General features: G+C 66.2%; 56 protein-coding genes and 2 pseudogenes (1 of these 58 cut by a window edge). 32 read left to right on the top strand and 26 right to left on the bottom strand.

Features of this window, described 5'->3' with window-relative positions; translation table 11 throughout:
• Positions 1-343, top strand: partial view of a helix-turn-helix transcriptional regulator gene (locus ACLMAL_RS07380; RefSeq protein WP_411998386.1) — the 3' end only. Its footprint begins 626 nt before the window's first position; 343 of the gene's 969 nt are visible here — the last part of the coding sequence; its start codon lies off the left edge, out of view; the stop codon is at positions 341-343.
• A gap of 190 nt (positions 344-533) precedes the next feature.
• Here the strand turns inward: ACLMAL_RS07380 and ACLMAL_RS07375 are convergent, their stop codons facing one another.
• A complete protein-coding gene (locus tag ACLMAL_RS07375) occupies positions 534-1,991 on the bottom strand; it encodes an MFS transporter (RefSeq protein ID WP_411998385.1) in 1,458 nt (485 codons plus the stop codon).
• A gap of 75 nt (positions 1,992-2,066) precedes the next feature.
• On the opposite strand from ACLMAL_RS07375, the gene ACLMAL_RS07370 reads away from it, so the two are divergent.
• The gene (locus tag ACLMAL_RS07370; protein WP_411998384.1) at positions 2,067-2,549 is read left to right on the top strand and encodes a MarR family winged helix-turn-helix transcriptional regulator; all 483 of its coding nucleotides are present in this window, start codon (positions 2,067-2,069) and stop codon (positions 2,547-2,549) included.
• 126 nt (positions 2,550-2,675) lie between these two features.
• Here ACLMAL_RS07370 and ACLMAL_RS07365 read toward each other — a convergent pair whose 3' ends face one another.
• The 4 genes from ACLMAL_RS07365 to ACLMAL_RS07350 form a co-directional block, all read right to left on the bottom strand.
• The gene (locus ACLMAL_RS07365; protein ID WP_328405771.1) at positions 2,676-3,119 is read right to left on the bottom strand and encodes a hypothetical protein; all 444 of its coding nucleotides are present in this window, start codon (positions 3,117-3,119) and stop codon (positions 2,676-2,678) included.
• A 127-nt stretch (positions 3,120-3,246) separates the two neighbouring features.
• Positions 3,247-3,843 (bottom strand): YdcF family protein, encoded by a 597-nt coding sequence (locus ACLMAL_RS07360; RefSeq protein ID WP_411998444.1) that lies wholly within the window; start codon positions 3,841-3,843, stop codon positions 3,247-3,249.
• A 218-nt stretch (positions 3,844-4,061) separates the two neighbouring features.
• A complete protein-coding gene (locus ACLMAL_RS07355) occupies positions 4,062-4,406 on the bottom strand; it encodes a hypothetical protein (RefSeq protein ID WP_411998383.1) in 345 nt (114 codons plus the stop codon).
• Between the two features lie 120 nt (positions 4,407-4,526).
• Positions 4,527-5,168, bottom strand: coding sequence for a maleylpyruvate isomerase family mycothiol-dependent enzyme (locus tag ACLMAL_RS07350; protein ID WP_411998382.1), 642 nt, complete (start codon positions 5,166-5,168; stop codon positions 4,527-4,529).
• 94 nt (positions 5,169-5,262) lie between these two features.
• Between ACLMAL_RS07350 and ACLMAL_RS07345 the strand changes: the two genes are divergently transcribed.
• From ACLMAL_RS07345 to ACLMAL_RS07325, 5 genes are all read left to right on the top strand, one after another.
• Entirely contained in the window at positions 5,263-6,168 is a 906-nt protein-coding gene (locus ACLMAL_RS07345; RefSeq protein ID WP_411998381.1) for a MerR family transcriptional regulator, read from the top strand.
• Positions 6,169-6,274: 106 nt separating this feature from the next.
• Positions 6,275-7,870, top strand: coding sequence for a protein kinase domain-containing protein (locus ACLMAL_RS07340; protein ID WP_411998380.1), 1,596 nt, complete (start codon positions 6,275-6,277; stop codon positions 7,868-7,870).
• Between the two features lie 65 nt (positions 7,871-7,935).
• Positions 7,936-8,103, top strand: coding sequence for a hypothetical protein (locus ACLMAL_RS07335; protein ID WP_411998379.1), 168 nt, complete (start codon positions 7,936-7,938; stop codon positions 8,101-8,103).
• Between the two features lie 145 nt (positions 8,104-8,248).
• Positions 8,249-8,827, top strand: coding sequence for a hypothetical protein (locus ACLMAL_RS07330; protein ID WP_411998378.1), 579 nt, complete (start codon positions 8,249-8,251; stop codon positions 8,825-8,827).
• Positions 8,828-9,958: 1,131 nt separating this feature from the next.
• Complete coding sequence (locus tag ACLMAL_RS07325; RefSeq protein ID WP_411998377.1) at positions 9,959-11,125, top strand: FG-GAP repeat domain-containing protein; 1,167 nt, start codon at positions 9,959-9,961, stop codon at positions 11,123-11,125.
• A 148-nt stretch (positions 11,126-11,273) separates the two neighbouring features.
• On the opposite strand, the gene ACLMAL_RS07320 is transcribed toward ACLMAL_RS07325, so the two are convergent.
• Positions 11,274-11,522: a hypothetical protein gene (locus tag ACLMAL_RS07320; RefSeq protein ID WP_411998376.1), complete on the bottom strand. Its 249-nt coding sequence runs from the start codon at positions 11,520-11,522 to the stop codon at positions 11,274-11,276.
• A 61-nt stretch (positions 11,523-11,583) separates the two neighbouring features.
• The gene (locus tag ACLMAL_RS07315) at positions 11,584-12,171 is read right to left on the bottom strand and encodes a DUF2867 domain-containing protein (protein ID WP_411998375.1); all 588 of its coding nucleotides are present in this window, start codon (positions 12,169-12,171) and stop codon (positions 11,584-11,586) included.
• Between the two features lie 35 nt (positions 12,172-12,206).
• Between ACLMAL_RS07315 and ACLMAL_RS07310 the strand changes: the two genes are divergently transcribed.
• Positions 12,207-12,812 carry a TetR/AcrR family transcriptional regulator gene (locus tag ACLMAL_RS07310; RefSeq protein WP_411998374.1) on the top strand — a complete coding sequence of 202 codons (606 nt, stop codon included), beginning with the start codon at positions 12,207-12,209 and terminating at the stop codon, positions 12,810-12,812.
• Positions 12,813-12,841: 29 nt separating this feature from the next.
• On the opposite strand, the gene ACLMAL_RS07305 is transcribed toward ACLMAL_RS07310, so the two are convergent.
• On the bottom strand, positions 12,842-13,672 hold the full coding sequence (locus ACLMAL_RS07305) for a helix-turn-helix domain-containing protein (RefSeq protein WP_411998373.1): 831 nt from the start codon (positions 13,670-13,672) through the stop codon (positions 12,842-12,844).
• Between the two features lie 88 nt (positions 13,673-13,760).
• Here ACLMAL_RS07305 and ACLMAL_RS07300 point away from each other — a divergent pair, with 88 nt between their 5' ends.
• Positions 13,761-14,597 (top strand): NADPH-dependent F420 reductase, encoded by an 837-nt coding sequence (locus ACLMAL_RS07300; RefSeq protein ID WP_411998372.1) that lies wholly within the window; start codon positions 13,761-13,763, stop codon positions 14,595-14,597.
• Between the two features lie 71 nt (positions 14,598-14,668).
• On the opposite strand, the gene ACLMAL_RS07295 is transcribed toward ACLMAL_RS07300, so the two are convergent.
• A complete protein-coding gene (locus ACLMAL_RS07295) occupies positions 14,669-15,625 on the bottom strand; it encodes an alpha/beta fold hydrolase (RefSeq protein WP_411998371.1) in 957 nt (318 codons plus the stop codon).
• A 345-nt stretch (positions 15,626-15,970) separates the two neighbouring features.
• Here ACLMAL_RS07295 and ACLMAL_RS07290 point away from each other — a divergent pair, with 345 nt between their 5' ends.
• From ACLMAL_RS07290 to ACLMAL_RS07265, 6 genes and pseudogenes are all read left to right on the top strand, one after another.
• Positions 15,971-17,095, top strand: coding sequence for an agmatine/peptidylarginine deiminase (locus tag ACLMAL_RS07290; protein WP_411998370.1), 1,125 nt, complete (start codon positions 15,971-15,973; stop codon positions 17,093-17,095).
• A 90-nt stretch (positions 17,096-17,185) separates the two neighbouring features.
• Complete coding sequence (locus ACLMAL_RS07285; RefSeq protein WP_411998369.1) at positions 17,186-17,758, top strand: TetR/AcrR family transcriptional regulator; 573 nt, start codon at positions 17,186-17,188, stop codon at positions 17,756-17,758.
• Between the two features lies 1 nt (position 17,759).
• A pseudogene (locus ACLMAL_RS07280) lies at positions 17,760-17,887 on the top strand (IS30 family transposase); the annotation flags it as partial.
• A gap of 266 nt (positions 17,888-18,153) precedes the next feature.
• On the top strand, positions 18,154-19,029 hold the full coding sequence (locus tag ACLMAL_RS07275) for an epoxide hydrolase family protein (protein ID WP_411998368.1): 876 nt from the start codon (positions 18,154-18,156) through the stop codon (positions 19,027-19,029).
• A gap of 84 nt (positions 19,030-19,113) precedes the next feature.
• Entirely contained in the window at positions 19,114-19,296 is a 183-nt protein-coding gene (locus tag ACLMAL_RS07270) for a hypothetical protein (RefSeq protein WP_411998367.1), read from the top strand.
• Positions 19,297-19,475: 179 nt separating this feature from the next.
• Positions 19,476-19,949 carry a hypothetical protein gene (locus tag ACLMAL_RS07265; RefSeq protein WP_411998366.1) on the top strand — a complete coding sequence of 158 codons (474 nt, stop codon included), beginning with the start codon at positions 19,476-19,478 and terminating at the stop codon, positions 19,947-19,949.
• Between the two features lie 249 nt (positions 19,950-20,198).
• Here ACLMAL_RS07265 and ACLMAL_RS07260 read toward each other — a convergent pair whose 3' ends face one another.
• The 4 genes from ACLMAL_RS07260 to sigJ form a co-directional block, all read right to left on the bottom strand.
• On the bottom strand, positions 20,199-20,936 hold the full coding sequence (locus tag ACLMAL_RS07260) for a MerR family transcriptional regulator (protein WP_411998365.1): 738 nt from the start codon (positions 20,934-20,936) through the stop codon (positions 20,199-20,201).
• 40 nt (positions 20,937-20,976) lie between these two features.
• Complete coding sequence (locus ACLMAL_RS07255) at positions 20,977-21,891, bottom strand: alpha/beta fold hydrolase (protein WP_411998364.1); 915 nt, start codon at positions 21,889-21,891, stop codon at positions 20,977-20,979.
• A gap of 301 nt (positions 21,892-22,192) precedes the next feature.
• A complete protein-coding gene (locus tag ACLMAL_RS07250) occupies positions 22,193-22,954 on the bottom strand; it encodes an alpha/beta hydrolase (protein WP_411998363.1) in 762 nt (253 codons plus the stop codon).
• Positions 22,955-23,176: 222 nt separating this feature from the next.
• Entirely contained in the window at positions 23,177-24,067 is an 891-nt protein-coding gene (gene sigJ / locus ACLMAL_RS07245) for an RNA polymerase sigma factor SigJ (RefSeq protein WP_411998362.1), read from the bottom strand.
• 136 nt (positions 24,068-24,203) lie between these two features.
• On the opposite strand from sigJ, the gene ACLMAL_RS07240 reads away from it, so the two are divergent.
• Both ACLMAL_RS07240 and ACLMAL_RS07235 read left to right on the top strand, forming a co-directional pair.
• Complete coding sequence (locus ACLMAL_RS07240; RefSeq protein WP_411998361.1) at positions 24,204-24,791, top strand: NADPH-dependent FMN reductase; 588 nt, start codon at positions 24,204-24,206, stop codon at positions 24,789-24,791.
• A gap of 10 nt (positions 24,792-24,801) precedes the next feature.
• On the top strand, positions 24,802-25,293 hold the full coding sequence (locus ACLMAL_RS07235) for a nuclear transport factor 2 family protein (protein WP_411998360.1): 492 nt from the start codon (positions 24,802-24,804) through the stop codon (positions 25,291-25,293).
• A 279-nt stretch (positions 25,294-25,572) separates the two neighbouring features.
• Here the strand turns inward: ACLMAL_RS07235 and ACLMAL_RS07230 are convergent.
• Both ACLMAL_RS07230 and ACLMAL_RS07225 read right to left on the bottom strand, forming a co-directional pair.
• A pseudogene (locus ACLMAL_RS07230) lies at positions 25,573-26,247 on the bottom strand (FAD-dependent monooxygenase); the annotation flags it as partial.
• Between the two features lie 334 nt (positions 26,248-26,581).
• Positions 26,582-27,520 (bottom strand): alpha/beta fold hydrolase, encoded by a 939-nt coding sequence (locus ACLMAL_RS07225; protein ID WP_411998359.1) that lies wholly within the window; start codon positions 27,518-27,520, stop codon positions 26,582-26,584.
• 127 nt (positions 27,521-27,647) lie between these two features.
• Here ACLMAL_RS07225 and ACLMAL_RS07220 point away from each other — a divergent pair, with 127 nt between their 5' ends.
• Positions 27,648-28,460 carry a helix-turn-helix domain-containing protein gene (locus tag ACLMAL_RS07220; protein WP_411998358.1) on the top strand — a complete coding sequence of 271 codons (813 nt, stop codon included), beginning with the start codon at positions 27,648-27,650 and terminating at the stop codon, positions 28,458-28,460.
• 659 nt (positions 28,461-29,119) lie between these two features.
• Here the strand turns inward: ACLMAL_RS07220 and ychF are convergent.
• The 3 genes from ychF to ACLMAL_RS07205 form a co-directional block, all read right to left on the bottom strand.
• Positions 29,120-30,199, bottom strand: a complete 1,080-nt coding sequence (gene ychF / locus ACLMAL_RS07215) for a redox-regulated ATPase YchF (protein WP_411998357.1) — start codon at positions 30,197-30,199, stop codon at positions 29,120-29,122.
• A gap of 118 nt (positions 30,200-30,317) precedes the next feature.
• A complete protein-coding gene (locus tag ACLMAL_RS07210) occupies positions 30,318-31,241 on the bottom strand; it encodes a quinone oxidoreductase family protein (RefSeq protein ID WP_411998356.1) in 924 nt (307 codons plus the stop codon).
• Positions 31,242-31,382: 141 nt separating this feature from the next.
• The gene (locus ACLMAL_RS07205) at positions 31,383-31,985 is read right to left on the bottom strand and encodes a TetR/AcrR family transcriptional regulator (RefSeq protein ID WP_411998355.1); all 603 of its coding nucleotides are present in this window, start codon (positions 31,983-31,985) and stop codon (positions 31,383-31,385) included.
• A 78-nt stretch (positions 31,986-32,063) separates the two neighbouring features.
• Here ACLMAL_RS07205 and ACLMAL_RS07200 point away from each other — a divergent pair, with 78 nt between their 5' ends.
• The 3 genes from ACLMAL_RS07200 to ACLMAL_RS07190 all read left to right on the top strand — a co-directional run bounded on the left by ACLMAL_RS07200 (position 32,064) and on the right by ACLMAL_RS07190 (position 34,159).
• Positions 32,064-32,696, top strand: coding sequence for an NAD(P)-dependent oxidoreductase (locus tag ACLMAL_RS07200; RefSeq protein ID WP_411998354.1), 633 nt, complete (start codon positions 32,064-32,066; stop codon positions 32,694-32,696).
• 196 nt (positions 32,697-32,892) lie between these two features.
• Complete coding sequence (locus tag ACLMAL_RS07195; RefSeq protein ID WP_411998353.1) at positions 32,893-33,729, top strand: helix-turn-helix domain-containing protein; 837 nt, start codon at positions 32,893-32,895, stop codon at positions 33,727-33,729.
• Between the two features lie 10 nt (positions 33,730-33,739).
• Positions 33,740-34,159 (top strand): VOC family protein, encoded by a 420-nt coding sequence (locus ACLMAL_RS07190; protein WP_411998352.1) that lies wholly within the window; start codon positions 33,740-33,742, stop codon positions 34,157-34,159.
• A 165-nt stretch (positions 34,160-34,324) separates the two neighbouring features.
• Here the strand turns inward: ACLMAL_RS07190 and ACLMAL_RS07185 are convergent, their stop codons facing one another.
• The 3 genes from ACLMAL_RS07185 to ACLMAL_RS07175 form a co-directional block, all read right to left on the bottom strand.
• Positions 34,325-35,104, bottom strand: coding sequence for a carbohydrate ABC transporter permease (locus ACLMAL_RS07185; protein WP_411998351.1), 780 nt, complete (start codon positions 35,102-35,104; stop codon positions 34,325-34,327).
• Between the two features lie 182 nt (positions 35,105-35,286).
• Positions 35,287-36,165, bottom strand: a complete 879-nt coding sequence (locus ACLMAL_RS07180; protein ID WP_411998443.1) for a carbohydrate ABC transporter permease — start codon at positions 36,163-36,165, stop codon at positions 35,287-35,289.
• A gap of 92 nt (positions 36,166-36,257) precedes the next feature.
• On the bottom strand, positions 36,258-37,601 hold the full coding sequence (locus ACLMAL_RS07175; protein WP_411998350.1) for an ABC transporter substrate-binding protein: 1,344 nt from the start codon (positions 37,599-37,601) through the stop codon (positions 36,258-36,260).
• A gap of 283 nt (positions 37,602-37,884) precedes the next feature.
• Here ACLMAL_RS07175 and ACLMAL_RS07170 point away from each other — a divergent pair, with 283 nt between their 5' ends.
• The 4 genes from ACLMAL_RS07170 to ACLMAL_RS07155 all read left to right on the top strand — a co-directional run bounded on the left by ACLMAL_RS07170 (position 37,885) and on the right by ACLMAL_RS07155 (position 42,804).
• Positions 37,885-40,176 carry a carbon starvation CstA family protein gene (locus ACLMAL_RS07170; RefSeq protein ID WP_411998349.1) on the top strand — a complete coding sequence of 764 codons (2,292 nt, stop codon included), beginning with the start codon at positions 37,885-37,887 and terminating at the stop codon, positions 40,174-40,176.
• A gap of 86 nt (positions 40,177-40,262) precedes the next feature.
• Complete coding sequence (locus tag ACLMAL_RS07165; RefSeq protein WP_328413389.1) at positions 40,263-40,433, top strand: YbdD/YjiX family protein; 171 nt, start codon at positions 40,263-40,265, stop codon at positions 40,431-40,433.
• Between the two features lie 57 nt (positions 40,434-40,490).
• A complete protein-coding gene (locus tag ACLMAL_RS07160) occupies positions 40,491-42,179 on the top strand; it encodes a DNA-3-methyladenine glycosylase 2 family protein (RefSeq protein WP_411998348.1) in 1,689 nt (562 codons plus the stop codon).
• 34 nt (positions 42,180-42,213) lie between these two features.
• Complete coding sequence (locus tag ACLMAL_RS07155; protein ID WP_411998347.1) at positions 42,214-42,804, top strand: methylated-DNA--[protein]-cysteine S-methyltransferase; 591 nt, start codon at positions 42,214-42,216, stop codon at positions 42,802-42,804.
• A 129-nt stretch (positions 42,805-42,933) separates the two neighbouring features.
• Here ACLMAL_RS07155 and ACLMAL_RS07150 read toward each other — a convergent pair whose 3' ends face one another.
• Together ACLMAL_RS07150 and ACLMAL_RS07145 are read right to left on the bottom strand one after the other, a co-directional pair.
• Entirely contained in the window at positions 42,934-46,104 is a 3,171-nt protein-coding gene (locus tag ACLMAL_RS07150) for an AAA family ATPase (protein WP_411998346.1), read from the bottom strand.
• A gap of 181 nt (positions 46,105-46,285) precedes the next feature.
• Positions 46,286-47,464, bottom strand: a complete 1,179-nt coding sequence (locus ACLMAL_RS07145) for an exonuclease SbcCD subunit D (RefSeq protein WP_411998345.1) — start codon at positions 47,462-47,464, stop codon at positions 46,286-46,288.
• 829 nt (positions 47,465-48,293) lie between these two features.
• Here ACLMAL_RS07145 and ACLMAL_RS07140 point away from each other — a divergent pair.
• Both ACLMAL_RS07140 and ACLMAL_RS07135 read left to right on the top strand, forming a co-directional pair.
• Positions 48,294-49,451, top strand: a complete 1,158-nt coding sequence (locus tag ACLMAL_RS07140; protein ID WP_328405857.1) for a DNA recombination protein RmuC — start codon at positions 48,294-48,296, stop codon at positions 49,449-49,451.
• Positions 49,452-49,509: 58 nt separating this feature from the next.
• Entirely contained in the window at positions 49,510-50,403 is an 894-nt protein-coding gene (locus ACLMAL_RS07135; RefSeq protein WP_411998344.1) for a DUF6542 domain-containing protein, read from the top strand.
• Positions 50,404-50,463: 60 nt separating this feature from the next.
• Here ACLMAL_RS07135 and ACLMAL_RS07130 read toward each other — a convergent pair whose 3' ends face one another.
• The gene (locus ACLMAL_RS07130) at positions 50,464-51,474 is read right to left on the bottom strand and encodes a 4-hydroxy-3-methylbut-2-enyl diphosphate reductase (protein WP_328405862.1); all 1,011 of its coding nucleotides are present in this window, start codon (positions 51,472-51,474) and stop codon (positions 50,464-50,466) included.
• Positions 51,475-51,672: 198 nt separating this feature from the next.
• On the opposite strand from ACLMAL_RS07130, the gene ACLMAL_RS07125 reads away from it, so the two are divergent.
• The 4 genes from ACLMAL_RS07125 to ACLMAL_RS07110 are packed head-to-tail and all read left to right on the top strand — an operon-like array spanning position 51,673 to position 54,271.
• Positions 51,673-52,302 carry a lipid droplet-associated protein gene (locus tag ACLMAL_RS07125; RefSeq protein ID WP_411998343.1) on the top strand — a complete coding sequence of 210 codons (630 nt, stop codon included), beginning with the start codon at positions 51,673-51,675 and terminating at the stop codon, positions 52,300-52,302.
• 35 nt (positions 52,303-52,337) lie between these two features.
• A complete protein-coding gene (gene xseA / locus ACLMAL_RS07120) occupies positions 52,338-53,663 on the top strand; it encodes an exodeoxyribonuclease VII large subunit (RefSeq protein ID WP_411998342.1) in 1,326 nt (441 codons plus the stop codon).
• Positions 53,660-53,911: an exodeoxyribonuclease VII small subunit gene (locus tag ACLMAL_RS07115; protein ID WP_328405868.1), complete on the top strand. Its 252-nt coding sequence runs from the start codon at positions 53,660-53,662 to the stop codon at positions 53,909-53,911. The genes xseA and ACLMAL_RS07115 overlap by 4 nt, the downstream gene beginning before the upstream one ends.
• Positions 53,912-53,926: 15 nt before the next feature.
• The gene (locus tag ACLMAL_RS07110) at positions 53,927-54,271 is read left to right on the top strand and encodes a VOC family protein (RefSeq protein WP_411998341.1); all 345 of its coding nucleotides are present in this window, start codon (positions 53,927-53,929) and stop codon (positions 54,269-54,271) included.
• A 129-nt stretch (positions 54,272-54,400) separates the two neighbouring features.
• Here the strand turns inward: ACLMAL_RS07110 and ACLMAL_RS07105 are convergent, their stop codons facing one another.
• Together ACLMAL_RS07105 and ACLMAL_RS07100 are read right to left on the bottom strand one after the other, a co-directional pair.
• Entirely contained in the window at positions 54,401-54,904 is a 504-nt protein-coding gene (locus ACLMAL_RS07105) for a GNAT family N-acetyltransferase (RefSeq protein ID WP_411998340.1), read from the bottom strand.
• A 342-nt stretch (positions 54,905-55,246) separates the two neighbouring features.
• Positions 55,247-55,813 carry a DUF4245 domain-containing protein gene (locus ACLMAL_RS07100; RefSeq protein WP_328405875.1) on the bottom strand — a complete coding sequence of 189 codons (567 nt, stop codon included), beginning with the start codon at positions 55,811-55,813 and terminating at the stop codon, positions 55,247-55,249.
• Between the two features lie 133 nt (positions 55,814-55,946).
• On the opposite strand from ACLMAL_RS07100, the gene glpX reads away from it, so the two are divergent.
• Positions 55,947-56,990, top strand: coding sequence for a class II fructose-bisphosphatase (gene glpX / locus ACLMAL_RS07095; protein ID WP_328405878.1), 1,044 nt, complete (start codon positions 55,947-55,949; stop codon positions 56,988-56,990).
• Positions 56,991-57,207 lie beyond the last annotated feature (217 nt).

Here is a 57,207-nt window from a genome sequence, read left to right as displayed (position 1 = left end):
CGTCAGCGCCCGCCACTTCGGACCGCGCCCACTGCCCGACGAGGACCTGATCGCGTTCGTCATGCGCCACATCGCCAGCACCGGCTGGAAGGTGCACGCCCGCGTCACCGTGCTCGCACCGGCCGAAACAGTGATCGCCCGCATCAATCCCGCCGTCGGCGTGGTGGAGGCCGTCGACGCGGACACCTGCATTCTGCTGACCGGCGCGGATGCGTTGGAGACCATTGCGATCTACCTCAGCATGCTGATGATGGATTTCCGTGTCGACGGCCCACCGGAGCTGGTCGCACATCTGCGCACGCTGGCCCGCCGCTACACCGCCTCGGTGGAATCCGCACCGTAGCGTTGCTGCACACCATGGCAAGCAGCGGCACTGCCGCCAAAGCCTGCGGCCAAAGTCGGATACTTCGCGAGCCGTGCGGACTTCGATCGGTTCGCGGCGGGCATTTCACAGCGTCATACCAACGACAACGGGGCCGATCCTCGCCGTTGAGGATCGGCCCCGTGGCCGTTCGAGCGCGATGGCCCGATGATCAGGCGTGCCCGGCCTTGTCCGCGGCATCCGGCGCCTTGCGCATCGGAATGCAGACTGTGAGCACGATCGCGACGAGCGCTGCCGCCGTGGCGATGAGGAAGGTGGTGTGGAAGCCGTCGCGCGACGGCAGCACGTGCGAGCCGAGTTGCATTGTCATGTGCGCGAGCACCACGCTCATCACGGCCGACGAGGTGGACGTGCCGATCGAGCGCATCAGCGAGTTGAGACCGTTGGCCGCCGCGGTTTCGGTGATCGGGACCGCACCCATGATCAGGGCGGGCATCGCGGCGTAGGCAAGGCCGACACCGGCGGCAACAATCATCGCCGCGACCATGATTTCCCAAACGCTGTTCATCAGCACCACGGCGCACAGGTAGCCCGCCGCAATCACCGCCGAACCGAGCGCAAGGGTGACCTTCGGCCCTCGGGCCGCCGACAGCCGCGCCGACACCGGCGAGAGCAGGATCATCACGAATCCGGTAGGGGCAAGTGCCAATCCGGCGTTGACCATGGACAAGCCGAACCCGTATCCGGTCTGCTCAGGGGCCATCAGTAGCTGCGGGAACGTCAACGACATGCCGTAGAGGGCGAAGCCGACAGCGATGGAGGCGAAGTTGGTGAACAGCACCCGGGGCCGCGCCGAGACCCGCAGGTCGACCAGCGGCGAACGCTGCCGGAGCTCGAAGGCGCCCCAGCCGACGAACACCACCACCGCGATCGCGAAGAGGGTGAGGATGCTCGCGCTGCCCCAGCCCCAGTCCGCGCCCTTGGTGATCGCGATCAGCAGGGCGAGCAGTGCGATGGAAAGCCCGACCGCACCACCGAAGTCGAAGCGCGCGGGGGTGCGCACCGGCGACTCCGGCACGAAGACGAAAACCAGTGCGGCACAGACAACACCGAGGCCGGCCGCGGTCCAGAACAGCATGTGCCAGTCGGCGTTCTGCGCGATCGCCGCCGCGAGCGGCAGCCCGAGGGCGCCGCCGACCCCGAGCGTTGCGCTCATGATCGCCATTGCCGAACCCACCTTCTCGGCGGGCAGCTCGTCACGCATGATGCTGATCCCGAGCGGGATCGCGCCGACCGCGGCGCCCTGCAGCGAGCGGCCGATGATCTCCGGAACGAGCGAGGAGAACAGCGCGCAGACCACCGAGCCTGCGACCAGCAAGAGGATGTTCGCGAACAGCACCCGGCGCTTGCCGAACATGTCGCCGAGCCTGCCACTGATCGGGGTTGCCACCGCGCCTGCGAGCAGCGTCGCGGTGATCACCCACGATGCGTTGGACGCCGAGGTATTCAGCAGCGACGGGAGGGTGGGGATGATCGGGATAACCAGCGTCTGCATAAGCGAGACGACGACACCGACCGTGCCGAGGGTCGCGATGAGTAGGGCCGACGCGGGCCTGCGCCGGTCGTCGGTACCAGAGACGGTCGAGGACACGTCGGCAGCAACAGTCACAAATGTGCACGCTACACACGATATGTATCGTGCACAATTTGCTATCACCGTGATTCAGGCGACATAGTGTGGTCCATGCCAGCATCAGGTCCCGAGGAAAGCGCCGCGCTCTCGCGCCTCGTCTTCGAGCTGACCCTGCTCTCCCGGCAGTTCCCCGCATCCCTGCTGCGCCGCCCCGGGTTCCACCTGGACCGCTCGGCCTACCTCATCCTCAGCAGGCTCGAGATCGACTCCCCGCTCAGCCTGCGCGAACTGTCGGAGGCCTTCCAGCTGGACATCTCCACGATCAACCGTCAGGTCGGCGCCATGTTGAAGCACGACCTGGTCGAGCGGGTGCCCGATCCGGACGGCGGTATCGCGCGCAAGGTCCGGGCCAGCCGAAAGGGCCTGGAACAGGTCGCCGCAGATCGGGACCGAAGCCAGGAAGGCATCGGCGCGGTCGTCGCCGACTGGGCCGACGCCGATGTCGAACAACTGAGCACACTGATCGCACGCTTCAACGAGTCCATCGAGCACATCGAAGACAACCCCTGGCCGCGTCCGCCGCACGCCCGTTAGGCGGCGGCCTGGTCGAGACTCGACCCAGCGCGCTGTTGCGCAATCCGGCTGCGCCCTCGGTAGATGGCATAGGCAAACCCTGCTGGGCGGCAACGCATCCCGCCCAGCAGGGCCACTTCCGGTTCGCTACAGATGCGAACTCGGCTGCTGGACCTGTGGTGCCTGATGGGTCACGCGCACCAGCTCATCCAACTCGGTGCGCCACTGGCGGTGGACATTGAGCCGCTCCACCATCGCAGTTCCCGGCAGTCGATAGAACACCTTCGACCACAGCGAATTGATCTCCAAACCGGAGAACTCGGCGGTCTGGAAGTGCTCCGCCGACACCAGATTCGTCGGCCGACCTGTCCATTTGCTGGCCTCGATCAGCACAACAGAGGTGTTGGTCAGCACCACGAAGTAGTACTTCCGCAGAAACACCATTACCAACCGCACATACGGCAGGCTGTCGACCCACGGGCTCGGACCCGTGATGGCAAGAAAAGCGGTATTGAACTGCTCCCCCGGCGGACCGACCTCGGCCAGCTTCTGCGTCACCTGTTCCAGAATCTTCTTCTTACGAAATGCCATACGGCCCTCCCCATTTCAAAGCCCGCCGCGAACATCGACGAACTGCCGCCAGACCATATCGGGTTCGGTCCGTTGCCGCCACCCGTGATCACGAGTCACCGGCTGCGCACGGGAGCGCTACTGCGACCTACTCATCCCGCATCCGCGTATCTTTCCGTGTACGAGCCAGATCCAGCAGGCCATATACGGCGAAAAATGGCTTGGCCCAGGACTTCTCACCGAACCGATAGTCGGAAGCACGCCGAACCCTGCGCGCCAGATCCGGCCGCTGCCGCCGCAGATACAGGCGGCCACGTAACGCATGCAAGGGATTCGAAACTATCTTGATCGACTCGGCATCGTTCATGAACGGAATCGAGTACTGGATGTTCTCCCATGTCGTGCGAGACCGGTCCTCCAACTGGATCCGCGCACTCGACACCCCCCACTCCCGCACCGCATATCGCGCCATGAGCTCGGCTTCCGAAACAGACCCACCAGGCCGCGTCGTCCCGGAAAAGACCAGCCGACTATCGGGCACCTTGTCATCCACCGACCGGAGCGCAGCCCGAACCCGCCACCGATTGAGCGCATTCGCCCGATCCGCACTCCGATTGGCGAACCCGAGCACTACCAGCACTTCCGATGCCGGAACCCCCGACCGTGGCTCCCCCAATACGGCCCGCGAAGCCCACCAATGCTCGATCTCTCCCCACACCAGCACAGCCACGACAACACCCCCCATCGCCCCGACCGATGCCCCTCGCCGCACCGCACCCTCCTCCGCGCATCACCCCCGCACCGAGGCTAGCCCCGTCCCTCCCATCCCCCGATACCATCCGGAAACGAACATCCGCCGCACGTCGGTACCGGGTGCCACCCCGCCGATCACTGCGTGCACCGGATCGGCAGGATGGGTGCCCGTTCATGGGGCGAAGACGTTGTCAGCGCAGCCTCCGACGGCTAGTTTTCTGCGCCGAAGTTCATGCCGCCGCTGCTGCCGGCACTCGGCATTTCGCTGTCGGCGTCGCCGTTGCCTTTGCCTTTGCCCCCGCCTTTGCCCTTGCCCTTGCCTTTGCCTTTGCCTTTGCCGTCCCCGCCCTTGCCATCCCCGTCTTCGCCATTCACGTCACTCTTTCCGATGTCGCCGGCAAGACCCCCGTCGTCATCGGGAGCGAACTGGGCCATGACCGCGGCAGCCTCGGCGCACTCGCAGGGATGCGCAGCCGCGGCGCCACCGGCCGTGAAAACCATGGCTGATGCGGTAAGAACTCCGACCGCACCGACCGTCGCGAACCTGTAAATCATGTGTAGCCCCTTCTCGAATGGGAAGTGGTACGTCCTGATCAACAGGAATCAGCGTAGAAGGCACCGACGGAATACCGTCGTAGCACGTATTCCACGGCCGGTCGCCGAACCAGACCGGCCCTAACCGACCTTCGACCGCAGGATTGCCACGCCCTCACCGGTCAGGGCGGAGAGTCCGGCGGTTCGACCACTGGCTAGCAGCAGTAGGGCGGCAATGGGGCCTTCGATGGTGGGGCCGGTGCCGGCTGTCCAGTTCGTGTCGGTGGCAGTCAGACGATAGGGGGACAGTCTTTTCTTGGCGTGAAACACCCAGTCGGCCGACCAGACCCGGTCAAGTGCCAGGCGCGCGGCAGCGGTCGGCATTTCGCGGGAGAGACCGAGCGGGATCGCAATGTCTTGAATGTGGACGAGGGTGTCCATCAGGCGGTCGGTGGGAGTCGTGGGGGGCGGGGTCATGCGCAGCGGGATCGTGGCGCGAAGTTCGGCCAGGAGTTGCTGGGACGTGGTGCGGTCGGCGTGACGTATGGCCGTATCGAGGCTCATGCGATCGATGCTGCCGCGCGCTCGGATGAGTTTGACCAGGACAGCGCCCAATGTTGCACTGCTGGACAGGATTACGTGAGCGACTACTTCACGGACCCGCCAACCATCGCAGAGGGTGGGGTGATTCCAGTCGGCCTCGGAGATGTTTTCGAGGAGATCGACCAGAGTGGCACGTTCAGTGGCTACCGCTTGCCAGATCTCGTCGGATGTCGTGGTCATCGGGGATTCCTTCCGTGTCGGGCGCTAGTACGGTAGGAACTCCACCCGGGTGGAGGTTCAAGAGATTGTGACCGGCGGCACATTGCATGGATTGGTGAGCATCGGGGAGCTGTCGCGGCTGACCGGTGTTCCGGTTCGTACGATTCGCTTCTATTGCGACAGCGGCATTGTGGTGTCCACACGCACCACGGGCGGCCATCGGATGTTCGACAAGGGCACGGCGGTGGATCGGTTGCTGCTGGTTCGTCGACTACGCGCACTCGGGTTGGGGTTGGCGGCAATCGCCGCGGTGCTCACCGGCGAGCAGTCGATGGCGGAAGCGATTGCCGCCGAACGGGCTGTGGTCGATGTCGAATTAGGGGCATTGGCGTGGCGGCGAGCGTCGTTGCGAGCCATCGAAAACGCGGTGCCTGCGGAGCGGGCAACCAGGCTGGAGCTGCTGGCCGGGGTACCGGATGGTTGGTCCGCTCACGACGCGGTAGTCAGGTTCTGGCGGCGGATCTTGACACCGATGCCCTCGGATATGTTCGAGGGTTTCGTCTCGATGAACTTGCCCGATCCGCTGCGCGACCCGACGCCGGAACAGGTCGTCGGCTACGCCGAGCTGGTCACCCTTGTCGCCGATCCCCGCTTCGCTGCCGTTGTTTCCCAACAGCTCTGGCGCCCTGGACCCACTCCGATCCGCGACAAGGTCGGTCTGCTCGCCGGAGTCGCCGAAGCCTGCGGCATGGCAGAGTCGCAGATCCACGCGGGACGCGCGCCCTCCTCCGGTCGGGCACTGGACCGTTTCGTCGATGCCCACGCCACCGCCCGCGGCGAACGCGATACCCCGGGATTCCGCGAACGCCTCCGCGCCGGTAGGCACGACAATGACCCTCGCACACAACGCTATTGGCGTCTCACCGGTGAAATCACCGGCGCAACCATGACGGTGGGCGCAGGCCAACTCTGGCTGTACAACGCCCTCGACCGGTCAACAGGCGCACCGGTCTCGCGTTGAGGCTGCCCACTGAACGCGGCACTCGCGCCGACACCGGCGACCATGACGTCCCGACGACCTCGAGGTGCGCCTCGCGCAACCGCGACGATACCCATAGGCTGGCGCGGTGATTTCCGAGCGGACAGTGGTCGACGGGCGTTTCGAGTTGCTCGAACCGCTCGGCAGCGGCGGGATGGGGACGGTGTGGCGCGCCTACGATCTCGCCCTGCATCGCGAAGTGGCGTTGAAGGAGGTGCGGGCGGCCGAGCCGGACGGTGGTGCGAGCCTGCCCGAGGTACAGCGGGAACGCGTGCTGCGGGAAGCCAGGGCGCTGGCCAGGATCGCGCATCCGAATGTGGTGACGGTCCATCACATCGTTGATTCCGATGCTGCCGCTCATCCGTGGATCGTCATGGAGCTGATTCGTGGCCGCACGCTCGCTGAACATCTCGCCGACGGCCCGATGCACCCGGCGCGTGCGGCGCAGATCGGCCGCGGCATACTCGGCGCGCTGCGTGCCGCCCATGTGGTCGGCGTGCTACATCGCGACATCAAGCCGGCGAATGTGATCCTGCGCGAAGACGGCACGCCGGTGCTGACCGATTTCGGCATCGCGGCGATCACCGGTTTGAACGGGCTCACCTCCACCGGCAGTGTGGTCGGCTCGCTGGATTACGTTGCGCCGGAACGACTCGGCGGCCAGGAGGGCAACCCCGCCTCCGACCTGTGGTCGCTCGGTCTGGTGCTCTACGTGGCGGTGGAGGGCTATCACCCGATGCGCCGCGACACCACTGTCGCAACACTTGCGGCCGTCCTGAAGGGCGAGGTCCCGCCGCCGCAACGTTCCGGGCCGCTGACCCCGGCGCTGCAGGCGCTGCTGGTGCCGGAACCGAGCCATCGGCCCTCGCCCGAGCAGGTCGATTGGATGCTCGCCCAGGCGACCGCGCCGATGGGAACTGCGCCCGCCGCACCGGCCCACCCGCACCTGGCACAGGTTCATGCGCACGTGCCACCTGCGCAGACAGCGCCGACCCCGGTGCCATCGAGCGGAATTCCCGGCCACAATCCGGCGGCGTCCGCACAGCGGCAACGCTGGATCCTGTCGGGAATCGCGGCCGCCGCCATTGCCGCCGCGATAGTCGTGGCGGTGGCGATGCAGCCCGATTCGTCGACGAATCGAACCGGCTCGAGTCAGCCTCCCGGCACCGGCCAACGACCCGGCAGCACCCAACTCCCCGGCGCGCCTGCCTCCGTCGCGCCCGTGACCGAAGAGGCCGGCGACCTCCTCACCCCCGACGGCATCCGCACGGCGATCGCCGCCCTGGAAAAAGTCACCGGTGGAACGGCATTCACCGACGCGACGTTCTACCCGACCTTCGCCAACGTCGCCGCACCCGTCGCCGGCCAGCCGAAAATCTACGATGAGTTCAGCTACCGAAACGGCATTGCCGGCCGCGAGGGCGCGGGTGGCCAGATGTCGGGAAAAGCCACCGTAAATCTGAGCTCGATCAACTGGGACATCCTGCCGACCCTGATGCGCGCCGCAGAGAACCAGCTCAATGTCCCCACCCCGACCCTCCGTTATGTGATCGTCGACCCCGCATGGACTTTCAATGACGATCGCCCGACCATCATGGTGTACCTGACCGACGACTACGGCAGCGCGTACCTGGCGGCGGACGTCGACGGCACGGTGGTGAAGGTGTATTCCCGCGAGCGGTGACGGCTCCATCGACTTGTCGGTGCTCACCCCTAATGTTCGTGACCAACGAGCGAAGGGAGCGGCTGATGACTGTCGTGCGAACCTATCCCGCGGGTGTGACGTCATGGATCGATGTGGAACAGCACGATGTCGAGGCTGCACAGGCCTTCTACGGGAGACTGTTCGGCTGGAGCTTCCCGGAGGCGACCGCGCAGAACGCAGAGTTCTCGACCAGCCAGTTCACGCCGTCGTAGGCATTGCCGCTGCGCCTGTAACCGCTTGCACCACTGCCCTTTTCATCGAAAGCCGACGTCCGTCCGGCAGCACGATTCTGTCGGACCCGGTCGTTACCATCAACCCGTCACGACCGCCCGGGTCGATGGCCAGCAGGAGGATCTGATGAGTCTTTTGTCCACGGTCACCATCCGCGAGGTGACGGAGACAATCGTCGAACTCGGTCTCGTCGACCCCGCGACGCCCGCCGGCAACTTGCCACCGGAGTGCTTCGACGAAACACTGGACTACTTCGGCGACACCGCCGGTACCGCGCTGGCGAGCCTGCTCGATGAGCTGGGTATCCGATACACCCTCGACTACAAGACCTTCCGTGGCATCAATGACGCGGGGGATGATCGAGAGAGTTGGTACCGAGAGGAATTGGAGCGAATAGCCGCCTGCACTCGTGGACTGATCACCATCACCGAGGTACAGCTCGTGGGCGACGAGGAAGATCAGAAACTCACCTTCCTGTGCAACGGCCGACCCGTCGATTGGCCGGTCGACCCGGGCGACGACGAAGCCGTCGAAGCCTCACTCACCTTCGCCAGTTACATCTCCGACCTCACCCCCGACGACTCCGCCGAACGCTGGTGCGACATCGACCCATACGATCCCGACTACAGCGCGGAAGCTTTCTTCGCCGACCCGCAGGCCCTCCGGCAACTGGGCGAGCGTTTCGGCGTGACCTTCACGGATTGACATCCCATGCCACACCTGCACTCAAATCCTCCATCGCGACCACCATCGTCATGGTCGAAGCGCGTCAAGATGCGCCTTCGGGTGGAAGCGAATGTTCTGCGCCGCAACGAATCTGGCTCGCAGCCATCTCATCGACGCCCACCCGCCATTCGACTGAAGCCCAGATGATCAGCCGCAGTGGGCGGTTTGCTGTCCAACCCAATTCCAGTCTCCCCTGATCTGACCGTACCAGTCGATGCACCTGTGTGCCGCCGAAACGTACACCGGTCCCGCATACGTTGTGTAATTGCCTTGGTCGACATCCGTCGACTGGGGGTCTCCTGAGCGTCCGACTCGGGCGACCATGAACAACTCGTCTCCAGGCTCATCGCGAACCGTGACAACACAGTTCTTCCCAGTAGCATTGCTGTATGTGAGAAATGCGGTGCCGCCAATCAAATTGGCCTGCTCGATCACGGCGTATCCGCCACCGCATTGCCCGCCATAGCTTGCTGCCGATGCGTTCGCTGGTACGAATACCGCCGTTCCGACGACGATTCCGGCCGAGGCGGCACAGGCGCCGACCAGAGCCCGCACGCTGATAATTCGAAACTCCCGCCACCGTAGGGACTTTGTTCGAGTGCACGCAACCATTTTCACATCCTTTTCCGTCCGACGAACAACAAAGACCTCCATGCGCCGACCACACGCCAAGCGCTAGTGTCGCCGTTGGTCGGAATCTGGAGCGGCCCGAGCGGCAGGAATCGCTCCCAGGACCGAAGCCGATCATGTCAAATGCTGATCCCAACTCGAAGCGACACATCCCACACGCGGGAGTTCTTGCGGTGTAACGGTTTTGGCGTTGCCGGGGAGCGTGGTGCTACCAGCCTCGATTTTTCGAGAAGACCTGCATGAAGTGAGTTGCGCCGATGCCGTCGTCGCCGCCACTCGGGCATGACAACATCGGCCTTCGAACGGGAACGAGCCGCCCCACGAAGGCACATTCCATAAGTGATGATTATCGATGAACCGATCAGTCGGACATGCCCCGTCGATAAGGATACATTATCGAATTATGTTATGGCATCGATAGTTTCGCCTGCCACGGAAAACCAGTAAAGTTCTGCCGATATCGGACAATCGGGAGAATAAGTGACACAGATCAGGTTCGCCATAAGCGCTCTCGCTTCTCTGGCAATGGCAGGCTCCACGCTGGCGGGCACCGCCTTCACCAGCACCCCGGCATCGGCTGATGCGCTTCCCAACCTGACGGGTCCTGCGGTACCCGCGGTCGCCGACCTCAACGAGGACGGCTACACCGACGTCGTGTTCAGCGACTTCGTGCTCGGGTTCGGCGTATCGGTGTTCCTGGGCAAGCCAGGCGGTGGCTTCCAGCCCGCCGTCCGATACACCACCGGCGGCCAGGCCGACTACGTCGCCATCGCGGATTTCGACCACGACAGCAAGCTCGATATGGCCGTCACCAATTTCACCTCACACAACGTCTCCATCTTGATGGGCAAGGGCGACGGCACCTTCACCAAGGCCGTCAACTACGACACCGACCTCGCTCCCGGCGCGGTGGTCGTCGGTGACTACAACCACGACGGCAACCCTGACTTGGCTACCTCCAACCAGGCCCCGTCGTGGTCGATACTCCTCGGCAAGGGCGACGGCACCTTCACCGATGCCGTCACCGTCTCCAGCAACCTCGGCGTCGGCTCCGGATCCGCCGACGCCGCGGACTTCGATGGGGATGGCAACCTCGACCTGCTGCGCGGCAACTACGTCAACAGCACCATCCAGATCTACCGCGGCCACGGTGACGGCACCTTCGCCGCGCCGGCCACGTTCAGCGAGGGCGCCCTGACCGCCTGGTACGGCATGGCGCGCGACATCAACGGCGACGGCAAGGCGGACATCCTCTTCTCCAACCTCGTCAGCGGCACCGTTTCCACGCTGTTCAACAAGGGCGACGGCACCTTCGGCGCGCTGCGGACCTATCAGACCGGCGGCCTGTTCCCGCAGTGCTTCGACGTGGCCGACCTCAACGGCGACGGCAAGCTCGACATGGTGGTCGCCAACGGCGGCACCTCGAGCATCAGCGTGCTGCTCGGAACCGGCAACGGCACCTTCGGCCCGCCGAGCCACACCTACCCCTCCGGCGGGCTCGTCCCCCTGTCGACCCCGATTCTCGCCGACTTCAACGCTGACGGAAAGACCGACACCGTCATCGGCAACACCGGCACCGGCAACATCACCCTGCGCTACGGCAACGGTGACGGCACCTTCGGCCCCGCCATCGACTACTCGGCCTGATCGACCTGGACAGGCCCCGCCTCCGCCGGGGCCTGTCACCGGTTTGCCCGCATCACACGGTTTGACGTCGACCCTATGATGCCCTGAATCGACTGGAACCCAACCGCTTTCGCTGATCGGCGCGAAGGCTCGGCCCGGTGCCGAAGCGCTACATCCGCTCCCAGGCCCCGGCCGCCGCCAGCGTCTCGAGTGCGTCGAGGCAACGCTGCTCGTCACGATCGACGGGAAATCCGAACGCCAGTTGGTGCATCGCCACCAGATCGACGTCCCCGGGGAAATACCGATACATGCCCGTGACGGGCTCGAGCATTGAGCGCAGCAAGGCGACGCGATCCGGGCCTGCGGCCGGCAGGATCTGTTTCATCGCCGAGTAGGTGTCGAGAACAGTGATGGTCATATCGGCCGACGCGAAACAATAACGCAGGGACAAGGTCGAGCCGCGTGCCGACCGAACGAGTTCATCGTGACCGTCTTTCCCAGGCTCGTTCCCATTGCCGCGTCAAAGCCGGATAGACGATGAGGTATCGGAAAGGCGCGATGGCGGCCATGTAGAGCCGCCCGAACCATCCGTTGGGCTTGACGAGGACGGCCATGCGCAGCTCATAGTCGCCGTTCGCGCCTCGGACCCAGCCGAGATGCATCACGGTGTGCACGGTCTTGTTCGCCAGCTCGCGGGCGGACTCCATGTCGAGCTCGTAGACCGCCTTCAGGGGCATGTCGTCGTCGTCCGGGCCGCGACAAGCCGCGTGCATGTCGCTGGGCAGGCGGTCGCGCAGCGAGGCAACCCGCTCACCCACCCCCGCGGACGCTTTGTCCCAGCCGAGGAGTGCACCGAGCTTCCATCGAATAGCGAACAAGAACCGCACCGGCAAGGTCTGCTTCACGGGTCCACCGGCTGCTCGCATGGCTGCGAGCATCACCGGGAAGTCGTCGGGTCCAGCTCCTGGAGTGCGAAACGACCACACGTCCTCGACTGCGAACTCCCTCGCGAGTTCGTGGATGCGCCAGGGCTGCTCGATGTAGGCGGTCGCTGCGAGTCGAGGCACGGTTCACCTCTCATTTATACGGTACCGTACAGTTAGTGCATACGGTACCGTATGGATTCGACTCGATCAATGGAGGTGGCCGAATTCCCGCTGTGGCCCGCACAACACGAGCCCGCTGGATAGCGGCGGGCCTCGAAGCCCTCGGCCGGGGCGGACCCGACGCCGTCCGCGTCGAGACCCTCGCCACCGAGCTCGGCGTGACGAAGGGCGGGTTCTATGGACACTTCGACAGCCGCCCCGCGTTCCTCACGGAGATGCTCGACGAGTGGGAACTCCGCTGTACCAAAGAAGTCATCGCCCAGGCCGACGCGGAAGGTGGCGATGCCGCCGACAGGATCCGGCTCGCCGGTCAACTGACTTTCTCAGAGGACCTGCACCGGATTGATCTCGCGATCCGGTCTTGGGCCCGCCACGATCAGTCGGTCGCGACCCGCCTGCGGCGTATCGATAACGAGCGAATGCAGTTCCTGCGGAAGATGTTCGGCACCTTCATCACCAACCCCGATGAGATCGAGGCACGCAGCACCCTGGCGTTCGCACTCGCGATCGGCCGCCACTTCATCGTCGCGGACCACCCTGGCTACACCAAACGCGAAGCCATCCAGCTTGCCGGCGAATACCTCTTGCGCCCGCCACCGTGAACACCCGATTCGTGCGTCAGCTGGAGTACCTACAGGCTTCCGAGTTTCCGCAGCGCCTGCTCGGATGCCGAGCCCGGCTCAGCAGCGAACAGGTCCAGCCCGCAGCACGACGGCAGGTCGGGCAGCGCGACGAGCTCGCCGTGCAGGGTCAGTTCACCCACGACCGGGTGGTGCAACACATACGCCCGGGACCGGACCTGCGCGACCGGGTGCTCCGCCCACATCTGCGCGAATTCCGCACTCAGATCACGCATTTGATCGATGTGCGCCGTGAGTGCGGGGTCTCCGCGATATCGTCCGAGCAGAACACGCAGATGCGCCACTTGCTCGCGTGCCGCCCGCGGCCAGTCGCTGCCGTGTAGCTCACGCAGGTAGGGCTCGGTGAACAGCAGGTGTGAGAGCGTGCGGCGGTTCTCCAGCAGGGCGGGGAAGTTGCCGAACACCGCCACGGCGAGCTGGTTCCAGCCGATAATCTGGGTGTGCCGACCGACCAGCAGCGCCGGCGTCATCACGAACGACTGCAGCAGGTAGCGCAAGCTCGCAGGCGCATCCGACGAGGCGGTGGCCGCCGCACACGGCGGGGGACGCCGCGCGATCCGGTGCAGGTAAGCCAATTCGTCGGTGTCCAGGCGTAGCGCCGCGCCGATGGCGTCGAGCACCTCATCCGAGACGCTGTCGCTTTTGCCCTGTTCCAGACGTGTGTAGTGGGCGATGCTCACGCCCGCCAGCTGCGCCAACTCCTCACGCCGCAGGCCCGCGACCCGGCGTGCTCTGCCGTAGTCGCGCAGCCCAACTTGCTCCGGGCGCAGGCGGGCACGGCGTGATTTGAGGAAGCCGCTGAGCTCGGTCCGGTCGTCCACGCGACCAACGCTACGCCGAAGCCTGCGGTGGGTGATCACGCCGTGAGTACGCAGCACACGGACCTGGTCGGGTGGTCGCGGCGGTTTCATGCTGAAAGCGAGCCACCCGCGACCAGCACACCCTGGCCGCGCTCCCCGGCTCCTATCGCGCATTCACACGAACGAACGGAGAGAAGTCGTGCCCCAAACGCTCGGACTCATCGGCAGCGGGATGATCGGCACTTCCATTGCCCGCCTGGCCGTTGCGGCAGACCTCGAGGTTGTCCTCAGCAATTCGCGAGACCCCGAGACACTTGCCGATCTTGTCGCCGAACTGGGCGGGCGCGCTCGAGCGGCCACACCGGAGGCAGCAGCACGCGCCGCGGACCTGGTGGTGGCCGCCATCCCGCTGCATGCCCATGAAAAGCTCCCGGCCGAAGCTCTGGCCGGGAAGACAGTGCTGGACACGGCGAACTACTACCCCGAGCGGGACGGCCACGTGGCCGAGCTGGATGCGGGCGAACTGACCTCTGCTGCCCTGCTACAGCGCCACCTCGCGGGCTCCCGGGTAATCAAGGCGTTCAACAACATCACCCCGCACCAGCTGTTGTCTCTCGCCCGGCCCGCAGGCGCGCCGGACCGCAGCGCCCTACCCATCGCAGGCGACGACGCGGAAGCCAAGGCACGAGCCACCCGGCTGTTGAACATCCTCGGATATGACGCGGTGGACACCGGCACCCTTGCCACCAGTTGGCGCAGTGAACCGAGCACACCGGTGTACATCCAGCCCTACCTCGGCGAAACGCCCGCAATGAACGTCGAGGACTTCCTGCGCTGGACTCTCCGGACGCCTGGCATCGTCGTCCCCGCGGCGCAGGTCCGCAAGCTCGTCGAGACCGCGGTCCGCCAGCAGGCGGGCGAGGCCAGGCTCCCGAGCGATGACTGACCCGGAACCTTGTGCACTCTCCTGGCCGGCGGCAGGCTGGGTGGCCGCCGAAACCCCTGCGCACGAGCGGACTACGCGACGAGTGTGAGGTGAACGCCCTCGACCCGGCCGGTACCGCCTGCTCGCATCATCAGGCGAGCGAGGGCCTCGACGACCCCACTCGGCTGCTCGAGAATCACCGAGTGACCGGCGCCCTCGACCATCACGAAATCCGAGTACTCGACGACCGCTGCCATAGTGACGGAATGCGACAGCGGCGTCATCAGGTCGGCGGAGCCGCACAGCACCAAGGTGGGGATCTTCGAGAGGATAGGAAGCGCGTCGGTTTGGTCATAGACCATGAAGGCACTCAAGAAGCTCGCCATCGTCACGATCGGCGTGTCGTTGTGCATCGCGTTGGCAAGGGTGAGCACGCGAGCGCTGACTCTGCGATTGCCGAATTCCGCGGTACGGATGACTGGGGCGAAGACCTTGCAGACCATTGCCTTCGCATGGTGCATCGTGCCCGGAGCACGTCGGACGGCAGCCTGGAATGCCGAAACGACCGGGTTGCGTAGGAGGCGGCCGAAGCCTGCGTCGGCGAGCCCGTTCGCAGCGGTCGCGATGAGTGCGACGCCGACGATGCGAGTGCCGATCTCGTGCGGGTTCTGGCTGGCGTAGGTCAGCACGGTCATGCCGCCCATCGAGTGGCCGACGAGGACGACCGGTCCGGTGGGGGCGACGGCGTCGAGAACGTTGCGCAGGTCGTAGCCGAGCTGCTCGAGGTTGTAGGTCTGTCGGGACGCCGCGGCGGAGTCGCCGTGGCCACGGTGGTCGTAGCAGACGACCCGGGCGTCGGCGTATCGGCGCAACAGCGCGTCCCGGACGTAGGTCCAGGACTCGGTGCGCTGGCAATGTCCGTGCAAGAGGACGACGGTGAGGTCGGCATTTCGTGGGCCGTATTCGCGAACCGCAAGTGCCACACCGTCTTCGGTCGAGACCGTGGCACGCCGTTCTGCCGAGGTGGCGATGGTGCTGGTGATCGACATCGGAGGCTCCGGTTCGCTTGTGGTGACTTGTCCAACTGTCCATCGCATTCGTCGCCGGTATCAGGACCCCGAGTGCTGGGGTCCTCCCCCCAAGGTGGAGCAGAACCACCACCAAGGTGATGCTCCGCCGCTGCATCGACAGAGACGAACGCTCCTCCGCAGGGTTGGACGACTACAGAAGGCCAACCTCCTTGACTAATTTTTTAGTCAGGATTTAGAGTGCTTGGTAGCCAGACGGTCGCCAATTCATCACGCGGGCCTCCGCAGCAAGAGTGAGGCTGCCGACTTTCGACACGCCGCGAGGGACTCGCAGCACGAAGGCGCGGAGCGAAGAGGAGAAGCAGGATGCGGCGGCGCACGTTCGTCCAGACCACGATGGCCGCGATCGGCAGTTTCCTGCTGGCCGGTTGTGACGACAACACCACCCCGATCGGTAGCGACAGCCGTAGCAACCACGACGACGGAAGGACATGGCTGATGCCCGAGGAGGGGCAGCCGCACAAGCGGACCTGGATGGCCTTCGCCGCCGCCGAACGTATCTGGGGCGCGAAGCTGGTGCCGGAGGTGCAGCGCAACCTGGCCACCATCGCCACCACCATCGCCCGCTTCGAACCGGTGTCGATGCTCGTGCGCCCCGACGAGATGGCGCAGGCCAAGAGCCTGATCGGTGACGCGAACGTGGAGCTGATCGCCACCGACCTCGACGATCTGTGGATGCGCGACACCGGCCCGGTGTTCGTGCAGAGCGGAAACACCAAGGCCGGTGTGGATTTCAACTTCAACGGCTGGGGCAACAAGCAGGAACACCGCCGCGATGCGAAGGTCGCGCAGTTCGTCACCGGCCGCGCCGAAGTCGAAACCCGGCACACGGATCTGGTGCTCGAGGGTGGCGCGCTCGAGGTCGACGGCGAAGGCACCGCGATCATCACCGAGAGCTGCGTGCTCAACAAAAACCGCAATCCGCGCTGGAAGAAGAAGGACGTCGAGGAGGAGCTCGACTACCTACTCGGGATCAAGAAGGTGATCTGGCTGCCCGGCATCGCCGGCGAGGACATCACCGACGGTCACACCGACTTCTACGCGCGCTTCGCCGGCCCGGGTGTGGTGGTCGCCGGACTCGACACCGACCCGGATTCGTTCGACTACGACGTCACCCGCCGACACCTCGACATCCTGCACTCGGCGACCGACGTGTACGACCGCCCGCTGCAGGTGGCGGTACTCGAGGGGCCGTCGATGGTGCGTGCGAAGTTCGAGAACGACGACTTCGCCGCCGGCTACATCAACTTCTATGTCTGCAACGGCGCGGTCATCGGTCCCGAGTTCGGTGATCCGGACACCGACAGCGCCGCGAAATCCACCCTCGAGCGACTGTTCCCCGGCCGGGAAGTCGTGCAGATCAATATCGATGGCATCGCCGCGGGTGGCGGCGGCATCCACTGCACCACCCAGCAGGAACCCGCTGACTGACCCACACTGTCGCGCGGCGAGGCGGAACCTCGCCGGGGTGCGGCGCACCGCTTGCCGGACCTGCCGGATTCGCCTCTACTGTGAGGAATCGTGTCAGACCGTCGAACCCAGATCCTGGAAGCCGCCGTCCGTGTCATCGCCCAGGACGGCGTGCGCGGGCTGCGTATCGAGAAACTCGCCGCCGCGGCCGAGGTGTCCACGGCACTGATCTACTACCACTTCAAGGACCGCGCCGGTGTCCTGCACGCCGCGCTCGAACACATCAACCACCGCGCCCAGGCGTACACCGACCGCACCGACACCACCGACCCCCGCAGCCGGGTCGGGCAAATGCTGCTGCTCGAACTCCAGGACACCGACGAAGTTCGCGAAACCAGCATCGCATGGGGCGAATTGCGCGCCAGCGCCGTCTTCCACCCCAACCTGCGCGACCCCCTGCAAGCCACCACCGGGAGCTGGAACACCGACGTCGAAGCCCTCATCCGACAGGCCCAACAGACCGGCAACGTCCACCCCGCCCTCGACGCCGCCGCCACCGCCGAACGCCTCACCGCCCTCGTCGAAGGACTCAGCGAACGCTGGCACAGCGGCTCCCTCACCCTCGACCGCGCCCGCCAACTCCTCACCAGCGCAATCGAACTCGAACTCGACGCAAAACCCTGAACTGGCCACCGACATCCCCGCCTACTTCTGCGACCACACTCGCCCTGGCAACGCGGCTCCAACGAGACACGAATAGTCTTCTGCGCCAATACTTTCCCAAGGGCAGCGACCTGTCAGTCCACAGCCGCGACCAGCTCGTCCAGCTAAGCTCTTGCCCCCACCAGCTAGCGGCGGAGTTGCAACGACCCCTCGAATTCGCCGACACCCGGGGGCTCAGCTCTGCGAAACGCGCGGTCAGCCAATGCGCGAGCCGAAAGTGCCTGTGCCCGTGTAAGCCAGAGGCTCGGCGTAGGAGCGACAGCGGTCGGACCAGTCACGCCGAGGTTTCGAACGTCATTAGACTTTTGCCGAACCTAGGGTCGAAACTGTCCTAGGTGGTTCCTACGATGGATTTCATGATCGAACAGATTCGACCGTTTCGCATCGACGTCCCCCAGGAGCAGCTCGACGACTTGCATCGGCGACTGGACGCCAACCGCTGGCCCGACGAGGTTCCCGGCGCGGGGTGGACACAGGGCATCCCGCTGGACTACACCAGGGAACTGGCCGACTACTGGCGCACTACCTACGATTGGCGAGCGCAGGAGGCTCGACTCAACTCCTTCCCGCAGTTCCGCACCGAGATCGACGGCCACGACCTGCATTTCATCCACGTCCGCTCGGCAGAATCCGACGCATTGCCGCTGGTGCTCACGCACGGATGGCCCGGATCGATCGTGGAATTCCTCGAGGTGATCGGGCCATTGACCGACCCGGTGACGCACGGCGGCAACGCAAAGGACGCGTTCGACGTCATCGTGCCGACCATCCCCGGATACGGGTTCTCCGGACCCGCCATCGGCTGGTCGACCACACGAGCCGCGCACGCATGGGCCGAACTGATGCGTCGCCTCGGCTACGACCGTTACGCCGCGCACGGCGAAGACACCGGCGCAGCCATCACCCGCCAGCTGGCGGTCATCGATGCCGAGCACCTGGTCGCGATGCACCTGACGGATATCGCCTCGGCCACCGTCACCGCCGAGACCGCCGACCTCGACGATCCCGCCGAACGGCGCGCCGTCGAGCTTGCCGGCCGCTACCAGTACCAACTCGGCGCGTACGCGATGCTGCAAGCCAGTAGGCCGCAAACGCTGTCCTACGCGCTCACCGACTCGCCGGTGGGTCAATTGGCCTGGATCGTCGAACGGTTCAAGGATTGGACCGACTCCACCGACGCACCCGAGGATGCCGTCGACCGCGACGCGATGCTGACCAACGTCATGATCTAATGGCTCAACGGCACCGCAGGCTCATCGGCGCGCTACTACTACGAAGGCGCCGCCACCTGGGGCAAACCCGAACCCGACACCAACGTGCCGGTCGCCGTAGCAGTCCTGCCCCACGACATCGGCGCCCCGATCCGCCGTATCGCCGAACAGAACCACAACATCGTGCGCTGGACCGAATTCGACCGAGGCGGCCACTTCGCCGCCATGGAAGAACCCGACCTCATCATCGACGATCTGCGCGCCACGTTCCGCGACTACCGCACATAGGCACGCAATCCCCTGGCGATCTGCGGCGGCGGACTTGTCTTCGTCATGCGCCATGAGCAAGACAGGTGGCCGCGGATCGCCGGAATCGAGCGTGCCACGGTCCTGAGCTGATCCCTTGGCGCCACTTGGCGGCTCGTTCCCCGCTGGCGCCCGAGCCGGGCCGCTCATAGGGTGCGCACGTGGGCGATCGGCGATACATGCGACGCGGTGACGGGCGACGACGAAACCCAGCAGACTCCATCCAGCGGGAACCGCGGGACGTCATCGCCGGTGCCGACGTAGTGGTCGCGGGCCTGTTCTCGGCCAAGCGCACGGACTGCCTCGATGTGATGGCTGATGTTTCGGCAGGTGTTGCTCGTCTCGGAGGTCGAGTGGTCGAGTGTTTCGTGCAGCGCCGCGGGGTCTCGGGCGGCAAGAAAGGTGACACGCCGGGCGGCACAGCGACGATGGCCGAACCCTACTCGGCCAGAACGTTGATGAGCACGGGCAAAGTCGGCGAGATCGCGGGCGCGTGTGCTCGGGTGCATGCCGGGGCCGTTGTCTTCTCCAACGAGCTGACAGACCGACAGCGAACAGTTCTTGCGAGGATCTGTGGTTGTGCGGTGTTCAGCTACAGCGACCTGACGCAGGGCACTGATCGGTCCGTCGTATGACGCGCGGCAATGGGACGCAAACGTCTTGTACGACGGGCGGGTCGTTTGCTTCTACAGATGCGCTTGTACGCCAATGCATTCCGGAGTTGATCAGCACAGTGGCGGGCAAACGGGAGCCTCGGTCGAACACCACTGCAAACGCTATCGATGTGCGCTGCCGATGTGCGTGGTAGTCGGCGTCCGGACCGGCTGGACGAATCTGCGAGCGCCGATCCGGCGTCCGATAGCTTTCTGCATGCGGTGGCGGCTTCAGCCGTCGTGCCCGGCGGTTCGGCGCTGCTCGGCGCGGTGGGTGAGGGCGTCGACGATGCGTTGCCATGCTGGTGTTTCCTCGGAGATCCGGGAAAAGACCAGCTTCAGGTGCCCTGACCGGCCGCTGTCTCGTTCGTGGTCGATCTTCCATGTGTCCAGCTCGTCGATGAGCCGGTCCAGGCGTGGATCGTTCAGGTCCCAGTCCACTGATTGATCGCAGGCGAGATACAGGCGCACCGTCTCGGGGTCGTCGAAGGCGGCGTTCTTGTCCCGTATCCGCTGCCGCATGACGCCCGGTTCCAGTGCCTGCATCAGGATCCAGGAGTCACGCTCGAGTTGTACTCGTCGTTCGCTGACCCCGAGGCTGCGCATCCGGTTCAGGATGGCGACCACCTCGGGGGGCAGGACAAGCCTTTCGCCGCCGGCCAATTCGGCGATGCGGCGGCGGTATTCGGTGAGCTCGTCGATTCTGCGCTGCAGTTCGGCGTCGATGTCGGTGATGGACGAAGCGAATTCGGTCGGCTGTGCGTGCAGCAGCGCGTCGATGCGGGCCAGCGGAACTCCGGCATCGGCGAGGGTCCTGATCCGGATGAGGTCCACCGCCGCTTGCGCGCTGTAGCGGCGGTAGCCGGAGGCATCGCGCTCGGGCTCGGGCAACAGCCCGACGTGATGGTAGTGGCGGACGGTGCGCACAGTGACGCCGGCGGTCGCGGCGAGTTGGCCGATCGTGAGCACCGTCCTCCTCGGGTCGTCGTGACAGGCGATCGTGCCGATTCTAGGGGCGAGCGGCTCGGCCGACGACATCGCGGATCGCCTGGACGACGGCATCGGGGCGGTCGAAGCAGAGCCGGTGGTGGAGGGTGTCGGACAGGATGCGTTGTTCCCCCTGCGAGACTGCGTTCACCATTGCGGCGTCCATTCGCGTTCTACCGTCGCGCATCTCCTGCAGCGTCTGCTCCGACGTCAGCGTCTGCTGGGCGGGGTCGATGCCGACCACGCTGAGAGCGACCACCGGGACGTCGGGAAGGTCCGGCCCGGACCGCAGTTCGGTGGCGAGTTCGGCCAACGCGCCGCGCTCGGCGATGCCGACGCGCAGCCATTCCGCAGTCAGCTTGGCATCGATCAGCGGTTGCCGCAGGTGCTCCGGGTAGTCCGCGAGCAACTCGCCGTGCATCTCGCGCAGGGCCGGGCGCATCTGTTCGAGCTGCTCCAGATCAGGCGACGTCTGCTCGGCCGCGGCCAGGCTCGCCGCGGGCGGCATGAACTCGTCCCACTCGGGGTGCAGGGCGTCCAGCCAGACCAGCCCGGCCACGTCCTGCGGGAACAGCTGGGCAAATCGGTGCGCGTAGAAGCCGCCGAGGGAGTGCGGTGCGAGTACGTAGGGGCCGGCGATGTTCTGGGCGCGCAGCAGCTCGTGCAGTTCCGTGGCGACCGCGGCGGCGGTGCGTGGCAGTGGGAGGGGATCGCTGTAGCCCGTGCCGCCGCGGTCGTACACCACAGCGGTGGTGAACTGCGAAACCCCTTGCTGGACACCGAAATAGTCCAGGCCTACCGCGCTCGCGCCCGGCAGAAACACGACGGCCGGTCCGCCGCTGCCCAACCGATGCACGAAAATGCGGCGGCCGTCGATCTCCTGAAATCCTCCGACCGGCGGAGCGAGCCGAGCCGGGGAAGCGCTGTTGTTGGTCATGCGACAAGGCTGCAACCCTGACGCAGGGTCAAGGTCAACCCCTTCCACCGCAGTACCCGAAGCGTACGCAGCTGTTCAACGCGCTGCCGTGTGGCTGATCGGAAGTTCATCGCGACGCACGCTCACGCCATAACTCGGGCGACCGATTCGACGCGCTGGGCTCATCCTGCTCCGACACAGCGCGGACATCCACGCAAGTGAGCATCCGGCATTTGCCGACGACCCCGAAGTTCGGGTCTGGCCAAACACACGATGCGACAGCGGTGTCGGCGTCCGGCTCGAGCCCGGACGCCGACACCCCTTACGTCAGGCCGGTGACGTGCCGGCCCCGGCCGAGATGGCGGGCAAAGAACCGGGTTGCGCTGTCGACCTCGAATCTGGGCACGCCGCCATGGCCGCCCGCGTTGGCGTGCAACGTCTTTTCCTTCGAGGCGAAGGCGTCGAACAACGCGAGTCCGGATTGGCGGTCGATGTGCTCGTCGTCCCACTGGAGCAGGAATTCGATCGGGACGGTGATCTGTGCCGCCGCCTCGGCCAGGGATTCATGTCCGAGACAACCGAAGATCGCCGCAGTGATCCTGGGTTCGACCGCCGTCAACGGCACCCCGATCCCGGTGCCCTGCATGATGCCCCAGAAACCGACCGACCCATCGGCGCCGATCTGCGGCAGCTTCTGTAGGGCGTCCAGGGTCGCCTGCCATTCCGGCACGGCGCGCGCCGCCAGGTCGATGTGGATCCCCACGACAGCCGGACCGAGCGGCCGGCCCGCCGCCTGCGCCTGCCGTAGGACGGTGATGCGCTGCTCGTCGGCCGCCGTGCGGGGCCGGTCACCGTGTCCGGGCGCGTCGATGGCGGCGACATGGAAACCGCAGCCGGTCACGAAGCGGTGTGCGCGGCCGATGATTCCCGGTGCTCGCTTATGCTGGCCGCCACTGTGCGCCATCAGCACCAGGGGCGCGGGATCGGAGCCGGATGCGCGCGACCAGAGCACGCCAGGGACCTCCCCCAGCGTGAAATCGCGTTCGACGACACCATTCGACGATGTCTCCGTAGTGAAATGCATAGGTTGTTGCCTTTCGGGAATTGCCTTATCGAGGCGCTCCCGGCGACACCTACGTCAATCGCCGACCGTGAACAAGCGGGAGAGCACCCACAGGGATACAGCGTTCATGGGTCTCACCTCCTCACGCGATGTCACGGTCTCCCGGCACGCTATCAGCCCGAACGTCGTCCCACCCAACCCTTTTCTACCGATGGGATATCTCCAGTGGGAAAGTGCCGGAGTTCAGCCTGCTGTCCAGGGCCGAAGTTTCTCCGGATTGCGGATCGCCCAGATCCGGGTGATCCGGCCGTCGGCGATATCGAAGGCGTAGACCGACACGATGGTGTCGGCGAGCTGCGCCACCAGGCCGGGTTGGCCGTTCACCGTGCGCTCGAGCAGCGTCACCTCGGGGGCTCGAGCGGCGATTTCGATCCAGGCGCGGGCGATCTGCTCGCCGCCGTTGATCGGGCGGATGAAGGCTGGAGCCAGGCCGCCGCTGTCGGCGATCGCGGTTGCCTGCGGATCGAGCAAACCGATCAGGGCTTCGATATCCCTTGTCTCCCAGGCCCGTTTGAAGTCCCGGACCACCTCCGCACGCTGGGTGCCCGACGGACCCCGCGATGTACGGATGCGGCGGCGGGCGGAGGAGGCGAGCTGGCGGCAGGCCGCGGGGGTGCGCCCGACAATGTCGCCGACCTCGGCGAAGGAGTAGCGGAAGACGTCGTGCAGGACGAACGCCACCCGCTCGGCCGGCGTCATGGAATCCAGCACGACGAGGAAGGCCATACCGATCGACTCGTCGAGGGTGACCCGGTCGGCGGGATCGGCGGGGGCGGGACCACCGAGCCATTCGGAACGATCGGGTACCGGCTCCGGAATCCATTCGCCCACGTAGCGTTCCCGCCTGGCTCGCGCCGAGCCGAGCAGATCGAGACAGATGCGGCTGGCGACCGTCGTCAACCAAGCACCGGGCGCCGCCACATCCCGCCGCTGCGGCCCGGATAAGGCGTACCAGCGCGCATAGGTCTCCTGCACCACATCCTCGGCCTCGGCCAGCGAGCCGAGCAGCCGGTAGGCGAGATTGATCAGCTGACGGCGCTCGCTGATCACCGAGCGCAGTTGCGGATCGGTCATGGTGTCGGCTCCTTCGGTCGACGCGGCCCTCACTGAATTGACGAAACAGCGACCCGAACTGTGAGGCGGCCTGACATTCCGGTCGGTTGCGTCGTCGGAAGGTCGTGACACCTTCAGCAGAGCAGGAGTTCCGGACATGATCAGAATCGCCATCATCCTCGGCAGTACCCGGCCCAACCGCAACGGTCCGCAGGTCGCCCAGTGGGTTCTGGACGCGGCATCGCGTCGCGGCGACGCCGAGTTCGAGTTGATCGACCTGCGCGAGCACCCGCTACCGCATCTGGACGAGCCCGTGCCACCGCTGCTCGGCCCCTCCGTACATGAGCACACCCGCGCCTGGGCCGAGCGGGTCGCCCCGTTCGACGGGTTCGTGATCGTGACCCCCGAGTACAACCACTCGGCCCCCGGGGTGCTGAAGAACGCCATCGACCACGTGTTCACGGAGTGGGTGAACAAGGCAGTCGGATTCGTCTCCTACGGTGTGAACGGGGGCGTGTGCGCGGTGCAGCAGCTGCGGCTGGTCTGCGGCACCTTGGGCATGGCCGATGTGAGCCCCGAGGTGGCGCTCTCGCTGCACACCGATTTCGAGAACCACGCCCACTTCGCCCCGGGCGACCACCATGCCGTGACCCTGAACAAGGTGCTGGATCAGCTCATCTCATGGAGCGCCGCACTCGCGCCGCTACGCCGGGCCACCGCTGAAACCACTCTCATCAATTCCTGAGGAGCCAATCATGCTGACACCAAACGACTTTCGGTCACTGGCCGACCGTGTCGAGATCGAAGCACTCCGCGGCGAGTTCACCGACGCGGTGATGATGCACGACTTCGACCGCCTGGCATCACTATTCACCGACGACGCGGTGCTACGCATCCCCGACGCCGGTATCGAAGTCGCCGGCCGCGCCGAATTCCAGACCAAAATGCGGCTGATGCAAAACGCTTGGGACTATTTCGTTCAGCACACCCATCCCGGCGCGATCGACATCGACGGCGACACCGCCAGCGGCCGCGCCCACATCTGCGAACTCGGCCGGTTGAAAAGCGGCAGTGCACATTTGAACTATGCGATCTACCACGATCGCTACCGGCGAACGGCCGACGGCTGGAAGTTCACCGAGCGGGTCTACGAGATTCGATACCTCGACAACTCGCCGCTAGCGGGCTCACCGCCGGGAGAGAACGGATTGGGTGTGGACGCATCCGCTGTGCAGCTACACGGGTGATCGTGCGCTGGCCACGGGGCGGCTGCTAGAGCCGGCGGCCTCGTGGGCAGCATCACGCCCCACTGGCGGCACAGGTTTCTGCAATCGCCTGTCTCGACTAGCTGTCAATCGGTTTTCATGGATGTGGGTGGATCAGCGACGGACTCGACAATTTGTGTGTCGCACAGGAGTCCAGCGTCGAGCCAAAGCCCGTCGAGCGCTGGATCACAAAGGGCCGCAAGCCTTTCCCACGGGTAGGTGGATGAGTGTCCGGCTAAATCGACGATGCCGGCGGGGGTCGAGTTCGCGCTCACTGCGGAACAGGAACAATGCCCGCGCGTCGCCGAGATGCCGCGCGCGGTACATCCCGGCGGTGCGCCGAACGCCGACGTGGATGCGGAGTTCGCCGTCGACGCCGGAGGTGCCGGGCAGAGTGAGCACCGCGAGATAGGCCCCGGTGAAGGCACTGAAGCGGGACTCCTCACCGAAGACGAGACGGCGCACGTTGGAGTGCAGCCCGTCCGCACCGACGATCAAGTCGAAGCGGCGCGCAGCGGCGTTCTCGAACAGCACCTCGCCGTCCGGCGAGATCGCGGTGATCGAGTCGCCGAACAGGTACTCGACGTCGTCGCACGCGGCCTCGTAGTAGATCTCGCTCAAGTCGTCGCGCATGATTTCGGCGTGCCGATCAGATGTGGCACCGAAGATCTTGGACAGGTCCACCCGGACGGGCCGCCGCTCCCCTTCCGGAAAGAGGGCCATCTGGTTCGTGCCGGTGGTTCGCGCCTCGATTTGTGGAAGCACGCCCATCTTCTCCGAGATGTCCATCGCGGGCCGGAACAGGTCGACCGCGTGGCCACCGGTCTTGCGCGGAGCCGGCGCGCGCTCGACAACCGTGACCGAAAAGCCGTGCCTGGTAAGCCAGTACGCCAGCACCGGACCGGCGACGCTGGCGCCGGAGATGAGAATCCGCATGAGTGTGCCCTACGTTTCTTGGTGTCCGGGGTTCGATGCCCTGAATTCCCCGGGCGGTGGGTTCAAAGTCGTGTGGTTGCCTTCGTCGAGGGCCGAAAGGATGCCCGGCGAACTGGTGGCCGGGTCGGCCGGGTTGACCGGTACCGCACAGGCCCGATGCCGGATCGGGTGGCCGGGATCGAGGGTGTCACAACGCATCCGGCCGATGACGGAGCCTGGATACCACCGATTTCCCAGCACCGCGGTAACCGTGGATCGAAACCGCCGGACAGCAGACGCCGGGCACGATCGGCCCGTTGACCCGGCACTAGGACAGTCACGCACGAGGGGTTGTTCAGTAATGCTCGGCGAAGTCGCGGATGAGGGTGCCGGTGGCGCCGGGATCCTCGATCATGGGGGTGTGACCGCAATCGAGGGACTCGATGCGGACGTTCGGGACTCGGCGATAGTCCTGGAAAGACGCTGCCGGCCAGCGTTTGTCCTGGGAGCCATAGATCACCATGGTCGGTAGGCCGAGGTCCACGAGGCGGTCCGGTTCGGGGCGGTCCCGCAGGTACGCATCCGACGCGTTCGACGTCGCGGTGAGGCTACGGTATGTCATACCTCGGACGTCGGCGATGATCCGCTCGGGAACTGGTACGTCGCGGGTGAAAGCACTGCTCAGGGAGTACCGAATAGCGGCGTCCGGAAGCAGCGGCCACAGTGGTTGCCCGATCGCCGGGTTGAGCAGCAGATCGCCGGCCGGGCCGTTGTCGGTGAACGCGTCCAGCCGTGAACCGGTATCGATCAGCGCGAGCGCCGTCACCAGATCATGGCGCTGTTCCGCCAACGAGGTCGCCACATAGCCACCGGTGGAGTGTCCGACGACGATCGCGTGGCGCACGCCGAGTCGATCGAGCACCTCTCCGACCCAGCTCGCCTGCTCGGCCATTCCGTAACCACTATCCGGTTTGGCCGATTCGCCGTGTCCGAGCAGATCGATCCGCACCACGTATCGATTCTGCAGAGCGAGAGCGGGCATCACCGGGGCCCACCATGTGGTCGATCCGGCCAGCCCGTGCAACAGCACCACGGCATCCGCACGGGGAACCCCGCTCGATATGACATGGATATCTCCAGCGGGAAGGTGCACCATCTGCTCATAGGAAACGTCCGGCGCGGCGGTCGCGACACCTGCCGCGTTGCCCGCGAACAGGGCGGCCGACACCGCACCGATCATCAGCCCGATGCGTCGTCGCCGACCCGGCGTTGCGGCAGTGGTGGTCTCATTCATAGGTCCTCCTTCGACCGATTCGTGACACCACCACCCTGCTGTGCGACAACGACATTCGTCTTGAAGAAATGTCAGCGACGGCGGTCGGCATCGACTGCCGATACCCGACGGCTCATATAATCGCGGTGTGGCTTGGGAAATCACACGACCACCGCGGACACCTGCGCTGCACGGTGTAGACATGGCCGGATTCCGCATTCACGGTGACGGCCCAGCTCAGCTGCGCGCCATTCCCCATCCGGCCGTCACGGTAGCTGTCAGCATCGGTGACCATTGCTTCGACGTCCGCGACTCGACAGGCCGAACCCACTCGGGCAGCCTGGCCCTCGGCCTGACCGGCAACGCAGCCCCGGTGCGCGTCCAAGCCATCGAGTGTGTACAGGTCCGCCTGTCACCGGTCGTTGCAGCCGCCATCCTCGGATTACCGCTCACCGAATTGACCGGGAACATCGTCGCACTCGACGATCTGTGGGGTCGCGACGCGACGCGCCTGAGTGAGCGCATGCACGAAACGTGCAGCTGGCACGAACGATTCGCGCTGATCGAGACGATGCTGTCGGCACGGTTGCGCGACGACCGCCGGGCCGACCCGGAGGTCGCCTGGGCATGGCGCCAACTCATCCTCAGCCGAGGCCGATTGCGCGTCGAGCGCTTGGCCACAGAGGTCGGGTGGAGCCGCCAACGGCTATGGTCACGCTTCAGCACGCAGATCGGCCTCACGCCCAAGCGCGCCGCCATGCTGGTGCGGTTCGACCACGCCATGCACCAATTGGTCCGGGGACACTCACCCGCGCAAGTGGCGGCCGACAGCGGTTACGCCGACCAGTCCCATCTCCACCGCGACGTACACGGATTCACCGGCGCTCCCCTCACCTCCGCGGCTGGCGAACCATGGCTCGCAGTGGACGACAAGGCCTGGCCATCGAGCACTGCGGGCTGAACGGCGTTCGGCGAACAAAGACCGCCCTACGCGTTGAAGCGGAATTAGACCGGGTTCCCAAGTCAGACAACGTGTATCCATCATCCCGGTCCGCGCCGCGTCCTAACCTGCATGTCAACCTTTGACCATACTGAGGGTCTCGCGGTAGAACGCCGGCGCGAGAACTGAATGCAGATCGTCAACACCCTGGTTGCGCCGCCGTGGCGGTCCCGCCGCCAATGATTGGGTGCCGCATGCGCAGACCGTTCTCGGTTGCGGGCTCGATGCCGAAACAACCCAGCGCTACGCCGCCCTGAGCCGGCAGTGGTCGAAATTCCGGGCCGCCCGCCGAGCCTGCCAAGCCGTCGAGGCGGCGGCGCGGGCACTCGGAGCGCAGACGCCTCGGCTCGCGCCGCCCAGCCCAACCGAGTGACCTGCTGGCGGCCCGGCGCGGCAGTGTTCAATATTCCCTAGCGTTCAATTAAACTGAACAACTTGGCCGACCGAACGCAACGGCAAACAGAGCGATACTGGCTCTGAACAACTTCCTCTTCGGCTGAACGGCGGGACGCTTTCGAAATCGCTGCGCAGGAACACTATCCTGTTGGAGAACGCCCCAGCGCTGCCTCTGCAACACTTCATGCGCCTGGGCTCCTTCATTTGCCCCCGGGCGCAACGAATTACACGTTGAAGCGGAACTCGACGACGTCCCCGTCGACCATGTTGTAGTCCTTGCCTTCCATCCGAACCTTGCCCGCAGCCTTCGCCGCCGCCATGGAGCCGTGTTCGACGAGATCGGCGAAGGAGACCACTTCGGCCTTGATGAAGCCGCGTTCGAAGTCGGTGTGGATGACGCCGGCGGCCTTGGGGGCGGTGTCGCCCTGGTGGATTGTCCAGGCGCGGGCCTCTTTCGGGCCTGCGGTGAGGTAGGTCTGCAGGCCGAGGGTGTGGAAGCCGGCGCGGGCGAGGGCGTGCAGGCCGGGTTCGGTCTGGCCGATGGATTCGAGGAGTTCGATGGCGGATTCGTCGTCGAGCTCGAGCAGTTCGGATTCGACCTTCGCGTCGAGGAACACCGCATCGGCCGGGGCCACTGCGGCTTTCAGCTCCGCGATCTTCGCCTCGTCGGTGAGCACCGCCTCGTCGGCGTTGAAGACGTAGAGGAACGGCTTGGTGGTGAGCAGCGAAAGCTCTTTCAGCAGTTCGTTGTCCAGCTTCGCGCGGGCCGAGAAGAGGGTCGCGCCGGTGTCGAGGACTTCCTGGGCGGCCTTGGCGGCGTCGAGAACCGGCTTGCGGTCCTTCTTGACCTTGGCTTCCTTCTCCAACCGCGGGATCGCCTTCTCCAGCGTCTGCATGTCGGCGATGATCAGCTCGGTCTCGATCACCTCGATGTCGGAGGTCGGGTCGACCCGCCCGTCGACGTGGATGACGTCGTCGTCGGCGAACACCCGAACCACCTGGCAGATGGCGTCGGCCTCACGAATGTTGGCGAGGAACTTGTTGCCGAGGCCCGCACCTTCGGAGGCGCCTTTCACGATGCCCGCGATGTCGACGAACGACACCACAGCGGGCACGATGCGCTCGGAACCGAAGATCTCGGCGAGCTTGTTCAGCCGCGGGTCCGGCAGTGGCACCACCCCGACGTTCGGCTCGATGGTCGCGAACGGGTAGTTCGCCGCAAGCACGTCGTTCTTGGTCAGCGCGTTGAACAGCGTCGACTTTCCGACGTTGGGCAGGCCGACGATTCCGAGGGTGAGACTCACGAGGAACAGAGTCTACGCGGCGGTCCGGGCCACTCTTCCCGCGCCGTCGCCGAACGGCTGTCACACTGCCTGCGCCGCCGCGCACCGGATGGGGTGGCGACGCAGGCTTCGGGCAACGTCAGGGAATCAGGACGACCTTGCCGAGGTTGGCGCGGGCTTCGACGACGGCGTGCGCCGCGGCGGCGTCCTCGAGTGCGAATTCCGCATGGACGGCGGGGCGCAGTTGGCCCGAGGCGAAGTACTGCCAGAGTTCCTGCCGCCAGTGCTCGTACAGATCCGGGGAGTTCCTGGCGATCAGCGCGAGCTGGAAACCAGTCACCGATTTGGCTCCGACGAGCAGATCGTAGGCCTGGATCGTGCCGCCGCCGGAGCTGTAGGCGACCAGCCGTCCGCCTGGCGCGAGTGCCGCGACGGCGGGGGTGAGCAGTTCGCCACCGACCGCGTCGAGCGCGTAGTCGACGGGGTCGCCCCACGACTCCTGCCCGTATCCGACCACCTGGTCCGCGCCGAGATCACGCACGAAATCCGCCTTGGCGAGATCAGAGACCGCAGCGACCACCCGCGCCGCACCGCGCACCCGTGCCAGCTGAACAGCAAGGTGCCCGACGCCGCTCGCGGCAGCCGTGACCAGCGCGGCCTCGCCGTCCTTCGGGTTCGCGGCGTCGAGCGCACCCAAGGCGACGAGCCCGCTGCGCACCAGCGCGACAGCATCGACTGCGGAGGCGCCGTCGGGAATGGGCGACGCCATCGCCACCGACAACAGCGCGTAATCGGCATAACCGTGGCCGAACACCAGTCCGGTCACCCGGTAGCCGGGCGCGTATCCGGTGACGCCCTCGCCGACCGCGACCACTTCACCCGCGATCTCGCCGCCCAGCGCGATCGGCTCCCGCGGCTCACGCACCTTGCGGACCACCGGCAGGGTCACCCCGATCGCCTCGACCCGAACCAGAAGTTCACCCGGGCCCGGCGTCGGCGCCTCGACCGACACGACCTCGAGTACCTCCGGACCACCGCTGCGCTCGTATTGAACCCGCCGCATCACACCTCCAAAATGCTTAGAAGCGGTAACGGTAACCGGACAACAGTGTGTTTCCGCAGCGCCTCGGCGGCCCGAGTGCTCCATCTCACCATCGCTCGACATCGGCTGAGAGGCACGTTCGGGCCCCTGCCGCGCAGAGGTTCAGCTGCGCGACTCTGCGCCCGCGTCCGGACCGAGGGCCCGAGTGAGCGTCCGTGCGAGATTCCGTGCGAGCTGGTCCGGTGCGGGTGTCGCATCGGGTCCCGCTTCATAGAAACGCAGGAAGGCCTGATGGAAGCAGGCTCCGTCGAGGAGGGCCGCGACTGTATCGACGTCGGCGGCCGAATCGACCCGACCGAGTTCCTGCTCGGCGCGCAGATAGCCGGCGATGCCCGCGATTGCACGACCGGGACCCGCGCCATGGCGATTCATCGAATCACGGTGTGCCGCCATCCGTTTCGGCTGAGCCAACAGGCCACCGAGCAGTGGCAGCGATTGCTGATAGAAGCTGAGTGCGCCGCGCGCCATCGCGGCGAGATTGCCTTCCACCGTGGCCGCACCCGGCTGCGGCCCGGCCTCGTTCGAACCCGGCATGCGATGCCGCAGGACATTGAGTATGAGGTCTTCTTTGTCGCTGAAGTGCTTGTAGAGCGCGGCTTCCGAATACCCTGCGGCCTTGGCGATCTCCTTGGTAGTAGCGAAGGCCACCCCACGGTTGCGCATGATCTCGGCGGCGGCGTCGAGGATCTGATCGCGCGTTCCCACGGTGCCTCCCGGTTGACAAGTTAGTAAGTACTCACCCATTCTAGGTTAGTAAATACTCACCAACTAGAAGGGCCCGTCATGCGACTCACAATTTTCGGAGCAACCGGACGCACCGGCGAACACCTTGTGCACCAAGCCCTGGCGGCCGGACACCAGGTGACCGCGGTGGTCCGCGGTGCGCACTCGATCCAGGACCGTCCCCAGCTCCGGGTCGTGCCGGCCGACGTCATGGACCCCGGATCGCTCACGGAAGCGATCCGAGGTGCGGACGCGGTGCTCGACACCATCGGCTCCAGAGACAAAGGACCGACGAGTGTTGCGACCGACACCGCCCTGTCCATCACCAAGGCCATGGAATCGGTCGGCGTCCGCCGCATCGTCCTGGTCAGCAACAGCGCCAGAATCGCAGGGCCGGGCGACGACTGGTTCACCCGCTTCGTGGTCAAGCCGCTCATCCTGCGTGCGCTGCTGCGGCACAGCCTCGACGACATGGCCGCAGCCGAGCAAGCGGTGCGTGACACCGCGCTGGATTGGACGATCATCCGCGCACCCCAGCTCACCGACAAGCCGGCGAAGGGCTCCTACCGGACCGCAATCGAGCGCAATGTGACGTTCGGGATCAGAATCTCCAGGGCCGATCTCGCCGCGTGCATGCTCGACGCAGCGGCCGACCCGCAGCTGATCCGCGCGCACATCAACGTCGCGAGCTGAGCGACAAACCCATCCTGTGGCGCCGCTCGGTTGGCATCGACGATCCGGCGGCGCGCCGATCACGTATGACCCCGCCTGCCCGATGCACATGTACCAGAGCGCTTCGGGATGGCCGGTGCAGTTGCGGCAGGCACAGTTCCGCGTTGCGCTCTGACGGCAGGTTGCGGGAACCGGCGACGGGCGTAGCGTGACGTTCATGGAGCCGACCACCGAAGTGGTGACGGCACGACCGGCACCCGCGCTCGCGGCCTTCATCGACCGCTACGTCGGCTACCGCATGTCCGGGTTCGCGCCCGGACTGCATCGGGGACTGCCATCGCGGCACATGACGTTCATCGTCGCCATCGGGCACACCATCGACGTTGTCGCACAAACCGATCCGCGACAGACGCCCGACAATTACGGCTGCGTGCTCAGCGGTCTGCAAGCCAGCAGTGCGACCATCGCCCACGACGGTTTTCAAGAGGGCGTGTCGATCGCCCTGACTCCACTGGGCTGTCGCACCCTGTTCGGCATGCCCGCGGGCGAACTCTGGAACATGTCGATGGAATTTGCGGACGTGATCGGCCCGGCCGGGCGCCAACTCTGGGAGCAAATCCAGACATTGCCCGCCTGGCCGGATCGCTTCGCCGCGTGCGATCGCGCACTGACCGATCTGGCCTGCCATGATCGGGTGGTGACGCCCGAATTGACCTGGGCCTGGCGGACTTTGGTCGATACCGGCGGCACCGCGCCCATCGGTCCGCTGGCCGAGAAGATCGGCTGGAGTCGGCAGCACCTGGCCCGCCGTTTCGGCGCGGAGTTCGGCCTCGGCCCGAAGCTGGCCGCGCGGGTCGCCCGATTCGAACGTGCGCGACACATGATCGAACGCACCCCGTCCTTCGTGAGCATTGCCCAGGTCGCGGCCACCTGTGGCTACTACGACCAGGCCCACCTCAACCGCGACTTCGCGGACTTGGCCGGCTGCAGCCCGACTACCTGGCTGGCCGAGGAGATTCCATCCGTCCAAGACAACGCGGGGTTCGCCGGATGAGGCTGGAGACATGACAAATCCCACGACAGCAACCAGCACCGCCACCGCGATCTGGCCCTGCCTGATCTTCCGTGACGCTCGCGCCATGTCCGCGTTCCTCATCGAGGCCTTCGGCTTCGAGGAAACCGGCGTCTATACCCGCGAAGATGACCCGTCGATCGTCGAACACGGCGAGCTGCGCTGGCCGCTCGGCGGCGGCATCATGTTCGGCTCCCACGGCCGCGACGACACTGTGTTCGGACAGCGCTCCCCCGGCAATGACTCCACCTACGTCGTCAGCGATAACCCCGACGACCTCTTCGCACGCGCGACCGCCGCGGGAGCCGAGGTGGTGCGCGGCCTGCGCGATGAGGACTACGGCTCCCGCGGCTTCACCGTCCGCGATCCCGAAGGCAATGTCTGGAGCTTCGGCACCTATTGGGGCGAGTAGATCGGCGGCAAGCGCGGCCGGGTTCGCCCATGGACGCCCGGCCGCGTGCGCGCACCCTGAAGACGGTACGGCTCGGGTGCCAGGAAACCGCTGATAAGCCGGTTTTACCAGGCGTGCATCGAATTTCGACCGAGGAAGGGCGTAACCAGCGCGATCGAGCAGAACTCAGCGGCCGCCGATTCCCGACTGTGCGATGCCGCTGACGAAGGACTTCTGCGCGATCGCGTAGATCACCAGCAGCGGGGCGAGCAGGACCATGGTGGCGGCCATCAGGATCGGCCATTGGGTGTGGTATTGGCCTTGCAATCGCACCAAACCCAAAGTGGCGGTGGCAATCTCGTTGCGCTGGATCATCACCAGCGGCCAGAGGAAGTCGTTCCAGACGCCGATCCAGGTGAGGACGGCCAGCACCATGAGGGCGGGGCGGGTGTGCGGGAGCAGGACGCGCCAGAAGACCTGCCAGGTGGTGCAACCGTCGATGATGGCCGCTTCCTCGAGCTCCGCGGGCAGGGTGCGGAAGAATTGGCGCATCATGTAGGTGCCGAACGCGCTGCCGAACAGGCCGGGCACGATCATCGCCCACGGGGTGTCCACCCAGCCGAACGCGCGCATGATCAGAAACTGCGGGATCACCGTGACGGTCAGCGGCACCATGAGGGTGCCGAGATAGGCGACAAACAAGGCGTCCCGACCGCGAAATCGCAGGCGGGCGAAGGCATATCCAGCCAGCGCGCAGAAGAAGACCTGTCCCGCGGTGACGCACACCGCATAGACGGTGGTGTTGAGCAACATCCGGCCCAGCGGCAGCAGATCGAAGATCTCGCGATAGTTCGACCATTGCGGTTGCGCGGGCAGCAGTGTCGGATCGGTGATCTCGCCGTCACGCTTCAGGGAGCCCGACAGCGCCCACAGGATCGGGGCGAGCGCGCACCAGGCAATACCCATCAGAGCAACATAGCTGAGGGTGCCCCGCAGCGTACGCCGGATGATTGCCCGCTGAACCCGACCGCCCCGGACAACGACACCGATCTCGGTGGCCGGTGCACAGGCGGGCGCTTGCATCGGCCGCTCCACTGTTTCAGCGCTGCGCTCTATCAATGATGCACGGCGAACAACCCGGTAGGCGTTCACAATTCGACCTCCTCGCGCCGCGCGAACCGCAACTGCACCAAGGTCACCACCAGCAGGATCGCGAAGATCACCCAGGCCAGCGCCGCCGCGTACCCGACCTCATAGAAGCTGAATGCGTTCTGGAACAGCATGATTCCGAGCAGATAGGTGCCCGTCTCCGGCCCGCCGTTACCGCCGGTCAGCGCATACGCCTGGTCGAAGGCCTGCACCGAGTTGATGATCGTGATGACGAAGACGAACGACAGCGGTCCGCGAATCAGCGGCACCGTGATCGACCAGAACCGCCGCAGCGCACCGGCCCCGTCGATCTTCGCCGCCTCGTACAGCGTCTCCGGCACCCCCTGCATGGCGGCCAGCAGGATCACCGTCGCGAAAGGCACGCTCTTCCACACGGTCACGATGCTCAGCGACACCAGCGCCCAGTCCGGATCGATCAACCACGGCACCGGATCGATACCGACCCAGCCGAGCACGATGTTGAGCAGCCCGTCGTCACTGGTGAAAATGAACCGCCACACCACAGCCATGGCCACGGTGGAAGCCACCAACGGTAGAAACGCGATGGTCCGAAAGATGCCGATGCCCGCCAACTTTCGGTTGAGCACCGCGGCGACGCCCAACCCGATCACCACCGTCGGCACCAGCGTCAGCACCGTGAAAGCCGCCGTATTCCGTAACGCGATGAGAAACAGCGGATCCGCCCCGAACAACCGCCGATAGTTCGCCAACCCCACGAAGCGGGGCGCACTGAACAAATCCCACGCGTGAAAGCTCAAATACAGCGAAAACCCCAACGGAAAAAGCAAAAACACCCCCACCGCCGCCAGGTTCGGCGCCACGAACAACCATCCCGCCCGCTCTCGCTGCCGGGCCAGCCGCCCGCGTTCGCCGAGTGGCACAGGGTGGTGGGCACTGGTCGAGGTTCGCCGCAGCCCGGTGCCGCTCGACAGGCGCTCGCGCAGCGTGGTCATGTGGTGGGCTCCAGGAGGGCGTTGATGTCGGTGGTGAAGTCGCCGTTGAGGGAAGCCGCGGTGGCGGCGCCGCGGAGGACTCGGTTGCCGCCGCGTTCGAGCAGGGCCGAAACCTTGCCCCAGGCAGGGGTGACCGGGAGTGGGCGGGAGCCGGCGGGGCCGCCGGTGAGGACTTCCAGGTTGCGGATTTCGCGGTGCGCGTCGGCGAAACCGCGCGAACTCATGGCCGATTTCAGGACGGGGACGAACAGACCCGAGGCGGCGATGATGGCCTGGCCTACCGGGCCGGTCGCGAATTTGACGAATTCCCAGGCCTGTTCGATGCGCGGGCTGTCCGCCGCGATGGACAGACCGGTGCATCCCACATCGGTGATCGCGCCGGGACCACCGTGTGGACCGACCGGCAGCACCGTGAGATCGACATCGAGGTCCTTCTTGCCGACGAATTCGGAGTACAGCCAGTGCCCGCCCATCATCATCCCGGCCTTGCCGCGCCGGAACAGGTCTGGCGCCGAAACCGATTGCTGGTCAGCGACTCTCGGCGCGACGTGATGTCGCAACGCGAGATCGGCGTAGAACTGGAATCCCTCGGCGAACCGGGGATCGCCGAGATTGGTTCTGGTCGGCCCCACCGACGGCGTGAACCACTCCACCCCGTTGTTCATGCCGAAGCAAGCCGCCGAGAAGTACGGCACCCAGGCGTCGGTGAAGCCCCATTGCCGCGTTCGGCCCGAGGACTCGCGATGAGTGAGAGCCTTTGTCGTGTCGAGGAATTCAGCGAAACTCCATGCCTCGATCCAGCGGGCGGGCGGAGTTAATCCGGCCTCGGCGAACAGCTGCCGGTTGTAGTAGAGGAACACCCCGGACCACTGCTCGGGCAGCGCGTATTGCCCACCGGAATAGGTGAATGTGTCATACAGCGTCGGGAATCCGTCACTGCGCAGCGCGGCGGCATGCTCGGCGTCGCGCTGGAGCAACGGGTTGAGGTCCAGAAGCACGCCGCGCTCGGCGAGACTGGCGTAGAGCAGTTCCCAGGCCATGATGATGTCGGGACATTTGCCGCCCGCACAATAGGTGAGCATCTGCTGCAGCGCATCGGGCCCCGACACAATGGTGCGAATCTTGATGTCCGGGTGGGTTTTCTGGAATTCCTGAATGATCCGCTGCCGGACCCGCGCTTCCTGTGGCCGGGCGCCGAAGAAGAAGGTCAAGGCGTCGTCGTCGGCGCCGCACCCGGTGGCGAGCAGCGGCGCGGCCAGGGCCGAAGCCAGCACCGTGCGCCGGCGTAGCTGCCGAACCGGCGGGGCGGGTTGCGTTGAATCCAGCTGAGGTGGATGCATGGCGATCGAGACTAACCCTGGCCCATTCGGACACAGCGCATCACGAACTGCCAGAAGCGGGGACACCGGGTGGGATACAGGTCAGCCCTCCTCGGGGCGGATGTAGCGCATCACGAACCGCATGGCAGCATACGTCCGACAACACCGAGGTGATGGCCGACACACGAACAATATTTAACGTCGGCCGAAGGAGTCGGGAAACGCGCCCGCACGCCGTCACCGATCGGATACGTTGTCACGTGTTTCAGCAAGATCCTGCGCGTTTTACAGGAGAGTAGGGCGGATGGCGACAATCGAATATTTACGGACCGATCCCGAATTGCCGCCCGTCGGCGTTGTCGATCGGTCTCCGATAACCCCGGCCAAGAAGGCGGTGTTCGCCGTCATCGCGGTTCTCGGCGCGGTCGCGTGGGCCGTGGTCGCCATCGCACGAGGCGAGAACGTCAACGCCGTGTGGATCGTGATCGCGGCGGTCTGTAGCTACGTGATCGCTTTCCAGTTCTACGCAAGACTCATCGAATACAAGATCACCAAGCCGCGCGACGACGTGGCAACGCCCGCTGAAGAAATGGAAAACGGCAAGGACTATATGCCGATGGACCGGCGGGTGCTCTTCGGACACCACTTCGCCGCCATCGCGGGCGCTGGTCCGCTGGTCGGCCCGGTGCTCGCCGCGCAAATGGGCTACCTGCCGGGCACGATCTGGATCATCGTCGGCGTCGTTTTCGCGGGTGCGGTGCAGGACTACTTGGTGCTGTGGGCCTCGTCGAAGCGCCGCGGCCGCTCGCTCGGGCAGATGGCCCGCGACGAGCTCGGCCCGATCGGCGGCGTCGCAGCGATCGTTGCGGTGCTGGTGATCATGATGATCCTGCTCGCGGTGCTCGGCATCGTGGTCGTGCAGGCGCTCGCCGCGGTCAAGGGCGCGGACGGCCAACTGCACGGTGGCAGCCCGTGGGGCGTGTTCTCCATCGGCATGACCATCCCGATCGCCCTTTTCATGGGCGTCTACCTGCGGTACGTGCGACCGGGCCGGGTCGGGGAGGTCTCCGTTGTCGGGTTCGCACTGTTACTGCTCGCCATTATTTCCGGGCGCTGGGTCTCCGAGTCCGGTTGGGGCCGTGACCTGTTCACCCTGTCCGGCACCACCATCGCATGGATGCTGATCCTCTACGGCTTCGTCGCCTCGGTGCTGCCGGTGTGGCTGCTGCTCGCACCGCGCGATTACCTGTCGACCTTCATGAAGATCGGCACCATCGGCCTGCTCGCCATCGGCATCGTGATCACCATGCCGGTGCTGAAGGCCCCCGCGGTGTCGGAGTTCGCGCACACCGGCAACGGTCCGTCCTTCGCGGGCAGCCTGTTCCCGTTCCTGTTCATCACCATCGCGTGTGGTGCGCTGTCGGGATTCCACTCCCTTGTCTCCTCCGGCACCACGCCCAAGCTGCTGGAGAAGCAGTCGCACGCGCGGATGATCGGCTACGGCGGCATGCTGATGGAGTCGTTCGTCGCGGTCATGGCGATTATCACCGCCAGCATCATCGACCAGCACCTGTACTTTGCGATGAACGCCGGCGCCGGGCTCACCGGCGGAACCGCCGACAAGGCGGCCGCTTACACCAATTCGCTCGGGCTCAGCGGTGACCCCATCACCGCCGCAGAACTCACCAGGGCCGCGACCGAGGTCGGCGAGACCAGCATCGTCTCGCGCACCGGTGGCGCGCCGACGCTGGCGGTGGGTATGTCCCAGGTGATGTCGCAGTTCCTCGGCGGCTCCGGGATGAAGGCGTTCTGGTACCACTTCGCGATCATGTTCGAAGCGCTGTTCATCCTCACCACGATCGACGCGGGCACCCGTGTCGCGCGCTTCATGCTCTCGGACTCCCTCGGCAATCTCGGCGGCCCCGCCAAGAAGTTCAAGGACCCGTCGTGGCGGCCCGGCGCGTGGATCTGCTCGGCCGTCGTGGTCGCCGCATGGGGTTCGGTGCTGCTGATGGGTGTCACCGATCCACTGGGCGGCATCTACACGCTGTATCCGCTGTTCGGCATTTCCAACCAGCTGCTCGCGGCGATCGCGCTGACCGTTGTGCTGACCATTCTGATCAAGAAGGGCCTGGTCAAGTGGGCCTGGATCCCGGCGCTACCGCTGATCTGGGATCTGACGGTGACCATGACCGCGTCCTGGCAGAAGATCTTCTCGGCCGATCCGAAGCTGGGATACTGGAAGCAGCACAGTAACTACAGCACGGCCCGCGACGCCGGAAAGCTGTTGGCGCCTGCCAAGAATGTCGACGACATGGACAAGATCGTGCGCAACACGTTCATCCAGGGCAGTTTGTCGATCATCTTCGCGGTGCTCGTGCTGATCGTGGCGGTGGTCGGCGTCGTGGTCTGTGTGCGCGCGTGGCGGGCGGGCGGCGGCCCGAGCAGCGAATCACCGGAGGAACCCTCGAAAATCTTCGCGCCACGTGGGTTCATCGCCACTCCCGCGGAGAAGGAAGTACAGAAGGAATGGGACGCCCTGATCGAATCGGGGCAGGTCCGCGCGCCGGGCGCCGCACACGCCCGAGGGCATTGACCGCATCCGACGCCCCGCGCACCGGCCGGTCTCCGCGACCGGCCGGTGCGCGGCTGCGTGCAGCCGCAACCGCCTGCGGCACTACAGTGCGCGCGCTCGGCTGGTGGTTCAACTCGGTTCTCGGCGGTCAGGACTATCAGCGCTATATCGCGCACCTACGCCGAGCCCATCCCGGCTGCGAAATCCCCACCGAACGGGAGTACTGGCGCACCCGCCACGCCGACGCCGATCGCAACCCCAGCAACCGCTGCTGCTGAGCCCCCTAGGGGGTAGTGGCGGATTTCCGCTAGCGCACAACGAGGGTTGCTGCCATTGTGGTTGGGGTGACGATCACGGCATTGGATTTCGAGCGCTGCTACCGAGCGGTTTCCACCAAGGACTCCCGCTTCGACGGCCAGTTCTTCACGGCGGTGCGCACCACCGGAATCTATTGCCGCCCTTCGTGTCCGGCGATCACGCCGAAGCCGACCAATGTGACCTTCCTGCCGACGGCCGCGGCAGCACAACAGGCCGGATATCGCGCATGCCGCCGCTGTCTGCCCGATGCCGCGCCGGGATCGCCGCTCTGGAACACCCGCGCAGATCTGGCCGCCCGAGCGATGCGGCTCATCGGTGACGGCGTCATCGAACGCGGCGGGGTGCCCGCGCTTGCCGCAACGCTCGGCTACTCGCAACGCCAGCTGACCCGGGTGCTCACCACCGAACTCGGCGCCGGGCCGCTGGCCTTGGCGCGAGCGCACCGCGCACACACGGCCCGGCTGCTGATCCAGACCACCAGCATGCCGATGTCCGACATCGCCTTTGCCGCCGGATTCGCCAGTATCCGTCAGTTCAACGACACCGTGCGCGAAGTGTTCGCGGTCAGCCCCACCACCATGCGCACCGAGGCCCAGCGGGTGACGCGTTCGGGGAACGGACAGGTGGTCGCGCCGACGAATGGTTCGCTGACACTGCGGTTGCCCTACCGGGAGCCGCTGGATCGGGCGTGGCTGGAGTGGTTCCTGTCCTCACATGTGGCCCCCGGGATGGAGCTGTGGGAGGACCGCGCCTACGCGAGAAACCTGCGCACGCCGCACGGTCACGCAACGATCCGGCTGAGCTTCCAAAGCGACCATGTGCGCGCCGAACTGGCGCTGCACGATATGCGTGACCTGGCCCCGACCGTCGCGCGCGTACGCCATCTGCTGGATCTGGACGCCGACCCGGTCGGCATCGATGAGGCGCTCGGTGCCGGTCCCGCTGCTGCGCCGACAGAGCAGAGCCGGGTGACCCGATTGGACTACGAAACGGTGGCCTCGCGACGAGCGGCAGCACACCGCCCCGACGCTGCGGAGTTCATACCCGACGGTGCCGACCTGCCCGACGCGGGGACCGCACCCGCACAGCACCCGTTCAATGTCGGTGTGACCGTACGCACCACCGATCACCGTCAGCCTGCCTTCACACCGGGAATTCGGGTGCCCGGCTGCCTGGATGGACCGGAGTTGTTGCTACGCACCATGATCGGGCAACAGATCTCGGTCTCCGCGGCCGCCACCCACACCGCGCGGCTGGTCGAGGCACTCGGCGAGCGCGTGGATGGACCGGTGCCGTTGCTCTTCCCGACTCCCGACGCGATCGCCGAACGCGGCGCGGAGGTGCTGACCGGCCCCGCACGGCGTATCCGCTCGATCCTCGCCGTCGCCGAGGCACTCGCCGCAGGCGAGCTCGTGCTGCACCAAGGCCGCACCGCAACGGATTTGCGGCGCGAACTCATGGGTCTCGACGGTGTCGGACCGTGGACCGCCGACTACGTCACCATGCGCCTGCTCGCCGACCCGGACATCCTGCTCGACACCGACCTGGTGGTACGGCAGGGCGCCGGCCTGCTCGGCCTCGACCTCATCGACACCTCCCGCTGGGCACCGTGGCGTTCGTATCTGTCCATGCACCTGTGGAAGACGGCACTGGCGGGCCGCGGCACCAAGGCGGCGGCTCGTTCGAAGCCAAGCACCAACTCCTGATCACCCCTGCCAACTCGAAAGCGAGTGCCCAATCGTGACTGCTGCGATTGCAATTCCCCACGAAACTGTCCAAACAGCAACCACCACAGCTGATTTCGCAATCACCGACACGCCGATCGGCCCATTCACGGCACTGGTGGATGCCGACGGCGCGGTATTGGCCTCCGGCTGGACCGCCGACGCCGAGAACCTGCGCGGGCTGATCCACCCGAGCCTGCGACCCGCCGAATTACGCCACCGTGATTCCCTCGGCGAGGTGACCCGAGCGATCACCACCTATCACGACGGTGATCTGACGGCGATCGACGACATTCCCGTCCGCCAGCAATCCGGCGAATTCCTCGTGCACGCGTGGGAAGTGCTGCGGACCGTCCCCGCGGGGAGCCCGATCACCTACACCGACTATGCCGTGATCTCCGGCCGCCCCAACGCCACCCGCGCGGCCGCCAACGCCTGCGCTCGCAACGCCGCCGCCCTCTTCGTCCCCTGCCATCGCATCTTCCGCATCGGTGGCGCTCTCGGCGGCTTCCGCTGGGGACTGGAGGTTAAGCGCTGGCTGCTCAACCACGAAAGCCCCACGCATCAGCTGGGACTGAGCAGTCTGAGGACCGACCCGAATTCCTGACAGCCGAACGCCGTGGCCGACATCGACGCGCCCGCACTTCCTGCACTACGTCGACGAAACATCGCGGCGGCCAACAAGGCGGTGCCGTTGCGGCCGACGGCTGCGCTCGTCGCCGGTGCCGAGGGAAAATCAGGCGACAGTAGTTTCGAGGTGGGAGCCTGCGCGGCCACGCAGAACGTGCAGGCGGCTCGGGATGCGTTGGCGCATTTCGTCGACATGGCTGACAACACCGACTACCCGGCCGCCGTCACGGAGTTCGTCCAATACGCCCATCACAGCATCGAGCGTGTCGGCGTCGAGGCCACCGAAACCTTCGTCGATGAAGAGGGTGTCCAGGACCAGGCCGCCCGACTCGGCGGCGACCGTGTCCGCCAGACCGAGCGCCAATGACAGTGAGGCCATGAAGGTTTCGCCACCGGAGAGGGTTTTCGCGGGGCGAACAGCGCCGGTGTAGTCGTCACGGATATCGAGACCGAGGCCGCCGCGACGACCACGCGGGCCGGCCTTGTCGGAATGGACGAATTCGTAGCGGCCACCCGACATTCGGCGCAGCCGGACCGAGCCGGCCAGCGCGACCTCCTCGAGGCGAGCGGCGAGCACGTAGGAGCGCAAGGACATTCGACGGTTGTTCTCGCCCCTGCCGGCGACCACCTCGGCCAGCGCGGCGAGTTCCTCATGGGCACGCTGCACAGGGGCGATGCGCTCCACCGCAGCCCACAGCTGACCGCCGAGACGCTCCAACTGGCTCACCCGACGTGACGCCTCCGCGTGCGCGGCGACGGCGATGTTCAGCTCGGCCTGCGTGGCGGTCACCAACGCCTCCAGCCCCGCGAGATCGACGGGTTCAGCCTTGGCCGCTGCCTGGATATCCGGTTCCGCGAGAACGGCTTCCGCGTGCCCGCGAGCCCGGTCTGCGGCCACCAGCTCGGCTTCGATCTCGGCTTGCCGCTGCGCTGTGCGCGCGGCCGCCGTCACTACCCGCGCGTAGGCGGTCAGCATGGCCACGTCGTCGCGCCGTAGGGCGGCTGGTTCGGATCCCGTACCGAGCGCATGCGCATCGACCGGTTCGCTATCTGCAGCCGAACTGTTGGTATCGACGACGCCTCGCCGCGGATCCGGCGGATCTCCGGCCACTGCAAAACCCGCTGCTATTGCGAGACTTTCGACGCGGTCGGCGACTACGGTCACCTGTTCGGCGGCAGTCGCGGCGTCATGGCGCGCGTCGCGCAGCGCGGTGGCGTCGGCGATCAGAGTGTGCAGGCGGGCGCGGCGGCGATCAATCGTCTCGTCAGCACCGGCGGCGGCGCGCAGCCGGGCGGTGAGTTCGGCGAGGCGGGTGGTCGTGGCCGAGATGCCTGCGGCGACCGTGCTCCGGCGGGTGTCGGATCGGCGGAGTTCCTCGTGCAGGCGCAGTTCATCGGCCCGCAGGCGGGACAGCTCGGCCGTGAGGCCCTCGGACCGGCCCGCAAGTTCGGCGGCGTCCTCGTAGCGATCGGTGGCGGCGCGCAGCGTGGCGGCCAGTTCGACTCGGTCGGCATCGCCGCCCCGCGCGATCAGCGCCTCGATGTCGCGTTCCAAGGTGGTGATGTGCGACAGCACGCGGTCGCGGGCGTCCTCGGCGGCGCGTTCCGCTGCGGCCGCGGCATCCTCGGCATCCTTGGATACGGCGCCGGCAGCCGGCCGGGCGGGCGCGGGATGGTCGGCGGAGCCGCACACCGTGCACGGCTGTCCCTCCGACAGCTGTCCGGCGAGTTCGGCGGCCATCCCGGCCAGCCGGCGCTCACGCAGGTCCAGCACCCGTTCTTTGGCATCGTTGTGCGCGGTGCGGTTCGACTCGAATTCGATTCGTGCACGGTCGAGAGCGCTTCTGTGTCCGGCGATCTCGACGGCGGCGGCCGCCGCGATCTGCAGGCGTTCGCATTCGGCGGACACCCCGGGCAGCGAAGCCGCGGCCTCGGTGGCCTCGCGCAGCCTGCCCTCTGTGGTGACGATTGATCCGGGGAGCTCCTCGCGCAGCCGAGTCAGCTCGCAGACCCGGGCGGTCAGCGTGGCGGCCTCGTCGTGCAGGCCGGACAGTTCAGTGGTCAGCGTGGTCGCTACGGCCGCGTCGGCGGCGACCTCGTCGAGCGCGCCGATCTGACCGCTCCACCGCCGAATGGCCGCATCGATATCGGCGTCTACGCCGACGATCGGGGACGCGTCGGCACCGGACTCGATGGCAATCAGGTCGATCCCAGCGACATCGGCGGCCGCTGGTTCGCCGAGCAGGCCGGCCAGTCGCGCGGCGATGCGCTGAGATTCGTCGGCCTTGCGGCGCGCGTGCATGACGGCCGCACGAGCCTCGCCGATCGCCTCGTCGACCGGCGCTGCGCGACGAGCTGATTCGAGTTCGGCTTGCAGATCAGCGCGGTGCACGGCACCGCTGGTGTACTCGTCGAGCTGTTGTCGGGCGACTGCCATCCGGCGGCGCAGCTCGTGCACCCGGCGCTGCTGCTCGGCGAGCGTCCGCACGCGCACCGACTCTTGTTGCCTACCTTCGGATTCCGCTGCGGCAGCCGCCAGTTCGGCCCGGGCGGTGGCAAGCAGGTCCTGCGACCACGACACCGCCTCCAGCGTCTCGACGGATTCGGCGCGGCCGAGTCCCACCGCACCTCGAATCTCGGCGATCAGTTGATTGATCCCGTCCTTGCTCGCCTCGACCTCGGCGGCCGACGCTCGGCGCTTGTCGGCCAGCCACTGCTCGGCCGTGCCGAATCGTTCGGTGTCGAAGAGCTTTTCGAGCAGCTTCTCGCGATCCTCGTTGTCCGACCGCAGGAATCGCGCGAAATCACCCTGTGGCAGCAACACCACCTGGAAGAACTGTTCGGCACTCATACCGAGCAATCGGACGATTTCCTCGCCGATATCCGGTATGCGAGAGAGGTTCTGGCCCTGCCCGTCCAACCATTCCAACGTCGCTTTGGCCTGTTCGGTACGGACGCCGCTGCCACGCACCTTGGGCCGCTCGAACTCTGCGGTGCGCGTCAACCGCACGCGCCGCCCGCCGAGCGTCGCCTCCAAAACCACGCGCGGCGGCGTCTGCTCGGGCGCATGATCGGAATGCAACCGCTTTCCCTCGCCGCGTGCGCCGGGCACCTTGTTGTACAGCGCGAACGCGATCGCATCCAGTACGGTGGTTTTGCCCGCACCGGTCTGGCCGTGCAGCAGGAACAACCCGTCCGCGCCGAGCGCGTCGAAGTCGACGACTGTTGTTTCGGCGAACGGGCCGAACGCGGTCATCTCGAGCCGGTGCAGTCTCACGCGAGGGCCCCGACGCCGGGCAGCGCAGACAGATGTATCGCGGAGCGGAGCCGGTGGTCACCACAGGCCGGCAACCTCGAGCCCGGCCACGTTGGTTCCGCGCCACCCGAGGTCACCCCATCCACGTCCGACACGCGAAGCGGTAGCCCGGATCGCACTCCACCGGCGCGAGCGTCCGTGCTCACGCGGACAATTCCTGGGTCGTGCCGCTCGCCGCCGTTACCGCGTCCGGTTCGGTGACCGCCGCCGCGAGAGCTCGTTCCAGCCACTGCATGTCGCTCGCGGTCGGCACCCCACGGACATCGGCGAGGAAGCTCTGCGCTACATCGGTGTCGCGGCGGCCGTGCACTCGTTCACGGTAGCGCAGCTCCGGATTGCCCTCCGGGCGTGCCCATTCCACGTGCACGGCATGCGGGAAGCGTTCGCGGAGCTTGCGCATGGCATCGACGGGGCGCGCGTGGTCGGTGAGGGTGGCCGAGACGTAATGGTCCTCGGCCGCGGTATGCACCGGGTCGGCGAGCAGTTCGTCGAGGGTGCCGGTGAGCTTGCTCAGCCCGCGCACCGGCGGCAGGTCGTGGCGGCGCACCGATTGCAGCCCTTCGCCATCCAGATCGATGATCCAGACGGCTTTGCGGTGGGAGTTCTCCGCGAACGAGTACGGCAGCGGCGAACCCGAGTAGCGGACCGACTCCGACAGGGACTGTGGCGAATGCAGGTGACCGAGGGCAACGTAGTCGATGCCCTCGAATGCCGACATCGGCACCGTCTCCACCCCACCGACCGAAATGGATCGCTCCGAGCCGGTCGCTTCCCCACCGACGACGAAGGCGTGCGCGAGCACCACCGTCCGCGTTCCCGGCCGCGCGGCGATATCGGCCCGTATCCGGCCCATGGCTGCGTCCAGGATCTCCGCATGCGAACGCGCCTGCGGCACACCGAGTTCGGCGCGGGTGATCTCCGGCTCCAGGTAGGGGATCCCGTAGAACGCGACCTCACCGTGTTCGTCGGTCAGCAGTACCGGCCGGTCGGCATCGGCGACGGTGGTGCGCAGATACAGACCGCCCGCGGCCGCGAAACTGGCTCCCGCGCCGAGGCGGGCGGGCGAATCATGGTTGCCAGCGGTCGCGACGATCTGCGCTCCGGCCGCGCGGATGGCCTCGAAACCTCGATTACACACGGCGATCGCATCGGAGCTCGGGATGGACCTGTCGTACACGTCGCCCGGCACCACAACGACGTCCACCGACTCCGCGACCACCAGGTCGGCGATGGCAGCCAGCGACCGAGCTTGGTCGGTTAGGAGGTCGACCCCATGGAACGTGCGGCCGATGTGCCAGTCCGAGGTGTGCAACATCCGCATGCCGCGAAACCGTAGGCGAACCCACCGACAGACTCAATTTTTTGGCCGCGCCTGCGGCGCGGCGTGTTCGCGGCCCCCTTGGTCTCGCTTCCGAGCGGCCGAGACTCGCGACTTCGTCGCATGCGCTTCGGCCGCTCGGAAGCGAGACGGGCCGCGAACTCTAGTGCTCGGTCTCGCTGCGCTCGGAAGACATCATCGTGCCGAGTGAGGGAGTCAGTAACCGAGCTTGCGACTTTGGTCGATGCGCTGCGGCTGTTGTGGAGGTGAGGTGCAGACGCTCGCTGGCGCGGAGGGTGCCTCGTCCCGGGTGGGCGCGTCAAGTGGCGAGGCTTGCGACTTCGGTGGATGCGCTGTGGCTGCTGTGGAGGTAGGACGGCTGCGGACACTTGGGCTGGGTCTCGCTGCGCTCGGAAGACATCATCGTGCCGAGTGAGGGAGTCAGTAACCGAGCTTGCGACTTTGGTCGATGCGCTGTAACTGTTGTGAAGGTAGGACGGCTGCGGACACTTGGGCTGGGTCTCGCTGCTCTCGGAAGGTGTCACAGTGCCGAGGACGTGTTCGATGGGGATGATCGCGATTCGGTGGATGCGCTGGCGGCGCGGAGGGCCGGGGAGCGGCGCTTGTGCGACTCGATTCTTGGTGGTTTCGGGTGGTGCCGGTCTGGGCTTCACTCGATGTCAGTCGATAGCCCAGCGTGGTTTGCTGAGCTCGCCACGGCAAGCGGCCGCGCAGGCTGTCGGTGCGGTTCCGGGGCTGTTTGTTGAGGTGCTGCTGCCCGGTAGCTCGGCGGATTCGTTTCTTGTCGGTGGAGTGCGGCACTATCTGCGCTATGACCGCACCGATGCTCGTCGCACTGATGCTGGTATTCGCCGCGGGGGTCGGCCTCGGCTGGCTCGGGCATGCGGCGCGCGCGGGGCATCGGGCGACGGCCGCGGAGGCGAGATTGTCGGCGGCCGCCGATAACGAACGGTTGCTACGGCAGTCGCTCACTGCGGCCAATGAGGATGCGGCGCGCAGGCATTCGCATGCCATCGGCGCCATGGTCGATCCGTTGCGTGAAGCGGTCGGCGCGCTGAATCAGCACATCCAGCAGGTCGAGCATCATCGCATCAATGCCTATTCCAGCCTGCGCGAACAGGTTGCGGGCATGCAGCGCACCTCGCACCAGCTCACCAGCCAGACCAGTCAGCTCGTCGCGGCGTTGCGCGCGCCGCAGGTGCGCGGGCGGTGGGGCGAGATCCAATTGGAGCGGGTGGTCGAGCTGGCAGGCATGAGCAGGCACTGTGATTTCGACACCCAGGTGACCAAGGCCACGCGCGGCGACGGAACTTCCGAACGAACCGCCATGGTCCGACCCGACCTGGTGGTCCACCTGGCAGGCGACCGGCAGATCATCGTGGACGCCAAGGTGCCGTTCACCGCCTATCTCGACGCAACCATGGCCGATGATCCCGACGTGCGCGCCGAACTGCTCGGCAGGCATGCCAAGCATCTGCGCTCCCACATCGATCAGCTGGCCGACAAGGCATACTGGACGGCATTCGATCCGACACCGGAGTTCGTCGTCTTGTTCGTGCCGGGTGACCCTTTCCTCGATGCCGCGCTGACCACGGATTCCGGACTGCTGGAGCACGCGTTCGGCCGCAACGTGATCCTCGCAACGCCGACGACATTGATCGCTTTGCTCCGCACGATCGCGTTCAGCTGGCGTCAAGAGGCATTGTCTCGGGACATGGCAACCGTTCAGCAATTGGGTAGGGAGCTGTACGCCCGGCTCGGCATGACCGGCAAGCATTTGGACCGGCTCGGCGCGCAACTCGGTAAGGCCGTGGACGCTTTCAACTACACCGTCGCATCCGTGGAGTCGCGGGTGATGGTCACCGCACGCAAATTGCACGACCTGGAAATAGCTGAACGCGAGGTGCCAGCAATCCATCGCGTGGATTCCTGGCCGCGCGCGGTGGGCTTCGCCGACGCCGACGATTAGCCCGGACAATGGACGTGCCGTAACGCCACCGAGCGTGATGGCAGTTAGTGTTCATAGCGTGGCTGCTTCCCAACGTGTGCAATCCCGGGTGCCCGCGCCGCATCGTTCGATCCTGCCGTCGGTCCCGGGCATCCCGGCCGGCGCAGCGGTCCTGATCGCGGTCGCCTGCACGTTTCTGGGGTTCCTTATCGATGCCAGCGGCGAGGGCGGCGAGCTGACCGGCACCTTTGCCACGCTGTATGTGGTCGGCTGCGTGATCGCGGTACTCGCCGTGCGCTACCGCGGACTGTTCACCACGATGGTGTTGCCGCCGCTGCTGCTGTTCGTTTCGGTGCCGCTGGCCTATCAGCAACTGACCGGGCGCGAATCGACCTCGATCAAGGACATCCTGCTCAATCTGGCGATCCCGTTGGTGAACAGATTCCCAACGATGGCAATTGCCACGCTGCTTGTGCTGGCGATCGGCGTGGGCCGGATCCTGCTGCACCGGCGCGAAGCAACCTCCGAGCGCACCGACGAGTCCAGGCGCGGCACAAGCTGGGGACGCAGCGCACCGAAACGCCCACGGACCGGTACGTCCGCGCGCACCCTGGCCGAATCCACTCGCCGCCGGGTCAAGCGCGCCGAGCCCGAACCCGACGACCTCGACGCCGATGAAGCATCGCCGCGAATCCGCAAACGCTCCGGCGAGCAAGTGGCCGATACGCCGCCGCGGCTGGCCGCGACCGCCGCGGAACCCGGGGCCGACGACCGTCCCACCGCAAAATATCCCCGCGGCAACCGTGGCCCCGCCCGGCCTACTGCCGCGATGCCGCGCGCAGGCGCCGAGCCGAACCGCAGGTCGGGAGCTCGTGGGCGCGCCGAGCTACCGCCGCCGCATCCGCAGCCCAATGTCCGCTACCGCGAACGTGATTCGAGCAGGACCGAACGGCGCAAGCCGGAGAACCTGTAGATACGACCGTGCCCGGGCGCCTATTACCGCCCCGGGCAACAACAATCAGTGCGGCAGTGCTCAGTTCCGAGTCGTGCGCAACTCCCGCGGCAACGCGAACACCAGCGTCTCATTAGCGGTGGTGACGGGCTGAACATCGGCGAAGCCGTGCTCGGCCAGCATGTCCAGCACACCGCGGACCAGGATTTCCGGCACCGAAGCGCCGGAGGTGATGCCGACCGTCCGCACCCCCTCCAGCCACGCCGGATCCACTTCACGGGCGTAGTCGACCAGGTAGGAAGCCTTGGCGCCGGCGCCGAGGGCCACCTCGACCAGCCGCACCGAGTTCGACGAATTGCGCGAGCCGACCACGATCACCAGATCGCACTCCGGCGCCATCGCCTTGACCGCGACCTGACGGTTCTGGGTGGCGTAGCAGATGTCGTCGCTCGGCGGATCCTGCAGCGAGGGGAACCGCTCGCGCAGCCGCTTGACCGTCTCCATCGTCTCGTCGACGCTGAGCGTGGTCTGCGACAGCCAGATGACCTTGGACTCGTCGCGGACTGTGACGCGATCCACCGAATCGGGACCGTCCACCAGCTGCACATGGTCGGGGGCCTCCCCCGCGGTGCCCTCGACTTCCTCGTGGCCTTCGTGGCCGATCAGCAGGATGTCGTAGTCGTCGCGGGCGAAGCGCTTGGCTTCCTGATGCACCTTGGTCACCAACGGGCAGGTCGCATCGATGGTGTGCAGATTGCGGGCTGCCGCCGACTCGTGCACCGCGGGCGAGACACCATGCGCGGAGAACACCACGACCGCACCCTCCGGCACCTCGTCGGTCTCGTCGACGAAGACAACGCCCTGCTCACGCAGTGTTTCCACGACATGCCGGTTGTGCACGATCTCCTTGCGCACATAGATCGGCGCACCGTGCTTCTCTAGGCTCTTCTCCACCGTTTCCACCGCGCGGTCCACGCCGGCGCAGTACCCACGAGGCTCCGCGAGTAGCACTCGCTTTCCGCCGTCGGCATCGGCAGATCCGGAACCTGCCGAGCGGGCGATTCCGAGGTTCAAGGATATGGCCGAAGACATGCCGTTCAGCTTACGTGCGCCGGACGAATCGATCAGCGGCCGGTCACCGCCGCGACGCCATGGTGCGGAACAATATGGGTGACGTCCGGACATCCGTCTGGGACGAATTGGCCGGAATGGTGGTGGATGACAGTGCCGGACGGTGACACATACGCATCTGTTCTTTGCATAACAACCCGCTTCGGGCAGGCTAGGACCATGTTCCGACCACCATTCCTGGCCCGCGTCGCCGCCGGTGCGGCCGTTTATGCCATCGAAGAAACCCGTCGGCTACCCACGGCGGCAATGAATCTCCCGATCACCGCGATCAGCCAGATGTTGCAGACCACGATGCACATCCAACAGTTCGTGACCAGCCTCGCTCTCAAGGGCGACGCGGTCTTCGAGCAGTTCACCAATAGCCCCGTGGAACAACCCGAGTGGGCCACGTTCGACGAGGACGAAGCACCCGAGCAAACCCTCGGCTCCGATACCCCCGCCACCGCACGATCCAGCCGTTTCGACCTGTACACCGCCGAGGAACCCACCGAATATCGGTCCAACGGCCACAGCTCCGCCGTGCAGACCCTCATCGAACCGGAAACCGCCGAGCAGGAAACCGCTGCCCCCGACACCGACGAGCCGGAGCCGGAGCCGGAGATCACCGAACCGGAGGTCGCCACCCGCTACGACTACGCCAACATGACCCTGGCCCAGCTACGTGCCCGCCTGCGCATGCTGACCGTCGAGGATCTGAGCGCGCTGCTGGATTACGAGCAGCAGACTCGCGCCCGCGCGCCGTTCATCACCATGCTGACGAACCGGATCGCCACCGTGCGGGCCCAGTGACCGAACCCCCGACGTCTTCGTCGACGGTTGGCCGGGTGTCCTCCGGCCAACCCGACCGTACGGCCGATTCGGCCAAAGCCGCGCCGGCCAATTCCGCCGAGCAACCGTGGCCGGTGCGTTCGGTGGCCATCAAGGTCGCGCAATGGATCGATCGGCTCGGCAGTATCTGGGTCGAGGGCCAGATCACCCAGATCAATCTGCGCCCCGGCACCCGCACCGCGTTCCTGGTTTTGCGCGATCCCTCCGCCGACATGTCGTTGTCGGTGACCTGCGACCCCGACTTGATCCGCAAATCGCCTGTCCCGCTGCAAGAAGGCAGCAGGGTGGTGGTCTATGGCAAGCTTTCGTTCTTCACCGGCCGCGGCACAGTGTCATTGCGCGTCATCGAGATTCGCCCGGTCGGCATCGGTGAGCTGCTGGCCCGCATCGAACGCCTGAAGGCGCTGCTCGCCGCAGAGGGCCTGTTCGATCCCCGGCTGAAGCGACCGATCCCATTCCTGCCCAAGACCGTCGGCCTCATCACCGGCCGGGCCAGCGCCGCCGAGCGAGATGTCCTCACCGTGGCCCGCAATCGTTGGCCCGCAGTGCATTTCGAAATTCGCAATACCGCGGTGCAGGGCCCGACCGCGGTGCCGCAAATGCTGGAGGCGTTGGCCGAGCTCGACCGCGACCCAGCCGTCGAGGTGATTGTGCTCGCCCGCGGCGGCGGCAGCGTCGAGGATCTGCTGGCCTTCTCCGACGAGGCACTGTGCCGCGCGATCGTCGCCGCGACCACCCCGATCGTCAGCGCAATCGGCCACGAACCCGACAACCCGCTCAGCGATCTGGTCGCCGACCTGCGCGCGGCCACCCCCACCGACGCCGCCAAGCGCATCGTGCCCGACGCCGCCGCCGAGCTGGCCGGTGTGCGCGATATGCGAGCCCGCTCGGCTGCCGCGCTGCGCGGCTGGGTCGACCGCGAAACCAGGGCGCTGGTGCAGCTGCGTTCCCGGCCGGTACTCGCCGATCCACTGCGCGAACTCGAACGCCGCTACGAAGAAGTCGAACGACTGCGCATTGCCACCAGACGCACCGCCGAACATCTGATCCGCACCGAAGCCACGGCAACGCGCCATCTACGCGAGAAGTTGACCGCGGTGGGCCCGGCCGCGACGCTGGCCCGTGGCTACGCTGTCGTGCAGCGCGTGAACGGTAAGGAGCGGCATGTAGTGCGCTCGATCGACGACGCGCCCGCGGGCAGTCAGCTGCGTATCCGCGTCGCCGACGGCGCCGTGACCGCCGCCGCGCTCGGCGCCCAACAGCTCGGCACCCGAACAATGGTCGCCGAGCCCACCGAAAACACCGAAGCAGGGAGGAAATGACCGTGGCCGACTCCGGCAAGGACGCCGACACCGAGCTGGCCGAGATCGCCACCTTCGGCTATGAACGCGCCCGCGACGAACTGGTCAACGTCGTGAAAATGCTCGAGCAGGGCGGTATGGACCTCGACGATTCGCTCGCGCTGTGGGAGCGCGGCGAGGCACTGGCCAACCGCTGCGAGGAACATCTCGCCGGCGCACGCAAGCGCGTCGAGGACGCTTTGTCCCGATCCGAGGCCGAGTCCGAATAAGCCGGAGGAGCAGTAATGACCATTCGTCGCGCCACCCCCGACATCCGCACCGACGACATGGAGAGCAGCCGCGAGTTCTACAAGCTGCTCGGCTTCGAAGAGGCCATGGATCTCGGCTGGGTGGTGACGATGGCCTCGCCCTCCAACCCGACCGCCCAGGTCCTGCTCGTTGGCCCGGAAGCCGAACAGCTGCAACCCGATATGAGCGTCGAGGTCGACGATGTCGATGCCGTGCACGACGACATGGTCGCCGCGGGCGCCGACATCGTGTACGCACTGCGCGACGAACCATGGGGCGTGCGCCGCTTTTTCGTCCGCGACCCGAGCGGCACCATCGTCAACGTGGTGAACCACCGCTGACGGGCCGTTCCCGCTCGACCCGCGCTTCCCACATCGTCGGCCCACCCTCGCCATCCGGTTTGCACCGGGCAGCGCGACCGGCGTGCGGTTCGAGTGGTGCACACCCGCCCCACACGCCGGTCCCGGCGATCAGTCCGCCGCGATAATGCGGAAGCGGGCCTTATCGTCTGCTGTAGCCCAGTGCTGGAATCCGGCCTTCTCCAGTACGCGAATCGAGGCCGGGTTCGACAGCTCCACATTCGCGTATACGGTGTGCACTTCCGTTGTGGTCAGCGCGAATTCGGCGAGGGCGCTGGTCGACTCGGTCGCGTACCCGCGACCCTGCCGCGAGCCGACGACGCCGTATCCGATCTCCAGCGCACCGTCCACCGGCGGCCAGAACAGGCCGAGCGAGCCGACGACGAGGCCGGTTTCGCATTCGATGATCTGGCGGTGGCCGTACTCGGTCAACCAGCCGGGATGCTCCGTGACGAGGGAGACGATGACGCGGTCGCCCTCGGCGGGGAAGTCCTCGGCCCAGTGGGCGAGTCGGCGGCCGTCCAGTACGGCGGCCACCTCATCGGCGGTCCACGATCGCAGCATGAGGCGATCGGTGATCAAGTCGGAATCGGCGGTCGAGAAATGGCGAGGCATGGGGACACTCCTGACGATCGGAAGAGTCCGGCCGGCAAGTGAATTCGAGATTCAGCAGCGAGCAGACCGGATGTGGACGTGCGGAAGACGGCTACCGACAGCCATATTCATCAACCTCCGCCCGACCTGGTCCTCGCGTATCTCGCGCCAAGGCAACCATAGCGACCGCACTCGCTTCGCGACAGCGTGCGCAACTCCGGCAACACCAGTGGGGTGACGCCTCAGCGAGCTCAGCACCCATCGGCCTCAGCGACTCAGCACCGCCGCGCCCCAGCACCCCCGCGCCTTAGCGACTCAGCACCCCGGCGCCCCAGCACGCCCTCGCTTCAGCGACTCAGCGACTCAGCGCTTCAGTGGCTCCGCGGCGGCGACGGCAGCGGCCAGTGTCCGGAAAGCGGCCTCGTTGCCCGCGCCGGTGACGAGCACGCGCGACCGGCCGAGATCGGCGATCCACGCCGATTCTTCACCGGGCTCGGCGTAGACGACCCACTTCTGGTCGCCGACCTGTTCGGCGCCGCTGGCGTAGCGCGAGCCCAGCACGAAACGGGACAGCGACTCCTCGGTTGCACTGCTCTGGCTCATGCGCATGTAGGTGCCCTGCGGGGTGAGGTACCCCACCGTGCTGACCGGTCCGCCGCCGTTGCTCGTGATGGTGTCGCGGCTGCCGGAGTTGGGCGTCCAGCCTGCGGGCAGGCTCGGATTCCGGATCGGGAAGGGCAGGGTGCGGGCGTCCGCGGTCAGCGCGGCGGTGACGTCGAAGTGCGGGATCTGCCCTTGCGTCGGGCCCTTGGCCGCGAAACTGCACTGGCTTGCCAACCCGGCGAAAACCACGGCGATCAGCACCAACGGGAGCAGCGACCAGAGCAGATCCCGGTAGTCGTTGAGAATGCGCGGCTTTTGGTACGACACGCTCCCAGTATCCACGCACCATCTGGCAGGCTCGACCACAGGTGGCCCTGGGCCGGTACGGGTGTACCTGATCGGGAACGTCCATGCTTCTGAGACAATCACTCCTAGCAACGACCGTAGGAGGCACACCGTAATGACGGCATCTTCGCCCGCACCCAGCCGCCGCGAGGCGCCGGACCGCAACCTCGCGCTCGAACTGGTCCGGGTCACCGAGGCCGGTGCGATGGCCGCGGGTCGCTGGGTCGGCCGTGGTGACAAGGAGGGTGGTGACGGCGCGGCCGTCGACGCCATGCGGCAGCTGGTCAGCTCCGTTTCCATGCGCGGCGTGGTGGTCATCGGCGAGGGCGAGAAGGACGAAGCGCCGATGCTGTACAACGGTGAGCTGGTCGGCGACGGCACCGGTCCCGAGGTGGACTTCGCGGTCGACCCGGTCGACGGCACCACACTGATGTCGAAGGGCTCGCCGGGCGCCATCGCCGTGCTCGCGGTCGCCGATCGCGGCGCGATGTTCGATCCGTCCGCGGTGTTCTACATGCGCAAGATCGCGGTCGGCCCCGATGCCGCCCACGTGATCGATATCTCCGCACCGATCGGCGAGAACATCCGCAGGGTCGCGAAGGCCAAGGGCCTCCTGAAGTCCGACCTGACCGTGTGCATCCTGGACCGGCCTCGGCACGCCGAGCTTATCCAGGAGGTCCGCGACGCGGGCGCCCGTATCCGGCTGATCTCCGACGGCGACGTCGCGGGCGCCATTGCCGCCGCGCGACCCGATTCCGGAACCGACATCCTGGTCGGCATCGGCGGCACCCCCGAGGGCATCATCGCCGCCGCCGCCATGCGCTGTATGGGCGGTGAACTACAGGGCATGCTCGCGCCCACCGACGACGCCGAGCGGCAGAAGGCGCTCGACGCCGGACACGATCTGGACCGGGTGCTGACCACCGAGGATCTGGTGGCAGGCGACAACGTCTTCTTCTGCGCCACCGGCGTCACCGACGGCGACCTGTTGCGCGGCGTCCGCTACTACGGCGGCGGCGCATCCACCCAGTCGATCGTCATGCGCTCCAAGTCGGGCACCGTCCGCATGATCGACGCGTACCACCGCCTCACCAAGCTGCGCGAATACTCCTCGGTCGACTTCATCGGCGACGAGGACGCAATCCCCCCGCTACCGTGACGGGCCACTGACTTCGATCATCCCTGGACCGCCGACCACTCCCCATGTGGTCGGCGGTCCAGTCGCATTCGCCCTGCGCACACGGCCGACCCGAAATCGCCGCATAACCACCCCACATTCTCCGCGCGATGACATCTTCCGAGCGCAGCAAGACCCAGCACCAGCGTTCCCGGCGCGTCCCACCCCCTACAACAACCGACGCGCATCAACCAAAGTC

The organism is Nocardia sp. CWNU-33 (assembly GCF_046764895.1).
GTDB lineage: Bacteria > Actinomycetota > Actinomycetes > Mycobacteriales > Mycobacteriaceae > Nocardia.
Note: the sequence above shows the minus strand (reverse complement) of the source record. Positions and strands in the feature narration are given on the sequence as shown.

Coding starts and splice junctions, on each gene's coding strand:
- ACLMAL_RS07370 (WP_411998384.1), top strand. CDS start 2,067: ATGCCAGCATCAGGTCCCGAGGAAAGCGCCGCGCTCTCGCGCCTCGTC.
- ACLMAL_RS07365 (WP_328405771.1), bottom strand. CDS start 3,119: ATGGCATTTCGTAAGAAGAAGATTCTGGAACAGGTGACGCAGAAGCTG.
- ACLMAL_RS07360 (WP_411998444.1), bottom strand. CDS start 3,843: ATGGGGGGTGTTGTCGTGGCTGTGCTGGTGTGGGGAGAGATCGAGCAT.
- ACLMAL_RS07355 (WP_411998383.1), bottom strand. CDS start 4,406: ATGATTTACAGGTTCGCGACGGTCGGTGCGGTCGGAGTTCTTACCGCA.
- ACLMAL_RS07350 (WP_411998382.1), bottom strand. CDS start 5,168: ATGACCACGACATCCGACGAGATCTGGCAAGCGGTAGCCACTGAACGT.
- ACLMAL_RS07335 (WP_411998379.1), top strand. CDS start 7,936: ATGACTGTCGTGCGAACCTATCCCGCGGGTGTGACGTCATGGATCGAT.
- ACLMAL_RS07330 (WP_411998378.1), top strand. CDS start 8,249: ATGAGTCTTTTGTCCACGGTCACCATCCGCGAGGTGACGGAGACAATC.
- ACLMAL_RS07320 (WP_411998376.1), bottom strand. CDS start 11,522: ATGACCATCACTGTTCTCGACACCTACTCGGCGATGAAACAGATCCTG.
- ACLMAL_RS07300 (WP_411998372.1), top strand. CDS start 13,761: ATGCTGAAAGCGAGCCACCCGCGACCAGCACACCCTGGCCGCGCTCCC.
- ACLMAL_RS07295 (WP_411998371.1), bottom strand. CDS start 15,625: ATGTCGATCACCAGCACCATCGCCACCTCGGCAGAACGGCGTGCCACG.
- ACLMAL_RS07290 (WP_411998370.1), top strand. CDS start 15,971: ATGCGGCGGCGCACGTTCGTCCAGACCACGATGGCCGCGATCGGCAGT.
- ACLMAL_RS07275 (WP_411998368.1), top strand. CDS start 18,154: ATGATCGAACAGATTCGACCGTTTCGCATCGACGTCCCCCAGGAGCAG.
- ACLMAL_RS07255 (WP_411998364.1), bottom strand. CDS start 21,891: ATGACCAACAACAGCGCTTCCCCGGCTCGGCTCGCTCCGCCGGTCGGA.
- ACLMAL_RS07250 (WP_411998363.1), bottom strand. CDS start 22,954: ATGCATTTCACTACGGAGACATCGTCGAATGGTGTCGTCGAACGCGAT.
- sigJ (WP_411998362.1), bottom strand. CDS start 24,067: ATGACCGATCCGCAACTGCGCTCGGTGATCAGCGAGCGCCGTCAGCTG.
- ACLMAL_RS07240 (WP_411998361.1), top strand. CDS start 24,204: ATGATCAGAATCGCCATCATCCTCGGCAGTACCCGGCCCAACCGCAAC.
- ACLMAL_RS07235 (WP_411998360.1), top strand. CDS start 24,802: ATGCTGACACCAAACGACTTTCGGTCACTGGCCGACCGTGTCGAGATC.
- ACLMAL_RS07225 (WP_411998359.1), bottom strand. CDS start 27,520: ATGAATGAGACCACCACTGCCGCAACGCCGGGTCGGCGACGACGCATC.
- ACLMAL_RS07210 (WP_411998356.1), bottom strand. CDS start 31,241: ATGCGGCGGGTTCAATACGAGCGCAGCGGTGGTCCGGAGGTACTCGAG.
- ACLMAL_RS07200 (WP_411998354.1), top strand. CDS start 32,064: ATGCGACTCACAATTTTCGGAGCAACCGGACGCACCGGCGAACACCTT.
- ACLMAL_RS07195 (WP_411998353.1), top strand. CDS start 32,893: ATGGAGCCGACCACCGAAGTGGTGACGGCACGACCGGCACCCGCGCTC.
- ACLMAL_RS07190 (WP_411998352.1), top strand. CDS start 33,740: ATGACAAATCCCACGACAGCAACCAGCACCGCCACCGCGATCTGGCCC.
- ACLMAL_RS07185 (WP_411998351.1), bottom strand. CDS start 35,104: ATGGGTATTGCCTGGTGCGCGCTCGCCCCGATCCTGTGGGCGCTGTCG.
- ACLMAL_RS07175 (WP_411998350.1), bottom strand. CDS start 37,601: ATGCATCCACCTCAGCTGGATTCAACGCAACCCGCCCCGCCGGTTCGG.
- ACLMAL_RS07170 (WP_411998349.1), top strand. CDS start 37,885: ATGGCGACAATCGAATATTTACGGACCGATCCCGAATTGCCGCCCGTC.
- ACLMAL_RS07145 (WP_411998345.1), bottom strand. CDS start 47,464: ATGCGGATGTTGCACACCTCGGACTGGCACATCGGCCGCACGTTCCAT.
- ACLMAL_RS07140 (WP_328405857.1), top strand. CDS start 48,294: ATGACCGCACCGATGCTCGTCGCACTGATGCTGGTATTCGCCGCGGGG.
- ACLMAL_RS07130 (WP_328405862.1), bottom strand. CDS start 51,474: ATGTCTTCGGCCATATCCTTGAACCTCGGAATCGCCCGCTCGGCAGGT.
- ACLMAL_RS07125 (WP_411998343.1), top strand. CDS start 51,673: ATGTTCCGACCACCATTCCTGGCCCGCGTCGCCGCCGGTGCGGCCGTT.
- ACLMAL_RS07115 (WP_328405868.1), top strand. CDS start 53,660: ATGACCGTGGCCGACTCCGGCAAGGACGCCGACACCGAGCTGGCCGAG.
- ACLMAL_RS07110 (WP_411998341.1), top strand. CDS start 53,927: ATGACCATTCGTCGCGCCACCCCCGACATCCGCACCGACGACATGGAG.
- ACLMAL_RS07105 (WP_411998340.1), bottom strand. CDS start 54,904: ATGCCTCGCCATTTCTCGACCGCCGATTCCGACTTGATCACCGATCGC.
- glpX (WP_328405878.1), top strand. CDS start 55,947: ATGACGGCATCTTCGCCCGCACCCAGCCGCCGCGAGGCGCCGGACCGC.